The 57,671-nt window shown below is 43.0% G+C and carries 58 protein-coding genes (1 of these 58 running past the window's edge); 24 read left to right on the top strand and 34 right to left on the bottom strand.

Annotated elements, in window-relative coordinates; genetic code table 11:
- The 4 genes from DQQ10_RS11515 to DQQ10_RS11500 form a co-directional block, all read right to left on the bottom strand.
- Nucleotides 1-1,070, bottom strand: partial view of an alpha-isopropylmalate synthase regulatory domain-containing protein gene (locus DQQ10_RS11515; RefSeq protein WP_317047936.1) — the 5' portion only. It extends 469 nt beyond the left edge of the window; the window shows 1,070 of its 1,539 coding nt (coding positions 1-1,070); its start codon is at nt 1,068-1,070; its stop codon lies off the left edge, out of view.
- Nucleotides 1,071-1,196: 126 nt separating this feature from the next.
- The gene (locus tag DQQ10_RS11510; RefSeq protein ID WP_133259622.1) at nt 1,197-2,027 is read right to left on the bottom strand and encodes a hypothetical protein; all 831 of its coding nucleotides are present in this window, start codon (nt 2,025-2,027) and stop codon (nt 1,197-1,199) included.
- Nucleotides 2,028-2,077: 50 nt separating this feature from the next.
- Nucleotides 2,078-2,440: a hypothetical protein gene (locus tag DQQ10_RS11505; RefSeq protein ID WP_112747022.1), complete on the bottom strand. Its 363-nt coding sequence runs from the start codon at nt 2,438-2,440 to the stop codon at nt 2,078-2,080.
- 74 nt (nt 2,441-2,514) lie between these two features.
- Nucleotides 2,515-3,051: an SRPBCC family protein gene (locus DQQ10_RS11500; protein WP_112747021.1), complete on the bottom strand. Its 537-nt coding sequence runs from the start codon at nt 3,049-3,051 to the stop codon at nt 2,515-2,517.
- 346 nt (nt 3,052-3,397) lie between these two features.
- Between DQQ10_RS11500 and ygiD the strand changes: the two genes are divergently transcribed.
- On the top strand, nt 3,398-4,228 hold the full coding sequence (ygiD, locus tag DQQ10_RS11495; RefSeq protein ID WP_112747274.1) for a 4,5-DOPA-extradiol-dioxygenase: 831 nt from the start codon (nt 3,398-3,400) through the stop codon (nt 4,226-4,228).
- A gap of 18 nt (nt 4,229-4,246) precedes the next feature.
- Here the strand turns inward: ygiD and rpiA are convergent, their stop codons facing one another.
- Complete coding sequence (rpiA, locus tag DQQ10_RS11490; protein ID WP_112747020.1) at nt 4,247-4,918, bottom strand: ribose-5-phosphate isomerase RpiA; 672 nt, start codon at nt 4,916-4,918, stop codon at nt 4,247-4,249.
- 175 nt (nt 4,919-5,093) lie between these two features.
- Here rpiA and DQQ10_RS11485 point away from each other — a divergent pair, with 175 nt between their 5' ends.
- Nucleotides 5,094-5,735 (top strand): hypothetical protein, encoded by a 642-nt coding sequence (locus DQQ10_RS11485; RefSeq protein WP_112747019.1) that lies wholly within the window; start codon nt 5,094-5,096, stop codon nt 5,733-5,735.
- A gap of 3 nt (nt 5,736-5,738) precedes the next feature.
- On the opposite strand, the gene DQQ10_RS11480 is transcribed toward DQQ10_RS11485, so the two are convergent.
- The 5 genes from DQQ10_RS11480 to DQQ10_RS11460 all read right to left on the bottom strand — a co-directional run bounded on the left by DQQ10_RS11480 (nt 5,739) and on the right by DQQ10_RS11460 (nt 8,226).
- Entirely contained in the window at nt 5,739-6,410 is a 672-nt protein-coding gene (locus DQQ10_RS11480; RefSeq protein WP_112747018.1) for an ATP-dependent Clp protease proteolytic subunit, read from the bottom strand.
- Between the two features lie 5 nt (nt 6,411-6,415).
- The gene (locus tag DQQ10_RS11475; protein ID WP_133259621.1) at nt 6,416-6,685 is read right to left on the bottom strand and encodes a hypothetical protein; all 270 of its coding nucleotides are present in this window, start codon (nt 6,683-6,685) and stop codon (nt 6,416-6,418) included.
- Nucleotides 6,666-7,214: an RNA polymerase sigma factor gene (locus DQQ10_RS11470; RefSeq protein WP_112747016.1), complete on the bottom strand. Its 549-nt coding sequence runs from the start codon at nt 7,212-7,214 to the stop codon at nt 6,666-6,668. Before DQQ10_RS11470 ends, DQQ10_RS11475 begins: the two co-directional genes overlap by 20 nt.
- A 100-nt stretch (nt 7,215-7,314) precedes the next feature.
- Nucleotides 7,315-7,770 (bottom strand): DUF6265 family protein, encoded by a 456-nt coding sequence (locus DQQ10_RS11465; RefSeq protein WP_133259620.1) that lies wholly within the window; start codon nt 7,768-7,770, stop codon nt 7,315-7,317.
- Between the two features lie 63 nt (nt 7,771-7,833).
- Nucleotides 7,834-8,226 carry a rhodanese-like domain-containing protein gene (locus tag DQQ10_RS11460; RefSeq protein WP_112747014.1) on the bottom strand — a complete coding sequence of 131 codons (393 nt, stop codon included), beginning with the start codon at nt 8,224-8,226 and terminating at the stop codon, nt 7,834-7,836.
- 124 nt (nt 8,227-8,350) lie between these two features.
- On the opposite strand from DQQ10_RS11460, the gene DQQ10_RS11455 reads away from it, so the two are divergent.
- Nucleotides 8,351-9,238: a LysR family transcriptional regulator gene (locus DQQ10_RS11455; protein ID WP_112747013.1), complete on the top strand. Its 888-nt coding sequence runs from the start codon at nt 8,351-8,353 to the stop codon at nt 9,236-9,238.
- A complete protein-coding gene (locus DQQ10_RS11450) occupies nt 9,235-9,696 on the top strand; it encodes a GNAT family N-acetyltransferase (RefSeq protein ID WP_245970380.1) in 462 nt (153 codons plus the stop codon). Before DQQ10_RS11455 ends, DQQ10_RS11450 begins: the two co-directional genes overlap by 4 nt.
- A 3-nt stretch (nt 9,697-9,699) precedes the next feature.
- Here the strand turns inward: DQQ10_RS11450 and DQQ10_RS11445 are convergent, their stop codons facing one another.
- The 4 genes from DQQ10_RS11445 to DQQ10_RS11430 all read right to left on the bottom strand — a co-directional run bounded on the left by DQQ10_RS11445 (nt 9,700) and on the right by DQQ10_RS11430 (nt 16,409).
- Nucleotides 9,700-10,503: a DNA alkylation repair protein gene (locus tag DQQ10_RS11445; RefSeq protein WP_112747012.1), complete on the bottom strand. Its 804-nt coding sequence runs from the start codon at nt 10,501-10,503 to the stop codon at nt 9,700-9,702.
- Nucleotides 10,504-10,534: 31 nt separating this feature from the next.
- Nucleotides 10,535-10,990 (bottom strand): VOC family protein, encoded by a 456-nt coding sequence (locus tag DQQ10_RS11440; protein WP_112747011.1) that lies wholly within the window; start codon nt 10,988-10,990, stop codon nt 10,535-10,537.
- 190 nt (nt 10,991-11,180) lie between these two features.
- A complete protein-coding gene (locus tag DQQ10_RS11435) occupies nt 11,181-13,421 on the bottom strand; it encodes a T9SS type A sorting domain-containing protein (RefSeq protein ID WP_112747010.1) in 2,241 nt (746 codons plus the stop codon).
- Between the two features lie 198 nt (nt 13,422-13,619).
- Nucleotides 13,620-16,409 carry a T9SS type A sorting domain-containing protein gene (locus DQQ10_RS11430; RefSeq protein ID WP_165823901.1) on the bottom strand — a complete coding sequence of 930 codons (2,790 nt, stop codon included), beginning with the start codon at nt 16,407-16,409 and terminating at the stop codon, nt 13,620-13,622.
- A 295-nt stretch (nt 16,410-16,704) separates the two neighbouring features.
- On the opposite strand from DQQ10_RS11430, the gene DQQ10_RS11425 reads away from it, so the two are divergent.
- Entirely contained in the window at nt 16,705-17,364 is a 660-nt protein-coding gene (locus tag DQQ10_RS11425; RefSeq protein WP_112747008.1) for an RluA family pseudouridine synthase, read from the top strand.
- Nucleotides 17,365-17,409: 45 nt separating this feature from the next.
- Nucleotides 17,410-19,725: a GH92 family glycosyl hydrolase gene (locus tag DQQ10_RS11420; RefSeq protein WP_317047934.1), complete on the top strand. Its 2,316-nt coding sequence runs from the start codon at nt 17,410-17,412 to the stop codon at nt 19,723-19,725.
- Between the two features lie 55 nt (nt 19,726-19,780).
- Here the strand turns inward: DQQ10_RS11420 and DQQ10_RS11415 are convergent, their stop codons facing one another.
- The 6 genes from DQQ10_RS11415 to DQQ10_RS11390 all read right to left on the bottom strand — a co-directional run bounded on the left by DQQ10_RS11415 (nt 19,781) and on the right by DQQ10_RS11390 (nt 26,628).
- Nucleotides 19,781-21,880: a hypothetical protein gene (locus tag DQQ10_RS11415; RefSeq protein WP_112747006.1), complete on the bottom strand. Its 2,100-nt coding sequence runs from the start codon at nt 21,878-21,880 to the stop codon at nt 19,781-19,783.
- On the bottom strand, nt 21,877-22,965 hold the full coding sequence (locus DQQ10_RS11410; RefSeq protein ID WP_112747005.1) for a S8 family peptidase: 1,089 nt from the start codon (nt 22,963-22,965) through the stop codon (nt 21,877-21,879). Before DQQ10_RS11410 ends, DQQ10_RS11415 begins: the two co-directional genes overlap by 4 nt.
- Nucleotides 22,962-24,191, bottom strand: coding sequence for a hypothetical protein (locus DQQ10_RS11405; protein ID WP_112747004.1), 1,230 nt, complete (start codon nt 24,189-24,191; stop codon nt 22,962-22,964). The genes DQQ10_RS11410 and DQQ10_RS11405 overlap by 4 nt, the downstream gene beginning before the upstream one ends.
- Before the next feature lie 286 nt (nt 24,192-24,477).
- Entirely contained in the window at nt 24,478-25,515 is a 1,038-nt protein-coding gene (locus DQQ10_RS11400; protein ID WP_112747003.1) for an aldo/keto reductase, read from the bottom strand.
- Nucleotides 25,516-25,692: 177 nt separating this feature from the next.
- On the bottom strand, nt 25,693-26,139 hold the full coding sequence (locus tag DQQ10_RS11395) for a PepSY-like domain-containing protein (protein ID WP_112747002.1): 447 nt from the start codon (nt 26,137-26,139) through the stop codon (nt 25,693-25,695).
- 30 nt (nt 26,140-26,169) lie between these two features.
- Entirely contained in the window at nt 26,170-26,628 is a 459-nt protein-coding gene (locus DQQ10_RS11390; RefSeq protein ID WP_112747272.1) for an Lrp/AsnC family transcriptional regulator, read from the bottom strand.
- 117 nt (nt 26,629-26,745) lie between these two features.
- On the opposite strand from DQQ10_RS11390, the gene DQQ10_RS11385 reads away from it, so the two are divergent.
- The 5 genes from DQQ10_RS11385 to DQQ10_RS11365 all read left to right on the top strand — a co-directional run bounded on the left by DQQ10_RS11385 (nt 26,746) and on the right by DQQ10_RS11365 (nt 30,270).
- The gene (locus tag DQQ10_RS11385) at nt 26,746-27,987 is read left to right on the top strand and encodes an aminotransferase class V-fold PLP-dependent enzyme (RefSeq protein ID WP_112747001.1); all 1,242 of its coding nucleotides are present in this window, start codon (nt 26,746-26,748) and stop codon (nt 27,985-27,987) included.
- Between the two features lie 62 nt (nt 27,988-28,049).
- Nucleotides 28,050-28,556 carry a hypothetical protein gene (locus DQQ10_RS11380; protein WP_112747000.1) on the top strand — a complete coding sequence of 169 codons (507 nt, stop codon included), beginning with the start codon at nt 28,050-28,052 and terminating at the stop codon, nt 28,554-28,556.
- A 156-nt stretch (nt 28,557-28,712) separates the two neighbouring features.
- Nucleotides 28,713-29,474, top strand: coding sequence for a hypothetical protein (locus DQQ10_RS11375; protein ID WP_112746999.1), 762 nt, complete (start codon nt 28,713-28,715; stop codon nt 29,472-29,474).
- A 94-nt stretch (nt 29,475-29,568) separates the two neighbouring features.
- Entirely contained in the window at nt 29,569-29,967 is a 399-nt protein-coding gene (locus tag DQQ10_RS11370; RefSeq protein ID WP_112746998.1) for an iron chaperone, read from the top strand.
- 6 nt (nt 29,968-29,973) lie between these two features.
- The gene (locus DQQ10_RS11365) at nt 29,974-30,270 is read left to right on the top strand and encodes a YciI family protein (protein ID WP_112746997.1); all 297 of its coding nucleotides are present in this window, start codon (nt 29,974-29,976) and stop codon (nt 30,268-30,270) included.
- Between the two features lie 33 nt (nt 30,271-30,303).
- On the opposite strand, the gene DQQ10_RS11360 is transcribed toward DQQ10_RS11365, so the two are convergent.
- A complete protein-coding gene (locus tag DQQ10_RS11360; RefSeq protein ID WP_112746996.1) occupies nt 30,304-31,245 on the bottom strand; it encodes an NADP-dependent oxidoreductase in 942 nt (313 codons plus the stop codon).
- 112 nt (nt 31,246-31,357) lie between these two features.
- Here DQQ10_RS11360 and DQQ10_RS11355 point away from each other — a divergent pair, with 112 nt between their 5' ends.
- The 3 genes from DQQ10_RS11355 (at nt 31,358) to DQQ10_RS11345 (ending at nt 33,853) form a co-directional block, all read left to right on the top strand.
- On the top strand, nt 31,358-32,209 hold the full coding sequence (locus DQQ10_RS11355) for a helix-turn-helix transcriptional regulator (RefSeq protein WP_221409716.1): 852 nt from the start codon (nt 31,358-31,360) through the stop codon (nt 32,207-32,209).
- A 95-nt stretch (nt 32,210-32,304) separates the two neighbouring features.
- Nucleotides 32,305-32,769 (top strand): DUF3291 domain-containing protein, encoded by a 465-nt coding sequence (locus DQQ10_RS11350; RefSeq protein WP_112746995.1) that lies wholly within the window; start codon nt 32,305-32,307, stop codon nt 32,767-32,769.
- 391 nt (nt 32,770-33,160) lie between these two features.
- The gene (locus DQQ10_RS11345; RefSeq protein ID WP_112746994.1) at nt 33,161-33,853 is read left to right on the top strand and encodes a DUF2461 domain-containing protein; all 693 of its coding nucleotides are present in this window, start codon (nt 33,161-33,163) and stop codon (nt 33,851-33,853) included.
- Nucleotides 33,854-33,947: 94 nt separating this feature from the next.
- Here the strand turns inward: DQQ10_RS11345 and DQQ10_RS11340 are convergent, their stop codons facing one another.
- From DQQ10_RS11340 to DQQ10_RS11330, 3 genes are all read right to left on the bottom strand, one after another.
- Nucleotides 33,948-34,427: a VOC family protein gene (locus DQQ10_RS11340; protein ID WP_112746993.1), complete on the bottom strand. Its 480-nt coding sequence runs from the start codon at nt 34,425-34,427 to the stop codon at nt 33,948-33,950.
- 119 nt (nt 34,428-34,546) lie between these two features.
- On the bottom strand, nt 34,547-35,737 hold the full coding sequence (locus tag DQQ10_RS11335; RefSeq protein WP_112746992.1) for a hypothetical protein: 1,191 nt from the start codon (nt 35,735-35,737) through the stop codon (nt 34,547-34,549).
- A gap of 204 nt (nt 35,738-35,941) precedes the next feature.
- Entirely contained in the window at nt 35,942-36,340 is a 399-nt protein-coding gene (locus DQQ10_RS11330) for a hypothetical protein (RefSeq protein ID WP_165823900.1), read from the bottom strand.
- A 169-nt stretch (nt 36,341-36,509) separates the two neighbouring features.
- Here DQQ10_RS11330 and bla point away from each other — a divergent pair, with 169 nt between their 5' ends.
- Nucleotides 36,510-37,388: a subclass B3 metallo-beta-lactamase gene (bla, locus tag DQQ10_RS11325; protein WP_112747270.1), complete on the top strand. Its 879-nt coding sequence runs from the start codon at nt 36,510-36,512 to the stop codon at nt 37,386-37,388.
- A 61-nt stretch (nt 37,389-37,449) separates the two neighbouring features.
- On the opposite strand, the gene DQQ10_RS11320 is transcribed toward bla, so the two are convergent.
- Entirely contained in the window at nt 37,450-39,204 is a 1,755-nt protein-coding gene (locus DQQ10_RS11320; protein WP_112746990.1) for an ABC transporter ATP-binding protein, read from the bottom strand.
- 221 nt (nt 39,205-39,425) lie between these two features.
- On the opposite strand from DQQ10_RS11320, the gene DQQ10_RS11315 reads away from it, so the two are divergent.
- From DQQ10_RS11315 to DQQ10_RS11305, 3 genes are read left to right on the top strand one after another with little or no spacing between them, the layout of a single operon-like run.
- The gene (locus DQQ10_RS11315) at nt 39,426-39,995 is read left to right on the top strand and encodes an RNA polymerase sigma factor (protein ID WP_112746989.1); all 570 of its coding nucleotides are present in this window, start codon (nt 39,426-39,428) and stop codon (nt 39,993-39,995) included.
- 2 nt (nt 39,996-39,997) lie between these two features.
- A complete protein-coding gene (locus tag DQQ10_RS11310) occupies nt 39,998-40,519 on the top strand; it encodes an anti-sigma factor family protein (RefSeq protein WP_112746988.1) in 522 nt (173 codons plus the stop codon).
- Entirely contained in the window at nt 40,506-41,561 is a 1,056-nt protein-coding gene (locus DQQ10_RS11305) for a hypothetical protein (protein WP_112746987.1), read from the top strand. Before DQQ10_RS11310 ends, DQQ10_RS11305 begins: the two co-directional genes overlap by 14 nt.
- 171 nt (nt 41,562-41,732) lie before the next feature.
- On the opposite strand, the gene DQQ10_RS11300 is transcribed toward DQQ10_RS11305, so the two are convergent.
- Nucleotides 41,733-42,479, bottom strand: coding sequence for a glucose 1-dehydrogenase (locus DQQ10_RS11300; RefSeq protein WP_112746986.1), 747 nt, complete (start codon nt 42,477-42,479; stop codon nt 41,733-41,735).
- Between the two features lie 250 nt (nt 42,480-42,729).
- On the opposite strand from DQQ10_RS11300, the gene DQQ10_RS11290 reads away from it, so the two are divergent.
- From DQQ10_RS11290 to DQQ10_RS11280, 3 genes are all read left to right on the top strand, one after another.
- Nucleotides 42,730-43,614 carry an SUMF1/EgtB/PvdO family nonheme iron enzyme gene (locus tag DQQ10_RS11290; protein WP_112746984.1) on the top strand — a complete coding sequence of 295 codons (885 nt, stop codon included), beginning with the start codon at nt 42,730-42,732 and terminating at the stop codon, nt 43,612-43,614.
- Nucleotides 43,615-43,623: 9 nt separating this feature from the next.
- Complete coding sequence (locus DQQ10_RS11285) at nt 43,624-44,091, top strand: CPBP family intramembrane glutamic endopeptidase (RefSeq protein WP_112746983.1); 468 nt, start codon at nt 43,624-43,626, stop codon at nt 44,089-44,091.
- 106 nt (nt 44,092-44,197) lie between these two features.
- Nucleotides 44,198-44,620, top strand: coding sequence for a VOC family protein (locus DQQ10_RS11280; protein WP_112746982.1), 423 nt, complete (start codon nt 44,198-44,200; stop codon nt 44,618-44,620).
- 93 nt (nt 44,621-44,713) lie between these two features.
- Here DQQ10_RS11280 and DQQ10_RS11275 read toward each other — a convergent pair whose 3' ends face one another.
- The 4 genes from DQQ10_RS11275 to DQQ10_RS11260 all read right to left on the bottom strand — a co-directional run bounded on the left by DQQ10_RS11275 (nt 44,714) and on the right by DQQ10_RS11260 (nt 49,775).
- Nucleotides 44,714-45,913 (bottom strand): glycoside hydrolase family 172 protein, encoded by a 1,200-nt coding sequence (locus DQQ10_RS11275; RefSeq protein WP_112746981.1) that lies wholly within the window; start codon nt 45,911-45,913, stop codon nt 44,714-44,716.
- A 222-nt stretch (nt 45,914-46,135) separates the two neighbouring features.
- On the bottom strand, nt 46,136-47,332 hold the full coding sequence (locus tag DQQ10_RS11270; protein ID WP_112746980.1) for a C10 family peptidase: 1,197 nt from the start codon (nt 47,330-47,332) through the stop codon (nt 46,136-46,138).
- A 275-nt stretch (nt 47,333-47,607) separates the two neighbouring features.
- Nucleotides 47,608-49,254 carry a carboxylesterase/lipase family protein gene (locus DQQ10_RS11265; RefSeq protein ID WP_112746979.1) on the bottom strand — a complete coding sequence of 549 codons (1,647 nt, stop codon included), beginning with the start codon at nt 49,252-49,254 and terminating at the stop codon, nt 47,608-47,610.
- Between the two features lie 155 nt (nt 49,255-49,409).
- A complete protein-coding gene (locus DQQ10_RS11260; RefSeq protein ID WP_112746978.1) occupies nt 49,410-49,775 on the bottom strand; it encodes a winged helix-turn-helix transcriptional regulator in 366 nt (121 codons plus the stop codon).
- 80 nt (nt 49,776-49,855) lie between these two features.
- On the opposite strand from DQQ10_RS11260, the gene DQQ10_RS11255 reads away from it, so the two are divergent.
- Both DQQ10_RS11255 and DQQ10_RS11250 read left to right on the top strand, forming a co-directional pair.
- Entirely contained in the window at nt 49,856-50,257 is a 402-nt protein-coding gene (locus tag DQQ10_RS11255) for an antibiotic biosynthesis monooxygenase family protein (protein WP_221409715.1), read from the top strand.
- Nucleotides 50,236-50,721, top strand: coding sequence for a group II truncated hemoglobin (locus tag DQQ10_RS11250; protein WP_112746977.1), 486 nt, complete (start codon nt 50,236-50,238; stop codon nt 50,719-50,721). Before DQQ10_RS11255 ends, DQQ10_RS11250 begins: the two co-directional genes overlap by 22 nt.
- Before the next feature lie 130 nt (nt 50,722-50,851).
- On the opposite strand, the gene DQQ10_RS11245 is transcribed toward DQQ10_RS11250, so the two are convergent.
- From DQQ10_RS11245 to DQQ10_RS11230, 4 genes are all read right to left on the bottom strand, one after another.
- Complete coding sequence (locus tag DQQ10_RS11245; RefSeq protein WP_112746976.1) at nt 50,852-53,239, bottom strand: ABC transporter permease; 2,388 nt, start codon at nt 53,237-53,239, stop codon at nt 50,852-50,854.
- 140 nt (nt 53,240-53,379) lie between these two features.
- Nucleotides 53,380-54,102 (bottom strand): LytR/AlgR family response regulator transcription factor, encoded by a 723-nt coding sequence (locus DQQ10_RS11240; protein ID WP_112747268.1) that lies wholly within the window; start codon nt 54,100-54,102, stop codon nt 53,380-53,382.
- Between the two features lie 5 nt (nt 54,103-54,107).
- Nucleotides 54,108-55,280, bottom strand: a complete 1,173-nt coding sequence (locus tag DQQ10_RS11235; protein ID WP_112746975.1) for a sensor histidine kinase — start codon at nt 55,278-55,280, stop codon at nt 54,108-54,110.
- Between the two features lie 64 nt (nt 55,281-55,344).
- On the bottom strand, nt 55,345-56,442 hold the full coding sequence (locus tag DQQ10_RS11230; RefSeq protein WP_112746974.1) for an alpha/beta hydrolase: 1,098 nt from the start codon (nt 56,440-56,442) through the stop codon (nt 55,345-55,347).
- A 364-nt stretch (nt 56,443-56,806) separates the two neighbouring features.
- Between DQQ10_RS11230 and DQQ10_RS11225 the strand changes: the two genes are divergently transcribed.
- A complete protein-coding gene (locus DQQ10_RS11225; RefSeq protein WP_112746973.1) occupies nt 56,807-57,517 on the top strand; it encodes a DUF4198 domain-containing protein in 711 nt (236 codons plus the stop codon).
- Nucleotides 57,518-57,671: the final 154 nt, after the last annotated feature.

The raw sequence follows: 57,671 nt of genomic DNA, 5'->3' as shown, positions 1-57,671 counted from the left end.
ACCCGTCGCAGTGATTCCGGATCAAGTTCAATCCCCAATTCTTCCAGATTTTTTTTGATACTCGCATTTCCCGAAGTTTTCCCTAGGGCATATTTGCGGCTCCTGCCGAAACGTTCCGGTATCAACTCATTATGATAGAGGTTTCCTTTGTTATCGCCATCCGCATGGACACCACAAGTTTGAGTGAACACGTGCTCACCAACCACCGGTTTATTTTTCGGAACACCAATACCCGAGAACACTTCAACCAACTTACTTACGCCAACAAGCTTCGCTTCGTCAACGGAAAAATTCACTTGAAGATGATCCTTCAACATGGCTACGACGCTTGACAACGGCGTGTTTCCAGCGCGCTCACCTAGACCATTCACGGTAACATGTAATCCTGCAGCGCCAGCTTTCACGCCTGCAAAACAATTTGCCACAGAAAGGTCGTAGTCGTTATGCGCATGCAAATCGAAATGTAATCCAGGAAATTTGTCAACCATTTGTTTCATGTAGCTGAACGCTTCGTCCGGATTTAAAACACCCAACGTATCGGGTAACATGAATCGCGCGATCTTTTCATCCTTCAATGCATGGGTGAGAAAAAATACGTACTCTGGTGAGTTACGCATACCATTCGACCAATCTTCGAAGTAAACATTCACTTTGATCCCCAATGTTTCTGCATGCGCCAAAGCCTTCTTGATGTCGGCCACATGCTCTTCAGGAGATTTACGAAGTTGTCCTTGCACATGCTTCAAAGAACCTTTGCAAAGAAGGTTGATCACTTTACCGCCAGCTTTATGAATCCAATCAAGGGATCGATTATCATCAACAAAACCGAGGATCTCAATGCGGTCGAGATAGTTGTTATCTTTTCCCCACTTCAGAATTTTAAGAGCAGCTTCGTATTCACCATCGCTAATGCGTGCAGACGCGATCTCAATACGATCGACTTTTACCTCCTCCAACAACATTTTTGCAATATTCAACTTCTCGGTTGCTGTGTAAGACACACCTGAAGTTTGCTCCCCATCACGCAGGGTGGTATCCATGATCTCGATGTACATATCCTTCTTCCGCACGTTTTCTTATGGTTGGAAAACGGGACTTCGAAATTACAGATACTTCTTCTACCTGCGCAAGGAAGAGCGTTATACTAGAGAAAGATTTGAATGAATTTTAACGCGTTAAACGGGCGTTAGTTTGGACTAGAAATCCTTGGTCGCCATTTTCAAGACAATCCCAAAATACGATTGCCGAAGAAAGTCGTCGTTCAAGTCGAGTGATGCTTTGTCTCGTTCGATTTTAAACTTACCTGGAATCGCTTCAACGGACATGCCATAGACGAAGCCAACAATCACGCCATTGCCGGCATCGAACAGCGCGAAGTAATCGAGCTCCAAACCGTAGTTAAAATTCAAACTACGGCGCGTCATCGACGTGTTGCCTGCAACATTGAATAGCTGATCAACTTGTGTCACGTCATTTTTGAAATTCCTGTTATACGATTTTACAGTATAAAGATCATACGATAATCCTGCTTGAGGATACAACTGAAAACGCTTCGCATGAAGGAGATCGTAGCCCACGCTGAAGCCGATCGATGCACCGTTCACGTCAAGTCGTCGTGTGTCGTCTTCAACTTTATTCCGTATTACAGGCGAAACAAAATAATCGCCCATCCATCGATTTCCTTTGAATGAAAATCCAAAAGGAATGGTCGCGAACACATCACCAATTTCATCTAGACCGGCTTGCACAAGCCCACGATTCAATGATTTAAGTGAAGCAGTTTGCGCAAATAGCCCAATGTTAAACGATATGTACTGTGGCGAATACGTCTTGGAATCACGATAGTGAATAAGCGCCATAATCGAGTCCATTGATGATGCTTTGTACAAAGAATCATGATAGGCCATGAGCTCGTCGCGATCTAAAGTGGTGTGATCCACCTTTGAAAAGTCATAGTCACGAAAGTGACGTTGACCGAATACGATACAGGATGTAAAAAGGAATGTAAGTGTGATAATGATTTTCATATAACGAGGGGTTTCCAATCCATAAACAAAAACCTGGCCGTTTTTTTCGGTCATAGCTCATCGATGCGTTCAGGTTCTGGCTCACTCGATAAAATCAAAGCGCGCTTATCGTCCGAAATCTGAAACTTGATGTTCATCTCCTCACGGTGATCGTGCACAACATCTTCACAAGCGAAGGTGAAAGACACCTGGTACTTCACCTTAAAAATTCCAGAAGTTGCGTTGCTGAAATCTATCGAATGTTCATCAATCGCAACGCTCGAAATACTGCCACGCTTTCTATACCAATGATTGCGCAACAGTTCATCTATCTTATCTTGGTGTTGTTGTAAAAATTGAAGCATCGCTAATGGACTGTTTCTTATTGGTGAACCTGCCCAACCCGATAGCGATATTGAAATTGTTTCAAACATCGTCAAAAGTTTAAAAATCAAAAGTCATAAAAAAACCCGGACTTAGCCGGGTGGTGATTTCATTTAGCCAATCGCTATTTGCGCTCAGCAACTTCCTTCAGGCTATTCAAACTCTTGTCGAACTGAGGCCCAACCATGGCATCCATCATCGTTCCCATCCAGCGCATAAAAGGATTCATACCGGCATCCATGTCCATTGTATTCGTTGCTTTGGTTCCTTCCTGCGTTTTCTCAAAAGTCCAACCTCCCCACGAAGGTTCAGGGCTACCGCCGAAATACATTTCCAATGTGATCTTATCGTAAGGAACAGCTTCGGCTATTTTAATAGTGCCGTCGCCGAGGTTAGAATCTTCACTCGACCAGCTATAGCTCGCACCGGCGCCTTCTGATTTATCCGCATACGTGACTTTCATGTTCGGATCCATCTTGTGCCATGCGCTCCATTGATCCCACTTTTTCAAATCAACAACGAGCCCGTATACGGTCTCTTGCGATGCATTGATGATCAAACTTCTTTCAACATGAATTTTCGACGGTAAGAAGAATGACACTACAACGAGGAGAACGACAAGGATCCCCAAACCGATCAGGATCTTTTTAAATGCTTTCATTTTACAAGGGTGTTAGGTTGTTGAAACGAAAATGAGCTTTTTTCTCGACACACAAAAAGCAACTTGTTACCAATTGGAATTACGCAGGGATGGATGGTCTTTAACACAATAAAATAGCAGCGTTATCGCTGGTCGCTGTGCCGTGGATGCGCAGTTTAAATCTGCAATTCGATTGATGTTAGAAATGCATCACTTCGCTTGATTTACGAATGATCATGGAGAAAACGTAACACGAGATTGCTTTCTTAATCTAGTTCAAGGACTTCGCCGAACCATGCACAGTATTTTTGTTGTTAGAATGAAGCGGCGAACAGTACTTGAAACAATAGCGAAAGGAGTGATTGGTATGACTACACTAACGGCATTCAATAAATTTACAAATGAATTGGCGCAAGACGGCAATGTAATGCCTGTGCTTTTTATTGGTCATGGCTCTCCGATGAATGGCATCGAAGACAATACCTTTAGTGCGCAATGGAAAAAGTTAGGACAAGACATCCCGCAACCCAAAGCTGTTCTTGTTGTGTCGGCGCATTGGCTAAGTAAAGGAACACGCATTACAGCGATGAATTTCCCTAGGACCATTCATGATTTCGGCGGGTTTCCACCGGAACTTTTTGCAGTGCAATATCCCGCACCTGGCAATCCGGCGCTAGCGAAAACCACGGCAGAACTTTTCCATACAAAAGTGGAACTCGATCATGATTGGGGTCTCGATCATGGCACTTGGACTGTCGTGCGACATATGTATCCCGCAGCGAATATTCCTGTACTTCAACTGAGCATTGACTATTCAAAACCACTCCAATATCATTATGAGCTAACCCGTGAGCTATTGTCACTTCGTAAGAAAGGCGTACTCATTATTGGTAGTGGAAATATGGTGCACAACTTACGCATGGTGGCCTGGGATAAACTTGCAGAACCAGAATATGGTTATGACTGGGCAATCGCTGCCAACGATCAGTTTAAAAACTTGATTACGAAAGGAGATCACCGGGCATTGATCGACTACGAGAAGCTGGGGCCAGATTTTCGGAATGCTATTCCAACTGCAGAACATTACATTCCTCTATTATATACACTCGGATTACAAACGCCTAAAGACAAAATTTCATTTTTCAATGACAAAGTCGTCGGCGGCTCATTAACGATGACGTCGGTGATGCTAGGATGACCCGGTTGTTATCCGTTTCTAATAATCGAATTGTTTTGTCTCACCCGAAGCATAGGCGGCAATTACCGCAGTAACAACCTCGGTAGGAAAAATCCCAGTTTCTACTACGCCAGTGAGTTGCTTCAATTGTTCGTGCAATGCTTTCGGATCTTCGATTGGATAGAATGAACAATCGGCAATGAGGTTACCGTTATCGGTATTAAAATCTTTTCCATCTTTTTGGCGAACCACCGGTTTCCCTCCAAGTGCTTCGAGCTTGGCTAAGGTTAAAACAGATCCAAACTTGATTATTTCTACTGGCAATTTGAACTTACCTAGTTTAGTAACAAGTTTCGACTCATCGACGACAACGAAGAATTTTTTGCTATTGGTAGCCAATATCTTTTCGCGAAGAAGTGCACCGCCGCCGCCTTTGATCAGGTTTCCATTTGTGTCAACTTCGTCCGCGCCGTCTATCGATACATCAATTTGCTGCTCATTCCCGGGCTCCAATAAAGGAATGCCGAGTTGTCGCGCGAGATCATCGGATGCCTGAGAACTCGCTATGGCTTTGATTTTCATTCCCTGCTTTACAAGCGATCCAATTTTTTGAATTGCAAAGTAAGCCGTAGAGCCTGTTCCAAGTCCGACAATCATACCATCTTTTACATAGTCAACGGCACGTTCTGCAGCAATTTGTTTAGCGTTCATATCAATTGAGATAAGCCTCAAAATAAACGATTTATTTTCGTTAACACTATTTTAAGCAACTTCCTTTTTTTTCAGACATGGATCGTATTGGCCACTCACATCAAAGTGTGGAGAGAATCCTTGATAATACGTTACCTTCAACCTGAGTTAAATTCTCACAAACCCAATTACACGCATGTTAAAAACAAAACTCTCCATCGTTGTTTTATCGATGATTTCTTTGGCGTCGGTAGCACAATCAAAGTTTGATCTTAGCAAACTTGCCAATGACAAAAAACTTGTGATGTCCAATCGGGCATTGGTAGTTGACACAAAAACAAAATCCATCAAGCTCGATGAACGATCAGGTCAGGGATTGGCTACCATTAAGGATGTAACGTTTACGACCGGCACAATCGAAGTTGATTTGAAAGGTAAAGACGTTGTCCAGAAGAGTTTCATCGGCGTCGCTTTTCACATTCAGAATGACTCCACCTTTGAAGCAATTTATTTTCGACCTTTCAATTTCCACGCAGAAGATCCCATTCGAAAAATTCACGCCGTGCAATACGTATTCCAGCCAGTTTATACGTGGTACAAACTACGGGAAGAGCGTAACGGTGAATTTGAAAAGGCAATCGACAACGCCCCGAACGCAAATGATTGGTTCCGTGCTAAAATAGAAGTTACCGACCAAGAAGTTCTGGTGTATGTAAACAACAGCGCCACACCTAGCTTGAAAGTAGCGCGACTTTCAACGTCGAACACCGGTGGTATCGCACTCTGGACCGGTGAAGGTTCAGGAGGTGAGTTTAAGTCTCTTGTTATCTCAAAATGATCTTCACGACGAAGCTGCCGGAGCAAGTTGCTGATCGTTAAACAAGCTCATGGTAATTTCCGGGCGATTCAAGGTAATCACATCCGAGACATCGCCCATTACTTCGTCTATCAATCCGAATGCTTTCGCTTCAGGCGCACTCATAAATTTATCGCGAATAAACACTTCCTCTATTTCTTGCCAAGTATGCCCCGTGTGTTTTCCCATTAAGTGAAATAGCTGCGTTTGAAGTCTTTCTTGCTCACGTGTAGCAATGCGAACATCTTCCGTATAACCTTGAGTGCCACTACTCGTCGGATGCATATGAATGGTTGCATGCGGCAAGGAGTATCGCTTTCCCTTTGCACCTGAACAAAGTAAGGCTGTAGCCATACTCGCGGTTACTCCTACAGCCACCGTTGACACCGATGCTTGTATCATTTGCATCGCATCATAAATAGCCAGCCCAGCGTAAACACTTCCGCCCGGACTATTGATATAGAGTTGAATATCCCGCTTAGGATCAAGACTGTTTAAATACAGCAACTGCGCAACGATAAGGTTTGCGATAGAATCGTTTACACCTGTACCTAAGAATACAATTCTTTCCTTCAATAGCAGACTAAAAATGTCATAGGCTCTCTCTCCACGGGAACTGCTATCAATTACCATGGGCACTAAATTCGATTGCACCATAAAATTTAAGATTTAAAAATTCTAAGTATGGAATCTTTGAATCCAGCATTCACTGGATCATCAAAGAGTTTGTCATGCACAGCGCGTGCGCTTTCTTTCAAATTCTTCCGGCGATAATGTTTTAAGAGCGTGTATACCTTCCGTTGCAAAAATACATTCAAACGAAGGGCCGGATCATTCTTGAGTTGCCTTTCAAATGAAAGTTGCTCTAGCGAAGACAGCGAACCATCCACGTACCGCTCTACAGTCCTAATTTCATTCAAGGAAGTCCTCATAAGCAATATTTTTGTTTCGGATTTGCTCCCTCATTTTCTCCAGGCATTTGTACTTCTGAACCGAAGCAGAGTGCTCACCACTGTAGCCAAGATCTTGAGCAACCCGTTCAACAGATTTACCTTTAAAATACATGGCTTCCAATAAGGCAAGACAACGCTTCCCAGTCGACATCAACATCGTTAGTAAATGTTGCGTGTTTACCGTCGGATAAAAATCACCGGGGATTTCTATTGATCGCTCTATTTCGTCGAGGGCAACCTTGGCCACATCCTTTGAAAACTTTTTAACCCAAAGATTCTTACAGATGCCAACAAGATATGCCTCACGCGAAGTCTGAAATTGTACGCCGTCTTGCATTTTTTCATAAAGCAACACGAGTCCATCATGGAATACGTCTTTCGCGTCGTCCAAAGACCCATTCCATTTGTGCACAAGCTTGGCAACGACTGGAAACGTGCGCTTGTACAACGCTTCGAAGTCCAACGCGATTTGCGCCTCTACAGGAGGATGTTCAACGATTTCGACCATAAGCAATGTATTTAATAGCTTGTGCCTTAGGAAAGATAAATATCACCCTTAATTGTGACTTTTTTTAAAAAAAATGACGACCGTCAAGCAACGGTGATTATCACTTTCGAACAAACAGGTATTCAATCGATTTACCGTCACCAGAGATGACAGCACGCAATTTATCCTTTTCCAACGTGTAAGAAATTCGCTTCGGAAAATCATGATCCAGATTTTCGCAAACAAAGCCATTGGATTGTAGCTGTATAAACTTAAAAGAAATGGGCCTTACGTTCTCATTTACATCAGCCACATAATGTAGCGTATTGGCACGTAAGACAATCTTGATATTTTCAACAACGACCGTATCGGCACCGCGCATCGTTAAGCCTTTTCCGATTAAAATACTATCACCTTGTATTGACCAAACTTCAACACCAGAACGTCCGGGTTTAGTATTTGTTCGTGACCATTCTCCCGAAAGCCAAGCTATGTCGCTAATCTTATGCTGTGCGATACCAGTTACCGAAAGCAGCAACATCCAGCTGATGCTACACAAGTAGATGAGATTTTTCATGGATTGAATGTACAGAATTACCAGCGAACATCACACCTTAATAATGTGATGTTCGCAGTGAAATCAACAAGCACAAACTACTTTTTCTCCTTGCCTTGCTTTTGTACCTTCGGTTTCATAACCATCAAACTTCCACCACTCGATCCCTCCGATGAGTTCTTTCACTTTGAAACCGAGCTTCGTCATATTACGCGCGCCCTTTGTACTGGCGTTGCAACCGATACCATCGCAATAAGTAATGTAAATAGCATCGCGATCCAGCGCGGCTGTTGTGGCATCATTCATTTCTCGATGAGGAATGTTAATCGCTCCAGGGATCCGCTCAGCATCAAACGCAAATGACTTGCGCGCATCAAGCGGAACAACTTTCATCCCTTTGCTAAGCGCGTCGAATAGATCCGATGGGTCCATTTCAAACTCAAGTTTGTTTTCGTAAAATTTCAATTGCTCGTTCATTTTTCTTTTGGTTTTGTTGATACAAACCTACAGTGCCTTCCAAAATGCATGAAATCAAATCCTTCATGATGATGATGAAAATTCCTCATACTGATGTGACAAAGAGATTGATTACTTTTGATGCATGGAAATTCGTCATTTGAAGTTGATCAAGGCTATTGCCGAAGAAGGGAGCATTACCAAAGCCATCGACAAATTACACCTTACGCAATCTGCGCTTAGCCATCAATTGCGTGAAGCCGAATATCAACTGGGGACGCCTATTTTCACGCGTACAAAAAAGAAGATGACGCTTACGAAAGCAGGAGAAAAAATATATGCGACAGCAAGTGAAGTCTTAGAGAAACTGGAATCTGCAGAGACGCAAATTAAGAAGATGATCTATGGCGAAACGGGCGAAATAAAACTAAGTGCCGAGTGTTATTCGAGTTACCACTGGCTTCCGTCTGTGATGAAACAATTTCACCAGCTCTACCCTAACGTAGACCTGCAATTGGTGATGAGCGCAACGCATTATCCACTTCAAAAATTACTTGCCGGCGAGCTTGACATTGCTATTACAACGGATCCTATTAAAGATGTAAAGCTGCAATACACAGAATTATTTCAAGATGAAATGGTTGTTGTAGTACCTGCTGGTCATGAATGGGCATCCAAAAAGTTTGTGGCGGCGGAAGATTTTAGTGACGCGTGTTTAATCATCCATTCTTTACCAATGGAAACCGTTACCGTCTACGAGTTCTTTCTGAAGCCGGCAAAGGTATCGCCTAAAAAAGTTACCGCCGTTCCGCTTACTGAAGCCGCGATCGAAATGGTAAAGGCTGATATGGGTGTGATGGTGCTCGCCAAATGGGCGCTCAAGAACTATATTAACGACGATCAGTTACGCTTAGTCAAGGTTGGCCGCAATGGATTAAAACGTAAACACTATATCGCGACGTTCAAGAATAAAACGTACCCAAAATACTTCACTCACTTTATCACGTTTCTTCAGAAGGAAATTGCAATATGATCGATTACGAAATTCGTGATTGTAAAAGAGAAGATCTTCCGTCGTTACTATCACTTTGCGAAAGTCATGCTATGCATGAGCAATCAACGTTCGATCCGCGTAATAAAATTGCGGGACTGGAACAGGCAATCTTCAGTCCGTCGCCAAAGCTCTATTGTTGGATTGTCGAGCGACACGCAACGCGTGTAGGCTATTGTACATACACGTTTGATTTTTCAACTTGGGATGCGCAACAATTCCTCTACCTTGATTGCCTCTTTTTAGAACCAGCATATCGCGGCCTTGGCATTGGACAAGAAATTATCAGAAGATTGATTAAAGAAGCGCAAGCGAATGAATGTGTAAATATTCAATGGCAGACGCCAACGTTTAATGTTGACGCCATAAAATTTTACAACCGAATCGGCGCGACGGGACAACAAAAAGAACGGTTCACGTACACAATTCAATCATCATAAGTTTCACGACGCTGCCTTTAATCCCATGTAATAATCCTTCTGTTTCTCGTTTAATTTTTCAATCGCGTATCGCAGCATGGTGCGCGGCATTGTTGCAGCATGTTTGTCTAAGAATGCGACAAGCTTTTTCTGATCTTGTTTCCCGGCCTCACGAATCCATCCGCCTGCAGCTTTATGGATGAGATCTTGTTTGTCGTTCAGAAGCAATGCTGCAATTTGGAATGTGTCATCTAATTCGCCCTGACGAATAAAGTAAGCCGTGCTCACCATACTGGTGCGACGCTCCCACATATTTTTAGATGTCGCCAGTTTATACAAAACATCACGTGACTTATTCGCTATGAATAGATAGCCCCCAACGACAAACTGCGCAGCAAGATCAACCAAATCCCAATTATTAATGCGATTGTGCTTTTTCAAATATAAATCGAACAGCACTTTACGATGCACTTCGTCGGTCTTCTTAGCACGTGCTTGATAGTTCATGATACTCAACGCACCCGCCCTTACTTCGTGGACGGAATGATCCAAAAGTTTACTGATTTCGGTGGGCGACATTTCGATGGAGTCCTTTGCAAGTTTGAATAACGTGCCCATCCGGATTCCCATAAATTTATCGCCTGCGCCGTATTCACCTTCACCTGATTTGAAGTAGCGCTGAATTTTTATCAGTTCTTCATCAGATTGATGTGTCTTCATCAAGGCAATAAAATGTTTCGCTGTCGGCGCATTTTTTGTGATTGACTTTCGCGTGGCCTGCGAAGCTTTTGTCTTTACAGGTGATTTCAAAACTTGTTTCTTTGCCATATCAGTGGACGTTAACTCTTGTCGTGATGCGCTATTCTTTAGCGTGTGCCTCTTTCAATTTTGCAATATCAATCTTCTTCATCTGCAACATCGCGTTTAACACGTTTTTTGATTTCACCCGATCTTTATCAAAAAGTAATTGCGATAAAATTGACGGAATGATTTGCCACGATACACCAAATTTATCCTTCAACCAACCACAGGGTTGTTTCTCTCCGTCTTCTGACAAAGTATCGTAATAGTAATCAATTTCTTCCTGTGTCTCACATCTTACGAATAGCGAAATTCCCTCCGCGAAAGTAAAATGCGGACCACCGTTCAACGCCATAAACTCCTGACCATTTAGCATAAACGTGCCAGTCATTATTCTCCCGTCTGGCCCGGGAACAGAACTCGTAATGCGTGCATCTTTAAAGCGGGAGGTGTAAAATTCCATCGCTTCGCCAGCGCGATCATTGAAGGTGAGAAATGTCGTAATCTTTTGCATGTTGATTTGTATTATGATGTTAATTTCTGATATACAAACCTACACGGTAGCAAAAGTTGGGTACGGGTGTGAAAGCGACAGATTGCAGGTGTTTTACGAAACGAACCCTACGCCAACAATTTCCATCGTACATCGCATGAAAAAGCCCTGCTCATCACAGGGCCTTTAGACTATAATGAACCAACTGATGTTATTCTACTACAACGCGCGTACTATGACGAGTTCCTTCTATCATCACATTAATAATATACGCGCCACGCGTGAGATTAAAGTTTGCCACTGGAAACTTCCAAGATCCTTCGAGGTTCGTTTTTGCGTTCACGGTTTGACCGATCGGATTACCAAACTGATCATAAACCTGAACAGAAACTTCTTTTTCACCGATAACATTCACCATCAATTCGCTCTCACTCACTATCGGATTTGGATAGAGACCCACGGTCTTCACTTCAGCAAGAGTCGCGGCGCCGGCTACCGAAAACTGAATTGTTACCGTTTGTCCAACAGTGCCTTCGCCATTGGGCAACGTCGACGGTGTTGCTTTTAATACATATCCACCTGGCGTTACAAGCCCTGGTTCATAATCACCATTTTTCTCAGGGAAATAACTGAAGATTGGTGCACCATTATCCGCGCGACGTTTGTTGTTCAAAAAAAACATCACGGCTGTAGCGCCATTGGTTGTATTCGCGCGAATGTTCGCAGCAAGAGAAGCATCGACTACGGCACCATCGACAAGTGGACCAATGTCTTGATCGGTTATTGGATCAACGAGTGTGAAACTTTGAATCGTCGGCCTCGACACACGAATGGTGAACGGTAAAATTTCCGTCGGCCCTTTTATGCCCGCACCATTCTTCTCGCTATAAGGTGTAGCAACCAGTTGGTAACTGCCTGGCGTGTAAACACCCGGATCATAATCACCATTTTTTTCTGGCCAATAACTAAAGATCGGCCCACCATTATCGGTTCGACGTTTATTATTCAAAAAGAAAATGACCGACTTGACTTTGTTCGATGACACGTTCGCTCTGATGTTCGGAAGGTTAGTAGCTTCGAAATACATGTTCGGAAGAAGCGGTCCGATATCTTGATTGGTGACAGGATCGACAAGCGTAAATCCTGTAATCGTATAATCATCAGGTGGAGTCGTAATGTCAACTTCTTTAATCAAAAACTCGCCTTCTGACCCTGGCCATCCCACACACCACTCTTCTGTTTTTCCCTGGAGATAGTACGTATATCCAGAACCAGGTACCAACGTTGTATCCCGGAATGTATAGGTGCTTCCGGAGTCAGTCATCTCGACATAAAATACAGGTTCGAATACACCGCCTGCATGATGGCGCATTCTCTCGACACTATACCATTCGTCGGCATATGTATTATCTTTTAAGGTGATCTCTGCTACACCTTCCTCATCGACAGTGACCGAGAAATCTGGCTTGTAGTAATGTGATCTTGCATCATAACTGACAACCGGCGTAAAATCAGATACGGCGTGAGGTCCAACGCAGCGCGCTTTGTAATAATTTGTTTGCCTTGGAATTCCCCTGTCAGTATACTCGATGCGGACACTGCCGTCGATGGGAAAAGTTTCAATCAAGACAAATGGGCCATCTGGTGAGAGTGATCGGTATAACTCCGTAACAGGATGTACATCGGGAAACTCAAGTATAAGCGGGACTTCGTTTCCACAAGGACTGTACAAATCGATCGGACCAACTTCAAGCAAAGGCTCATCAATCGGAGTCGTTGCAGTATCCGTAGCAACGTTATAAGTATCCGTTGTGCCTTCGGAATATATTGTCGTGATGTGTACGTTGTAGATGTACGTGGTGCCTTGCTCTAACATGCCATCGTCATAGTAGTGCACTTCTCCAGAATCCAGTGATTGAAATTCCCACATCGTTTCATAAGATCCGCCGAGCTTTCGACGATCAACAGTGTACCAAATATCATTGTAGCTATTGTCCGTCAGTTGAACAATTAATTTGGTTGGGTTTTCCGGAAAAACATTTAGCGTCGGCTTGTAATTGAAAGAAAATGTTGTTGCGTGGAAGGGCTCGGTAAATCCTGAGACTTCCGTTCCATCGACCACCCGCGCCTTATACCAAAAAGTTGTTCGTGGTTTCAGATTCCATTGATCGACATAGAATTGTCCAAGGTCAGTATAAGTAGCGACAACTTCATATCCACTGTCAGGAGAAGTCGACCGATGGATTTCAGTTATTCCACGACCATTGTAATTTTCAACACCGAACCGTAAATAGGTTTGATCGATATACAACGTCGCTTCTAAAATATACGGCGTTCCGAGAGCCGTTTTGCGCACATCATGTGTTGGTTTATCACCGTTACCAACACCGGTTTCTGCGAAAGCAGGTTGCATGCATAGAAACATGCCAATTGCGTAAAGAATATTTTTCATAACGAGGGATTTGTTGAATTCGAAATCTACAATTCGTCCTCGCTAAAAAAATGCGTTCACATTTAAATAAAGTTTAAAAATTTTCGAGAGCCATGGATGAAGGCTTGGTTACCTCGACAGCGACGCTTTAAAAAGAAAATGTCTGCGCCGTATGTAAAATTACATGCCAACGCAGACATCTTTGATAGTCCTATAATATTATTCTACCGAGAAGCGCTTCGTTGTACGATTGCCATCAATCACAACAACCAATACATACGTTCCTCTTTTCAAATTCAATTGACCTATTGACTCAACAACTGTTCCATTAGCGTCAACATTGCCAGCAATCTCCGGTAAAACGGTTATACCAAAAGAATCGAATAATTGAATCTTCACTACCGACCCAGGTGCGGCCTGAATCTGAAGTTGTGATTCTCTGTTTACTGGATTAGGGAACAAACTAACAGTCTCGAGTCGTGCTGAAGTAGCTGCCACAACATCAAACTCTATCGTTACCGTTTGTCCAACAGTACCCCCTCCGTTGTATTCACTAGAAGGTGTCGCTTTTAAGACATAGTGTCCTGCTGTAGCTAAACCTGATTCATAATCACCATTCTTTTCTGGGAAGTATGTAAAAATCGGTGCACCATTATCTGCACGGCGTTTATTATTAAGGAAAAACATCACGCTCTTTGTATTCGATGTTGCATTCGCACGAATATTAGCAAGTTGTGAGGCATCGATCACGGCACCGTTCTCGAGCGGTCCGAGGTCTTGGTCTGTTGCAGGATCTACAAGCGTAAAACTATTAATCTTGTATTCTGCACCTGGATTCGTCACGAAGAACTCAATCTGTACTGTTGGACCGCTCACACCACCACCATTCTTCGCGCTTGATGCCGTTGCCACGAGAAGATAACGTCCTGGCGTGAGTGTACCTGGCTTATAGTCACCATTCTTCTCGCTGAAGTATGTGAAGATCGGACCACCATTATCAGCATGACGCTTTCCATTCAAGAAGAACATGACCGATACCGAGGCTGCATCTGTGTTGGCTCTGATGTTTGGCATCTTCGATCCGTCAACAACCATCATGTGCGTGAGCGGACCAATGTCCTGATCTGTCGTTGGATCAACCAGCGTAAATCCGTTGATAGTATAATTCACAGGTGCAGTCACCTCAAAAGAACCGACACCATCGTTGTATGGATAGCCATCACAATAAACAGTTGTCGTTGCATAGACGTCGTAAAAATATGTTTTGCCTGGCACAAGATCAGATTCATTGAACACAACCGTGCGTCCAGAGTCGCTCATGACATACTCGAAAGCGATGTATTTCGTATCCTCGAAATCAGCATTTCTTGAAATGGTATAGTGCGCATCTGCATAACTGTTGTCCTTGAAATGAATTGAAAGCGTTGAGCCACTCCAACTTGTTGTTACGCTCGGGTTATACCAGTTCGACGCACTGGTACGGCTAACAATGTTCGAGAAATCAGATAGCAATGATCCTTTTCTCGCACGCACTTTATAAAAATAAGTTCTGCGCGGTTGAACATCGTCAACGTAGCTGTACTGACCTTGACCAGCCATCCCTGCATACGCATAAGTTCCATTCAATGAATCAGATCTAAATACTTCGATTACAGCATCCGTATCGAAGAGTTCAGCGAATTCAAGAACTGTTTTCGCGCCACACGCGAATTCATTCGGTGGCCCATCATAAATCTGCACGGCTTGAAGTTGCCCCGTTAAGATTTCTACCTCAGCAACATCTTCATACCACGGACTGCTTTCGCAATAGTGTGTTGTTTTCGTCGCCAAGAAATACATGTACGATTTATTAGCTTGTACGGTCGAATCAACGAAGATCTCAGTTCTACCAGAATCGCTCATCGCGTATTCATGAAGTAACGTCACGTTAGGATCTGCATCACCAAACGACATTCTCACAATCGAATAATGTTCGTCTGCATAGCTTCTGTCTTTTAAGCTTAGCGTTACTTTGTCGCCGTCGTAAACACCGGTAAACACTGGCTTGTACCAATTTGAAGTCGTTACTCTTTTTACAGTGTTTGAAAATGCTGACGTTGCTGTATCGTCCACTGCGCGCATCTTATAATAATAGGTAGTGCGTGGACTAACACTATCTTGAAATGAATACCAATTACGTGGTATAGTGGCAACGTGTTGAAAGGGTCCATTTTCATTTTCAGCGCGATAAACCTGCAATTGTGCATCATTGTTGTAGTAGTTCTCATCATAAAACTCGATATCAACAACGGCACCACACGTATTCAGTTCAGGGGCCTCCTCGTCCAACACAGGTGCTACAAGCGGAAGTTGCACGGTTACCTCGGCAGCAAAAACTTCAGGAAAGCCTTCTGCATATACTTCAGCGGTGAGGATATAGGTGAACTTCTTTCCAGCAGGGAGACTTCCATCAGCCGCCGTGAAAACTGCTCCGGAGTCCGTAGAAGGCCACTGTTTGATCTCTATATTAAATGGAGAAGCAACGCGATACAGATGATAGACCATATCGTTGTAGCTATTGTCGACGATTTCAAATTCAATATCGTTCTGTGTTACTGCCGTTGCCGTAAATGTTGGCGGATAGAAAACAGAATACGTGAGCGTCTTCAACACCTCAGAATAAGGCGATACTTCCGCGCCGTTCACAACACGAAACTTATAGTAGAAATTAGTCCGTGGCTTCATGTTATTTTGCAACACGTGAAACTCAGCTTGCGAAGAAGTGTCGACAAGAACGTAGCCGGAAAACTCTGACTCCGAACGATAAATCTCAGTTATACCAACACCATTTGGATTTGAAACTTTAAACTCAATGTCGGTTTCGTCGACAAGATAAGTTCCGAATATATAATATGGAGCTGAGAGTGCGGCCTGAGGGCCATTTACCACAATGTTCGAACGCCGCGTGTTCGCTTGTGCTTGCATGAAGAGTATACTTAACAGTATACTTAAGATGTAAAGTTTTTTCATATAACGATTAGACATTTGGTAATAAACTTACGAAGGTTAAGGAAACTAAAACTTGATGTTTATCAATTAAATTTATTGGCTGGGAAAGATAGTGGACGCGAAAGTTCTTGGTAAACTTTCATCATGCGCATAACAAACTACTGTTAGGCGTCTGCTTTGGTGACGGTGAATCACAAAGGAACGTTACCTCCAGAACTTTTACATCACCAGAAATAGTGATTTAAAATATTGAAGTGGTAGCGCCTCGTTTTTTAGCTTTGAGGATAAATCGCAAATCCATTACCGCGTAACCTCAATGCTCATCAACGTTTCGAACCATATCCTCTTTGAAGACGAGTACGTCCTCGTGATCAACAAACCTCACGGTTTAATGGTCGAACCCGATCGTAACGGGCACCATAATCTTCTTCATCAAGTGCAGGGCTACATCAGAAACAATGTGGCCAAGGGCAATGAAGTGTACGCGCAACACATCCACCGTCTAGATCGACCTGTCAGTGGCATTGTCCTTTTTGCCAAACAACGCAGTGTATTGAAAAACTTGAGTGAACAATTTGCAGAGCGTCGTGTAAAAAAATTCTATCAAGCGTTGACATCAAATACCCCCGCTCAAGCTCAGGGAACACTTGATCATTGGCATCGAAAGGAAAAGAAAAAAGCGGCCATCTATGAAGAAGCTATACCCTATACGGAACAAGCCAACCTCGCTTACAAAGTCACAGCACTGGAAGAAAACAGATTTCTTTGGGATATCGCACTGCACACGGGAAAGTTTCACCAAATACGCGCGCAACTCGCCCATGTTCACTGCCCTGTTATCGGAGACGAATTATATGGATCTTCCATCGCTTATCAGCCCAATGCAATCGCGTTAACGGCTTCGAAATTAGTATTCTTCCATCCCGTGCAGCACCACGAAATCGTCATTGAGGTAAAAGGATTTAGCAAAATTTAGCCTTCCATCATTTTTCTTCCTTTAGGTTATCTTTAAATGATATTTTTGGAGAAACCTAAACTTACTACCGTGAAGATCTTTTTAAGTTTATTATTTGCTTTCGTTGTCATCAACCTGAACGCGCAGCAATCCGACAATCTCGTCAAGTTTGTTAATCCAATGATTGGCACCCACAAGATGGGACACACGTATCCGGGCGCGACGGTACCTTTTGGAATGGTACAACTAAGCCCAGAGACCGATACACTATCGTATGAGCACAATGGAAAATACAACGGTCCCGTTTACAAGTATTGCGCCGGCTATCAATACGACGATGTAACGATCACAGGATTTAGTCACACGCATTTCAGCGGCACAGGACATTCTGATCTTGGTGATTTTCTGGTGATGCCCACTACCGGCAAACTTCAACTCAATCCTGGTACGGAAGACCGTCCAGAAACCGGTTATCGCTCAAAGTTTTCCCATGACAATGAAGTTGCCGAGCCGAACTATTACAAGGTAAAACTTGACGACCATAACATCGTCGCTGAAATGACCACTAGCGCACGCGTTGGTTTCCATCAGTACACTTTTCCACAATCGGATGAAGCACATATCATCCTCGATCTCACGGCAGGTATCTACAACTACAGCGATAAAAACGTTTGGACCTTTGTGCGCATCGAGAATGATACCTTAATCACTGGTTATCGCGAAACGGCAGGTTGGGCGCGAACAAGAACCATGTATTTCGCGATGACTTTTTCGAAACCATTTACGAAGTATGGCAACCAAGATGTTTCAAAATCGCAGGTGTATCGCGGCTTCTGGGGAAAATTTGATCAGCGCAATAATTTTCCTGAGGCAGCAGGAAGGCAATTGAAATTCTTCTTCGATTTCAAAACAGCCGCGAACGAAAAGATCAAAGTAAAGATGGCACTCTCTCCTGTCAGCATGGCTGGAGCAGTCGACAATTTAAAAGCAGAGTTGCCTCATTGGAATTTTGAAAAAGCAAAAGCCGATGGCCAAGCGCTGTGGAATAAAGAATTAAGCAAAGTAAAAGTGACAACACTGTCTGCAGCGGATAAAACAAATTTCTATACGGCAATGTATCACGCTTTCCTCGGCCCGACATTGTACATGGATCGAGATCAACAATACAAAGGGCTTGACCAAAACGATCATCAAGCAAAAGATTTCACGAACTATACAACGTTTTCTTTGTGGGATACCTATCGCGCGCTTCATCCTTTGTTCAACGTGCTTCAACCCAAGCGTAATGAAGATATGATTAAGTCGATGCTCGCCCATTACGACCAAAGTGCTCACGACATGTTACCAGTATGGTCGCACCACGCAAATGAAAATTGGTGCATGATCGGCTACCACAGTGTTTCCGTAATTGCTGACGCGGTGATCAAAGGCAACGCAAATTTTGATGCAAACAAAGCCCTCGATGCATGCGTAACCACGGCAAAGAACAAGCACTACGGTGCATTGCCAGAATACATCAAGCTCGGCTATGTACCTGATGAAAAAAGTGGATCATCAGTATCCATGACGTTAGAATATGCCTACGATGATTGGTGCATCGCGCAAATGGCGAAAAAATTAAATCGTATGGACATTTACGACGAGTTTATGAAGCGGTCACAAAACTGGCGCAATGTATTTGACAAGAGCATCGGTTACACGCGCCCAAAAAATACAGCGGGTGTATTTAAAAAGGATTTCGATGTATTGAGCACGCATGGTCAAGGATTTATTGAAGGCAATGCTTGGAATTACAGTCTCTATGTGCCGCAGGATCCGGATGCGCTGATCGAAACAATGGGGGGAAAGAAAAAATTCGTTACGCACCTCGACTCCTTATTCACGATGTATCTACCGGATAAATTCTTTGCTGAAACAGAAGATATCACCCGTGAAGGTATCATTGGAAATTATGTTCATGGCAACGAGCCGGCGCATCATGTTGCGTACTTATACAACTGGGCAGGTACACCATGGAAAACGCAGGATAAAATCAGAATGATTTTGAAGAAACAATATCAACCAACACCGGATGGTCTGGGCGGAAATGACGACTGTGGTCAAATGAGCGCATGGTTTATTTTCTCTTCACTGGGATTTTATCCAGTAGCACCGGGGTCAGATGTGTATGCGCTGGGAAGTCCTGCAATCATAGAGGCAACGATAAACCTTGAGAATGGAAAATCCTTTACGGTGAAAACGCAAAATCAAAGTGACAAAAATGTTTACGTTCAGAAGGTCATGCTCAATGGAAAAACATTGGATACATATTTCATTCGACACGCAGACATCACGCAAGGAGGTACACTCACTTTCGTGATGGGCGCTAAACCTAAAAAATAGTATAAAAAAAATGCGTTGCTGTATTACGGCAACGCATTTCTTCTATTGCATATTGCTATTGTTTCTTCTTATTCGTGACCGAACGTCGCTTAGACAACATATACTTCTTCCCTGTATACAAGTTCACCAACGGAATATCAACGCTAATAAAAAACTGATTATTTCTCCATCCAGAATAATCAACTTTATAAAGTGAGTTGTCGCTGGGATTTCGCTGAAGCGATGGAATAAACTGAAATCCATAACCTATAGAGATCGGTACCCATGGTAGGCCAATTGCAATGTTTCCTCCTGGCGCAAAAATGTTAGCGAACTTAACTTCAGAACTCACGGTGCTGGTCGAATCATTTGTAAAACGATATCCCACAAGTGCACCCACATCAATCATCGAAATGAATGCGGATAAAGACCATGGATTTCTTTTACTAAATAACATCCCTTTGCTCACGGTTATTCCTACTGGCGCATAAATCGCTAGTGCTTTCCCGCCATTCAATTTAACATCAACCGAATTTCCATTTGCATCAGTGGTCGTGTATCGATCTTTGGCTGGTCTATCCTCGCCATACACAAAACCAACGTAAGCATTCAAGGCCACGTTAAAATCAGTTGTCTTCTTAATTGATGAACTGCCTGCGGGTAGCGCCACCGCTTTAATGGCTTTCTTCACGTCCTCGGGCGACTCCGACTTCACTACGTTAGCTCCAAAAGTAGCGTAGTTCAAAAATGAAGACTTAAAGTCATCAAGGTTAGCAACACCTTGTCGCTTCACTTGATCATCAAACAATTTCAAAATAGATACCACCGCGGCATGATAATTCTTTGACACGATATCGTGCGAAATACTGGAAACCGAATTTGTGATGGTAAAGAACTTATCCATCTCAGTTGTCCTCGGGATACTTGCGTCAATCACTTGAAAATTAAGTATAGTCTGCAGCAACATATTCCCCGCATCGTAAACAGCAACGTAGTCTTCGGCAACCGCTTTTCCTGATTGCTTCTTACTTTGCAGTTCATGGACCGCCGTTATGAAGTCTTCTTGTTCCTGCAAAATCAATTCAAAGTAGCGTTTCAGATTATTCGCGCGTACGAGAATAGAAGCGACCGAGATATTGTCAGCACCGAATCGAATATTTGCGACGGATACTTGTTCATAGAACAGCCCGAGAAATAATTTCTGCAATGTTTGATCGCTGACTAGCTCCTGAAATTCAGCATTCGAAATATAATTCCTACCGATTTCAACACTGCGCAAACTCATGTTCATGATATTTAACAACTGAACGCTATTACGAAAGTCACGCTGGACGATCGAATCACTATTAGTTATCCCCAAAAGAAATTCCTTCGATGATATACCATTGATAGCGTCAACCATTTTCATATTGCCTTGCAACGCATTTCCAAATTGAAAAGCAGAAAGCATGATCAAACCCTCGTTGGTCGCAAAGAATTTCTCAAGTTCTTCTACCCTTGCTTTACATGTTTTAGATTTTTCAGGACAAGACCACGCTTTCAAATCACGCAACTCAATCAAGTTTGACAGTATGGCATTGAGGTCTTTGTGAAAAGCTTCACGCATGGTCGTGATAAGATTCGCATATTGCCATGACTCAAAATTTTCAAGAAACACTTGGGTGTTAGGAAACACGACAGCAAACTCTGGATAATCATCCAGTAACTTCTTCAGCTTCTCAAAAAATGTCACATTCAATTCTTCCTTCGTTCGCTCTACTAAAAATTGTGCAAGGCCATCGGCAAAAGCGGTAACATCGATACCACCTACAGAACTCACGGCGCTTGATAAAAGACCACCCAGTCCTTTTCGTTCGGCACCGGATACTTCATTGGTTGGATCTGATAGTGCTGAAAAAAATGGATTTGTTTTCTTATAGTGTTCGATCACCATCTTGTTAGTCGCTTTCTTAAGCGAATCCGGCGCATACTTCCGAAGAATTTCTAAAAACATCGCATAGTCGCCGCACGCTGTACTGAATGGACTTGCTTGGCACTCAATCGACGAAGGGTAATCATAATCTTCAATAGAATTGCCGACGATTCGTTTTAAGGTCTTCGCCTCGTAGTATAAAGTTTGGCACAGCGCTGTGGTGCCGATCATCATCATCAACAGTATTATTTTAAACTTTTTCATACTCGAGAGATTGATTTAATTTTTTTAGAAAATTCAACAGGGTTAAGAATACCCAATCCGTAAAGCAGTTCTTCTTGTGGTTTCCGCGTCACCGTTTGTTTCAAAATATCCGCGACGGTTTTTGCCTGCGAATCTTTGTTATTGTCCTGAAGGAATGCTTTTGCCAAGGCAAGGAGCCCGGTCACGATCGGCGAGGCAAAACTTGTTCCTACCCCATCGTACATTTTACTCGGATCAAACCTGTTCGCATAGTTTATGCCTTCTCCAGGGACAGCTAGCGTAAGATGTTTTGATCGAACAGAAAAATTCGTAGAAACAGCACCTTGTTCATTCAGCGCTGCTACCGCGATCACATTTTCACACTTCGATGAAATCGATGCAGGCAGGTTATTCACTTCCTGGTGTATGCCATCATTTCCCGCAGAACATACAAAAACTTTATTCCGATGTTCGTTAAAGTATTTCACTAATTCTTCCTCAAGCGATGCCGAAAAAGAAAATGCTTGCGAAATGTTCACGATATCGATATTAGATGGTACGGCACGCAATGCCGCGAGTAATTCCTCAGGCTTCATCGTCGACTTCTTATATGCTTTGATCACGTGGACTTCCGCTTGTGGTGCTGCGCCGAAATTAGTGACCCTATTGCCGCAGATAATGCTCGTAACAGCAGTGCCGTGACCTGTTCTATCGTTGAGATCCGTTGACGTTGGATCCACATTTTGTGCTACGATAAGCTTGGGATCTAAGAATGGATTTGTAAGATCAACACCTGAATCGATCACCGCTACTTTTACACCTTTCCCCCAGGTACCAAACTCATTCCACACGTCAACGATGTTGTATGCTGTGTGCCACCAATCTAGTGCGTCGCTTAGAATTTGTTTATCGACGGCGCCACTCCAAACAAAACCACCACCTTCGACCTTATACCAAACATCATTCCCTTTGTAGTCTTGTCCCTTCACGGTATCGACAATTGTAATCGTATCGTTCGGAACAAAAAATCCTGGATTGTTATTTGGCAGAATTTCCGGAACGTCCGTTCTGAGGTTGAGATATTTTGTTACGCGAACTTGCATCATCCTTCACGATCAGTAACTAAAACGGCTTTCGAACTAGATGTTGTATTCGGACTATTCGTCGGAATTTTCTCGGAGGTACGAAGCTTCATTACCTTGTTAAGAATGTCGAACCAAAACGGTGCTCCCAACGATATGGCTACTGCCGTTAAGAAAAATCCAAAGAAGTGAATCGGAAATAGGTTGAAGAAGTATTTCCACTTTGCTTTTCGCGTGAAGTAATACACTTTCGTATTTGCCTGCGTTGTATTTTTACCTGAGTGCCATACGGTGTCAGGAATGGCACGTAAGTCGAGTGGCGGTAAAAGTGTTTGCTTTTTTGTTTTGGGGTCTGTCGTAACCAACATACTATCGAGTGGCCAACATCCAAGCCCCAGGATTCCATGCGCATCATTGATATCCGCCTGTAGATCGTTTTTTATCTGAAGAAGCGAGTCCATCTTTTCTGAATAAGTTTCCAGTGCGGCGCTATCAGTAACGCCACCGGTATCAACAGCTACTTTATTGTTTTGCAAATACGCAGCTGCCATCGTCACCATTTGCGCACGCGCCTCTTTATCCTTTGATAGTATACCCGATATTACCAGGGTATCGGCGTTGAAAATCCAAGCAATCATGAAACCTAAAATCAACAGTACAATCCGAATTTTTCTTTTGTACCATTCTGTCGCTTGTTCCATAGTTCGATCGAACCACGTTTCGAGTTGAAATTTAAATTTTATGATATCGCCGTAAGACTCTGACCAAAGATTAAGAATGTACTGTGCGGTGTCCTTGTCAAGTAATTTATTCGCTTTCACATCGTCAGATGCGTTGTGATCCGCTGCATCAACAATTTCTTTCAAGCGCTTGTCGATCACTTCGCGTGTAACGGGTCCGTTGCCGAAGAGGATATGAAAAAGCGTTTTAGAAAAACTGATTGCCTTGAATGACGATGGATTTTTAAAAATGCCCGAGCTGCCGAGATATTTAATTTCAGGATGATTGTAAAAATTATCGACTACCTTATTCGAGGGATTTTTGAAAATATTCATAGAGTCCCACAGCCTCGAAAGAAAGCCCTTTACTTCCTCATCATTTAACATTCTATTGACGGCCTCTTTTAGATTTCTAGCCCGCAGGCCGATCATCGTGGCAACGATTTCAGAAATTACTGTAGCCAGCAGGCTATACAGCAAAAAGATAAACATAAGGCCGATGGCAACGTCGAGCGCGACACTGTTGAACATATCACAATTTTTTAAGGGGTTTCTACAAGCCTACGTGTATGCACTCCACGACACAACTGCATACATGTGAAGCATCTTTTACTATCTCAGTCCCTGATTTACGCTTCATTCAATCACACTAAACGATCAGGTAGTTTTTCGCTTCGTAAAGCGGAATAACAATCAACAAATTTTAATAGAGATTCTGAATCCAATATAACGTCTTCCCCTGCGAGGAACAAGGAGAATATAGGTACATGCGTTCAGTTTTTTTCCTGTGCGCAATGTACCAATAGATGATAAGCTATCAATAAAATTTCGGTAATGGATTAAGTGTCAAGTTCTGACGTTGATGCCAATATGGATAGATCGTGGCTACATCGCTTGCACGATCGAGACGTTTCACCTGTTCGACAGTAAGATTCCATCCGACAGCGCCAAGATTTTGCTTTAGCTGTTCTTCGTTGCGTGCACCAATAATAATATTGGCAACCGTTGGACGTTGTAACAGCCAATTGATTGCAATCTGTGCTACCGTCTTACCTGTTTCATTGGCGAGTTCGTTCAGCACATCCAACACGTTGTAAAAAATTTCTTCATTCACTACAGCCTCAGGTACCGGGCTTCCTCCCTGTGCTACGCGTGTCTCTTTTGGTGCAGGTTTGTTTCTTTGAAATTTCCCGCCAAGTCTTCCCGCCGCCAAAGGAGACCAGACTAAAGCACCTACTTTTTGATCAATACCTAACGGCATTAACTCCCACTCGTACTCTCTATTAATTAAAGAGTAATACACCTGATGCCCAACATACCTATTCCATCCATACCGATCCGATATTGCTAACGATTTCATGAGGTGCCAACCCGAAAAGTTTGATGCCGCGATATACCTGATTTTTCCACTTTGTGTAAGATCATCAGGAGCGCGCAACGTCTCCTCTACTGGTGTATTCCCATCGAACCCATGCATATGATATAGGTCGATGTAATCGGTACCCAACCGCTTCAAACTACCTTCAACTTGCTTGATCAATCTTAATCTCGACGATCCTTGGTTATTGGGACCTTCGCCGAAGGGAAACGTTGCTTTTGTTGAAATCAGAATTCTACTCCGTCTACCTTCAATTGCTTTACCTAAAATCTCTTCCGACATCCCTTGAGAATACACATCTGCCGTGTCAAAAAAATTAAGTCCCGCATCCAGACAAATATCTACAAGCCTTGAGGCCTCCGCCACTTGCGTGCTGCCCCAGGCTTTAAAAAAATCATTTCCACCGCCGAAAGTAGCTGCGCCAAAGCTCAGTACAGGTACGAATAATCCCGAGGCGCCAAGTTGTCTATGTTCCATATGTTCGTGTGTTGATGTGTTGACGTGCTGGTGTGTTGACGTTGCTTAGCAACAACATACCTAATGCCCAATGCGTAATGCCCAATTCCCAATACCCGATCCCCAATACCCAATACCCGATCCCCAATACCTAATCCCCAATACCCAATTCCCAATCCCTAATTCCCAATACCCCCATCACTCGGCTTTTGCTTTATCTTTTTCAATTTTTCCATCGGATGTGAGGAGAACTTTGCGCTCGTCGGCGCCGGATTTGAGTTTTACTTGGTAGTAGATCACACCTTCTTTCTCAATTTTATCGGCATCATCGATCGTAAAGTTTTTGAATTCGGATGCAATCTTTGTTTTGACGATCTCTGGAAGATCATTCTTCGAGATGTCTTGTTTCAATTTTGTGATGTTTCCGGATTTGTCAACCCACACATCGTGACCACGTTTATCGATTTTGAACTCCGCACGATATTCACCGTCTTTCAATTTCCATTTTATATCCGTGATTGTCGGATATTTTATCTTCACCGCGTTTTGTACAACAGCAGGCACCTCTGTTTGTTGAATATTTTGCGCTGATAGCTGCATCGTCAGCAACAGCATTACAACTAAGATTGTGTATTTAAGATTCATAAGTATTAGATTTTTGTAAATATCAGTCCTTTAAATTGCTACACCATATCCCATCTTCACGCGATCCATTACAGCATGTGTATAAAAATGTTTGACGTTGGGATTATCCATCAAACATGTTTTTGTAAAATGTTCATACGCTGCCATATCCGTCGTGTTAACGATCAATACGAAGTCGTAAGTTCCCGTTACATAGTAACATTGCATGACTTCGGGACGGTCTACGAGGCTCCTCTTAAACTTTTCAAGCGACGTCGTATTGCCACGCTCCAATATAATATCAACAACGCACGTCAATCCGATGCCTGCAACTTGAGGAGAGATTATCGAGATATCTGCCTCAATGATTTTTTCATCTCGTAAACGTTTTAGTCGTCGTTGAACGGCTGAAGCGCTTAGCCCGACCGTGGCAGCAAGTTCATCCGCCGTCAAGCGATTGTTATGTTGCAAAAGCCGAAGCAGTTTGAGATCGAATTCGTCGGTTTTCATCACGTGCACTTTTTCTTCAAAGATGCCGTTAAAATTACCAAAAAAAAGCGCCATACACCTCACAACGCAGAAATCATGCGATAGGTCGCAGATAATTTTGTGCGCAAATATTCAACTATGGAACGCGTACAATCACCAATCCTACAAACAAATTTCTCAGACCAAAACATTATCGATTTTAGAAATGACACGCCGGGCTGCAGCAACGTTGTTCACTTGAATAATGCCGGCTCCGGCTTGATGCCGCGTGTTGTAAGTAACGCTATCATGGCGCACGTTCAGTTAGAATCTGACATCGGTGGCTATGAAGCTGCTGCCTTGCAAAAAGATGTCGTTCAAGAATTTTATCACCAAGCGGCACTTCTATTAAACTGTAAACCTACTAACATCGCATTTACTTCGAGTGCGACGGATGCATATACGCGTGCACTATCGTCAATTCCTTTTCGTGAAGGTGATATCATCCTTACCTCGACCAACGACTTTATTTCGAATCAAATTCAATTCTTGTCGTGTCAAAAAAGATTTGGTATTCACGTCGTGCGCGTAGCCGACACGGATTCAGGAGAAATCGATCTTAACGACCTCCATGAAAAGCTACACACACTACGACCACGACTTCTATCCATTACACACATTCCAACAAATTCCGGACTCATTCAACCTGTAGAAGCTATCGGAAAAATAGTCAAAGCTTATCGTGACAGTACCCGTGAAGATACGTGGTACATCCTGGATGCTTGCCAATCTATTGGGCAACTTCAACTCGATGTCGATGTATTGCATTGTGATTTCCTAAGTGTTACCGCTCGAAAATTTCTGCGCGGACCACGTGGCACTGGTTTCCTTTTTATTTCTGATCGTGCACTGCGCTCCAATCTTGAACCGCTCTTCCTCGACATGCGGGGTGCCGAATGGATCAGCAAAGATCGTTATCAAATCCGGGAAGATGCAACACGCTTCGAAGATTGGGAGTTCGCTTATGCACTTGTACTTGGCACCAGTGAAGCGATCAAATACTACTTATCAATTGATCAGCACAAAATCACGACACGTGTGCAACAGCTATCGAATTATACTCGACAACAGCTCGCAGGTATCAACGGTACGCGTGTTTTGGATGAAGGAAAAGAAAAAGGCGGTTTAGTCACCTTCACAATTGATGGCCAAGAACCGACGCACTTGGTCAACGAACTTTCCAAACGCAAAATCAATGTCGTCCCGAGTTACCGAAATTTTGCGGTCATGGATTTTGATAAAAAGAAAGCATCATGGGCTTTACGCGCTTCACCACATTACTACAACACACATGCGGAAATTGATGAATTTGTTCATGCCCTTGCGACTATTCTGAAGTAGTATTTGTACCAGCTACAAAAGTACATGTAGCTGGTACTTCTGTAAGTCGTTTTTTTCATAGATTGAATAACATTCACGTTACCTGTTATGGAAAAAGTATCAAAGGCCGTGCTGCGTTACCTCTTCAGGAATATCTCAAAGCACCGAACATTTCTTATACCATCAACGCGATTGCTAAAAGTTACAAAGCCGATGCTGTCGCGGTAAGTGAATATTTACAAGAACGGAAGTGGATCCGAGAGCCCTGGGTTTACCAAGATGATGTCGTGACTTGCCGAATAACGGTAGAAGGTATTGAAGAAATCAACCCCGTGTTTGTTAAAAATAAATTGAAAGGACTATTAGGCGGTCTGATTCAACACGGCGGCCGGAAAAGTTTGATGGGCATTTTTGAAAAGAACATCGAAGAATACTCGGTGGCGTTAGACATTGTTTATCAGCTCGAAAAACTGGGTCTTATCGCCATCATTCATACCGATGGCGAGATCCATATCGAACTCACCCCTTTTGGATGGCAATTCTTTGAGAAAAAAGGAAAATCCCTTTTCGCTTTGATGGCGTTAGCCTAGAACCGAATACTTCTTTCTCATCTCGCACGCATAATCGTCGACGCAACGCACCCGCTATACGGTGTTACTTCGATAGCGTCAATTGCCTTTACAATGCAAACCCATTAAATTCGTTAACGTCATTTCAATAACCCGATCAACAAACATCACCGCCTCATGAACGTTTTCATCATACCTGGCAGACTAATCGTGTCGCTTGGATTCATCGGACTTAGTATCCTCTGTATATTATCAGAAGACTTCATCGTAGGAAGGCCTCCAGCATGGCCACCAAATATTAACCTAAATCCTCTCCTCGCTTATACAACTGCTGCATTGCTGTTGATCTGTGCTGCGATGATACTATCGAAAAAAAATGGAGGACTTGCTTCGCTTATCATCGTGTCAATGATATTTATCCTTTCACTCACGCGACATCTTCTGCACTTTGTCGACTGGCTTAACGCACTTAAAACATTGGCGTTAGTGGGCGGTATGCTTATTGTTGGTGTATCTTTTTTTCGCGAAGATAACCGCCTAACCACGTCGACCCGGGTAAGTGCATCGGCGAGGAGAATTTTACTTTGGAGTGGACGCATCTTTTTAGCAGCATTCTTTATTGCAGCAGGATACGCTCATCATATGTTCGCCGACTTCGTTGTTAACTTCATTCCAAGCTACATACCGTTTCGATTCTTTTGGACATATTTCACCGCATTATGTTTAGTTGCCGGTGGGATCGGCATCCTCATTTCCAACACACGAAAATGGGCATCACTTCTTTCTGGCGTGATGGTGTTTGGTTGGTTTCTTCTATTACACATTCCCCGCGTACTCGCCAACATAAATGATCCCGGAGAACGTTTAGGGCTATTTGAATCACTAGCGATTTCTGGAATGTTCTTCGTGCTCACGGGGCTGTCGAAGGGAAAAGATTGAGGCAGTCGCAAATCACCCTTTACAATGTCGCCATTACACCGCCTCGTCTAGAAAACGAACTCATAAATTTGTTTCATCACAAATCAAAATTCATATGGCAAATCCAAAGTTCGAAACACCCGAGGAATACATTAAATCATTTGCGAAACCGGTGCAAGATGTTTTGAAAAAAGTGCGCGGCGCCGTTAAGAAAGCGGTTCCAGATGCTGAGGAAGTAATCAGCTATAACGTCCCGGCGTTCAAAACAACAGGATGGATTCTCTACTACTCCGCGTATACCAATCACTTTTCAATTTCATGTCCTCCTCCATTTACGATCTTCGATGTTTTTAAGGAAGAACTGTCAGCTTACAAAACGTCGAAGAGTGCGATTCAATTTCCGCTCGATGAGCCTGTGCCTGTAAAATTAATCACAGACATTGCTAAATTTAGAGCAAAGGAAAATCTGGAGACAGAACCGAAGAATAAAAAAATTAAAAAGAGAGCAGCCTAATTCATTATGTTTATCATCAACCTGCATTATATCGTTCCGCTAGATGAACTGGACGCACACATGACACCGCATGTAAAATTTTTGCAGAAGTATTATAAGGCGAACGTATTCATCGCTTCAGGACGCAAAGTTCCGCGCACTGGTGGGATAATTCTGGCGCTCGCAAAATCAAAAGAAGAAGTAGAAAAGATCATCCAAGAAGATCCCTTCTACATTCATAAGTTAGCTGAGTTTACGATCACAGAATTTCTCACGTCACAGACGCATCCAGAGATGAAAAAATTACTCGCTACGTTGGCGTAAACGGATTGGTTTGTTCACAACATTGGCCATCGCTTAAAGACGTACCACCACTTTCCCAACGGTTCTTCCTGTTTCAAGGTGGGTATGTGCATCGCTCATTCGTTCAAAAGGGAACACTTTTGAAACGTGTGCGCGTAACGATTTTTGTTCTAGCATGGCTGCGATTGACTTCATGTCGTCGCCGCTAGATTTCACCATGAAGAAGAATCCATGAATGCCTTGCGCACTGGCTTTGTCTGCAACACCTTCACGTAGGCCGGATGGAATACTGATGATGGTTCCGCCTTTTTTTATCATCGAAAGAGATCGATCAATGTTATCGCCACCGATAGCATCCCAGACCAGATCAATATCCTGAGGAAGATCTTCCAACTTGCGCGTCTGATAATCGAAGTGTTCATCCGCGCCAACTGCCAGTACAAAATCTTTGTTCACCGCCGATGAAGACCCGACTACATATGCACCAAAGTGTTTTGCGATTTGAATAGCAAAATGTCCAACTCCGCCTGCGGCAGCATGAATAAAAACGCGCTGTCCCTTCTGTATTCTATAATGTTGCGTTAAACCTTGCCATGCCGTTAACGCTGCCAACGTAGAGGCTGCTGCTACTTCATGGGAAATAGTAGCTGGTTTGATGGCGAGTTGATCGGCTGGAGAAACAACATACTCGGCATAACCTTTTGCATGCCCTGGAAAATTTACCATACCAAAAACATCATCGCCAACCTTCAAGTTTGCAACTGCGCTACCAATTGCTTCAACAGTTCCAGACACATCCCATCCTAACGTGAGTGGTAACTGATCTTTAAATCTGCCCGCTATACCTTTTCCTGCTCTCGTTTTTACATCGACAGGGTTGATGGATATCGCCTTCACTTTGATTAGCACTTCATTGGGGGCCACTACAGGAATCGCTACTTCTTTTATATGAAGATTTTCTACCGGGCCGAATTCGTTCAAAACTATTGCTCTCATTTTTTTGTATTATTTGACTGATGCAAAGATGTACCGATCAAAGCACAAGATCTTGGTATAAGTTTGCCATTTTTCGGTAGTTTTACTCCCATCGGCGAGAATTGCAGCGATTATGATAACAAAAGAAAGTCTTTATGAGCCCTATGAGATTGTTTTCTCCACGGTAGATCAATGCGATAAACCAGGCCACAAACACTCCTTTTTTGAGCTCGTGTACGTGCGCTCCGGAACCGGTGTACAGTGCATTAACGACAACAAGTTTTCTTACAGAGAAAACCACATGTTCCTACTTACACCAGAGGACTGCCATTCATTTGACATTACTTCACCAACAGAATTTTTCTTCTTACGCTTCAACGATATTTATCTGAAGACTGCACACTTTCAACCTTCAGACATTCAACGATTGGAGTACATTCTACAAAATGCAAACCATCAACCGGGATGTATTTTAAAAAATCAACCCGATAAACTTTTAGTACGTCCAATTATTGAAGCAATTGCGCGCGAGCATTTGAATCATGATTTTTATAATCATCAGCTTGTACAACAGCTGGTGAACACGTTGATCATTGTTGTTGCCCGTAACATTGCGCGCTACCTACCGGAAAAAATTGACGTCCATACAGACGAAAAAGCCATCGATATCGTCAACTACATTCAGAACAATATTTATTTTCCGGAAAAGATTCGTTCGGAGGCGGTGAGCAATCACTTTGGTATCTCCGAAAATTATTTGGGAAAATTTTTCAAGAAGCATACGCAGGAAACGATGCAGCAATACATTGTGAATTATCGCACGCGACTAATAGAATCACGACTTCGGCATAGCGACAAACGAATTACAGAGATTGCCAACGAGCTTGGGTTCACCGATGAAAGCCATCTTACCAAATTCTTCAAGAAACAAAGGGGTATTAGTCCGACGCAGTTCAGGAAAAAAGAAATAAGTAGTAAGAATTAAGTAAGAAGACGAATAAGATAAACTCATGCAAACACATTTAGCATAAGAATTAAGTAGTAAGAATTAAGTAGTAAGAAGGCGAATAAGATAAACTCATGCAAACACATTTAGCACAGGTAAATATTGGCAAAATTGTAGCCTCGATTGACAGTCCGGTGATGGCAGATTTTGTAGCGAACTTAGATCCGATCAATGCATTGGCAGAACAAAGTGACGGCTTTATCTGGCGTTTAAAAGACGACGGCACCAACAACGCAACGTCGATAACAATGTATGGCGATCCGGCCATTATTGTGAATATGTCCGTATGGAAAGATTTCGATTCACTTTTTCAATATGTGTATAAATCAAAGCATGTTGATTTTTTCAAGCGACGTTCGGAATGGTTTCAAAAGATGCCGGAAATGTATGTAGCGTTATGGTATGTTCCAGTTGGGCATACCCCTACCGTTGCGGAAGCGCAAGCTCGGATCGACCATCTGCGAAAGCATGGCGAAACCGATTATGCTTTTACGTTTAAGCGCAAGCACCTGGTAAAGAATATCCAACAACCCGGTTAGCACTCGAAACGCCTATCACAGCAGACGACCATAAAAAATATTTTCAAGTCGATAAACATTTTTCGAATCTATGGCGTTATTGATGCGGTAATGGTCGTTACCGGCGCGGCGTTAGATTCATAAGTTACTTGAACAACACGCATCGCTTATGTCCAACTAAAAGAAAGGAGGTACCATGTCTAGTCCCAAGCACGTTTTATCGCAAATCGTAACACTAACAATTTTCACAGGTGCTGAGAATTGAGGGGTTTAGGTTTACCTCGTGAAATTTTAGTTTACGGATAAAATTTGAATGAGGATTTATAATATCCGGCTTGTATCTAGGCCGGATATTTCTTTTTAGATCCATTTATATTTTTGTGATACCTTCACGAAATAAAATTGAAACATCGTGGCTGTCCCGGCAATACAAAAATCTACACTCAAATTCCTGCAAGATCTTTCAGTCAATAACAACCGCGATTGGTTCAATGACAACAGAGCGCGTTTTGAACTCGCTAAGGCGAACGTCGAACAAATGATGGATGCTCTCATTGCAAAAATGAATGTACACGACCAAATCGACACGCCGAATGGAACGAAAAGTCTTTATCGTATTTATAACGACGTGCGATTCTCAAAAGATAAATCGCCGTATAATCCAAGATTTTTTGCCTACATGAAGCGCGTAAAACCGATGCTTCGTGGTGGTTACTATCTTTGGATAAAGCCTGGCGGTAAATCGCGCGTAGCATGTGGTTTTCTCGCACCGAATGCCGATGATCTAAAACGCATTCGCGAAGACATCTCGCTCAATTATGATACTTGGAAAAAATTATTGAAGTCTAAGAATCTCGTTGAAAACTTTGGCGCCATGCAAGGAGACCAAGTGAAGACAGCACCGCGGGGATTTTCCGTAGACGATCCTGCCATTGAACTGATTCGGTATAAACAATTTTGGTTCGAAGCATCCTTCACAGACCGCGAAGTGCTATCGCCTGATTTTGTGAACACGCTAAACAAAACATTCAAAAGCATTCGTCCATTCTTTAATTATGTAAGCGACGTACTCACCTCCGACGCGAATGGTGAATCTCTTTTTTAGTAATAAAAAAACGCACGAAGAATAGTCGCGCGTTTTTCTAGCAAATAATATTTAAGTAATCACACCACATATTGTTTGGATAACACACACGTCGTTATGCATGCGCGTGCTGTTTGCGTTTTTCCATTTCTGCTTTTGCGCGCTTTTTAATTTCCGCATCGCTTGGGTCTTCAATGTGCGTTGCAAACCACCAAATATTTCCCCACTCATCGCTAACAGCTCCTGCGCGATCGCCATAAAACTGATCTGCCGGTTCATCCATGGGCTTCGCTTTCGCCTGAACAGCTTTCTTATAAGCAGCATCTACATCATTTACGTAGAGGTAAAGCATCGATGCTTGCGCCTTCATCGCGCCCATGGTATCGGCGATCATGATCTGCGCATTCCCTATTTTTATTGTCGAGTGAATGATTTCACCATGATCATCTCTTAAATCATAAGTGATCTCGGCACCAAAAGCATTTTTTGCAAACTCGAGAAAGCGAGGCGCATCATCGAGCATTAGAAAAGGTGTTACAGTTGTAAATCCCTCCGGAATCGGCCGAACGGATTTCGATTTTGTCGTTTCTGCCATGACTCATGTTGGTTGTTTCACTTTTGATCTTAAAAAAACAATGCCCAAACACGGTTCCAACAGCAAAAAAAATGCAGCAATATTTTTCATTGCTGCATCCCCTGTAGAATAGTTGTCACCTAATCTTCTAAAGTAGATTCGATCGTAAGTTTTTGTTTGTTAAAAATTTCCTCCACACGATCATCCGCGGGCCAATTGGAAATAACGCGTGTATCAAAACTGAAGGTTGGACGGAATACGACTGTTGTAGAATATTTACCAGCAACCGGATAGCGTCTTACGCGCACGTTAATCGTTCCTTTTTCGCCTGGTGCTACACCAGAAGGACCAGCAACAGGACTAATAAGTGAAGCCGTAATTACATTTCTGTCGGTCGGGAACCCATTTGGTGCGGTACGATTTTCGTATTCAAAAGCAGCCATTCCCGTGATCGGATGATTGCCCTGATTCGTCCACTCTACAATAGCAAACATATCTTGAAAAGTATTTCCATCATCCGTCTTTACATTATCGGTGACGAGGACGGGATCCTTAAACTTGATTGGATCAATAACATCAACAACCACAACATACGGCAACGACTGCTCACCGGACGAATTTTCTGCCTTCAAGTAGAAGTACTTCGGATATTTCAAATCGACAGATAGCCCAGCCGTTGGGTATTCAACGTAGTCGTTCGCAACATTGTAGTATAACTTAGCCGCATCAATAGTGACGGTTGGTTTTAAGTTGGTTAAATCAGTGCCTAACGGAACAAGCACATAGATAGCATGTTGTGAATAAGTAGGATACTCGATAATTTTCGTCGCATCGATATCTGCAGCAAGCTGTGGGTTTTTGATCTTTTCAAACTTAAATCCTGTAACCTTATGATTTTTGATGAAAGGCGCACCGCCGTGTACTACAGTCACTTTATAGTGAACTACGCGCGTTGGGTCACTGTTAATTGAAATGGTGTAGGTCACAGGCTTAGAGAAATCTTGTGGAATACCTGCTGCAGGAGAAATACTATAGACATCATCTTCAAGTTTAAAGTCCCCTAAGCTGAGGGATAAACTTTCATGCGCATGCGGAATGACGATCGCAATCTCACCGGCCTTCGTTTCAACACCATTTTCTACCACAGGATGCGTGATATTAATCGTTAGATAATCTGCTTCCGTTAATGGGAAGTCGGAGAGACGCGCCTCGCTTAATGTTTTGTCAAGCGGATTAGGATCCTTACTATCATCATCAGAACCACAACTGCTCAAAAACAAAGAACCAATTACCAATGAAAAGAAAAGAAATGAAAGAGAAATTCTTGACATAAAACGGAGTTTCTTTAGTGATAAAAAAATTTAATCATTGGCAAATTATGACTAAACCAAGAAATCAGCGCTTGACATTTATCAATAAAAAGTATTTTTATTTTTTCCAAACGTTTTGCCATCAAGACGCGTCCCGTCAAGATAATTACACAACAACATCAATGCATCACTAAAAATGGTGAGTTTCCGCTTCACCAAAACTAACTACGGATGTTTTTCAATCCATTGTTCTGCATCTTCGATACTTGAAAATGCTTGCCAGTCCAGTTTACCGCCGACCTTCTTTTGCAATTGTGATGCGGCAAATTTTGTGAACACATCTTTTGATAAAGCAGCAGCGTAAGCACGCAATCCATTTTTTATCATCGACGGATAGAACTCATTCTCAAAAAAATCCATCGCGCCCGAAAATGTGCCCTGCATTTCCGTAAGGTTAGCACACATCAAGCGGATTTCATTTTTTTCGGCATATGCAATCACATGCCGGAGTAAGTCTGTGATCGCCTCCACCTTCACGATACCCTTATACTGCGTCTTTACCAACTTCCGTTGGGCATCGTAATGAGCAGCGCCATTTTCATTTTTATAGATAAGCTCCAGCATATTTTCGTTGTTTACCTGAATGTACATTTTTTCATGTACAACCTCAGCGAGCAAGCACTTCGAACAAACATGGCGGCGGAATTTCATCAAGAAAATAATTACGAGCAACTTGTTTTTTGAACACCAAAGTCATGATACATTTCGTAAATTTTTTAAACTCCCATCCAACATGTCACGATTTAGACTTTGCCTATTGGGCACCTATCTTTCATTGGCGCTTACTCTACCAACATTTGCACAAAACGGTATCTCGCTCTACGCTGATTCATCGTGGACGAAACCGTATGAACCATTCCGAATCGCGGGTGATGTCTACTATGTAGGTACGTATGACCTTGCTTGCTACCTCATTACAACCTCAGAAGGCAATGTGTTAATCAATACCGGTATGCCGTCATCGGTGGCTATGATTAGAAAAAGTATTGAAACGCTCGGCTTTAAATTCAGCGACCTCAAAATTCTTCTGACCACGCAGGCGCATTATGATCACATGGGCGCGATGGCCGAAATCCGAAAATTAACCAACGCTAAAATGATGGTGCACCAAGGCGATTCATCTGTTACAGCTGACGGTGGAAACTCTGATTTCCTTTTCGGAGGAAAGGGTGCGATGTATCCGCCTGTGCCGGTAGATCGTGTATTAAAGGATAAAGAGACTATCACACTGGGTGGTACAAAAATCCTTGTTCTTCATCACCCTGGACATACTAAAGGAGCGACAAGTTATTTGGTAGAAACGAAGGACAGCAAACGAAGCTGGAAGGTGCTCATTGCAAACATGCCGAGTATTCTCGAGCAGACAAGAATTTTCGGAATGCCTACCTATCCTAATGTCGGCAAAGATTATGCATACACGTTAAAATCATTAAAGTCACTTCAATTCGATTTATGGGTTGCTTCTCATGCAAGTCAGTTCAACTTACATGAAAAACGAAAGGAAGGCGACACTTACAATCCAAGTGTTTTTGGGAATTTGAAAGAATACGATGCCGCTGTGAAAGGTTATCAGGGCGACTACGATAAGCGCATCAAAGAAGAAAAGCGTTAGTCAAAAAAAATCGACCATAGTTTTCGTAATCACTATGGTCGATATCTTTATATAATATAGACTACACTTCTACAGCATCTTTCTCGCCAATCTGCTGTCGCCACATGGCATAGTAGAGTCCTTTCTCTTGTAGTAGCGTTTCATGTTTGCCGGACTCAATGATTTTTCCTCGTTCGAGTACAAATATCTTATCAGCATGCATAATGGTGGATAACCTGTGCGCAATCAAAATCGTGATGTGTTCGCGTATCGTCGACACATCCCGGATCGTCTCGGTGATTTCTTCTTCGGTTAGAGAATCCAAAGACGAGGTTGCCTCATCGAACACGAGCAAATCTGGCTGACGAAGCAGTGCACGTGCAATAGAAAGACGTTGCTTTTCTCCGCCAGAAACTTTTACACCACCCTCACCAATAACGGTGTCAAGTCCTTTATCGGCACGCGCGAGCAGCGATTGACAAGCTGCTTTTTGAAGTACAGCAAAACATTCTTCGTCGGTCGCGGATGGTCGCACAAAGAGAAGGTTCTCGCGAATGGTACCTGAAAATAACTGCGTGTCTTGGGTAACAAATCCAATCTTCTCACGCAAAGCATTCAGATTGATATCAGCACTCGACACATTGTTGTACAAAATTTCACCATCCTTCGGTGGGTATAATCCAACGAGAAGTTTTACCAGTGTTGTTTTACCTGATCCCGAAGGCCCGACAAAAGCAATCGTTTCACCTTTTTCTGTTGAGAATGAAATATCATTCAACGCATTTGTGTTAGCGGACTGATGTTTAAAACTAACCCCTTGAAATGTCAATGTAGAAATCTTCGCTATGGCAACAGGATTTTTTGGAACGACTTCTTTCTGAAGGCTCAGAATTCTATTGAAGTTAAATAACGACACCTCAGCCTCGCGATAAGCAATAATGACGTTGCCAATTTCCTGTAGTGGACCAAATAAGAAGAAAGAATAAAACAGAAATGTAAAATATTTTCCGTCGGAGATCTCCTTGTCGAAAATGAGTATCAACAAAATTACAACCATAACACTCCGAACGAAATTCACTGTTGTTCCTTGCAGAAAACTCATGCTTCGTACATACTTCACTTTCTTTAGTTCAAGTCCAAGAATTTTAAAAGTTGTATTGTTAAGTCTTTCAATTTCCTGGTTAGCCAGTCCAAGGCTTTTCACGAGCTCAATATTGCGGAGCGATTCCGTTGTAGAACCTGCCAGTGAGGTTGTTTCTTTTACAATATTCTTTTGAACGACCTTAATTTTTCTACTCAGTAACCAACTTGTTAGAGCGATAACAGGGACAGCGGCGAAGTACACCAGCGCTACTTTGTAACTGACCGTAAGCGCATAAATGGAAATGAAGATGAGACCAACTACACTTGAAAACAATATTGTGATGAACGCGGTGATAAATTTCTCGCAATCTGTTCTTACTTTTTGGAGGATACCGAGTGTTTCACCGCTTCGCTGATCTTCGAAAGTTTGATAAGGCAACTCAAGCGAGTGCCGTAATCCATCGGCATACATTTTCGCGCCGAGCTTTTGAACGAAGATACTGGTAAAATAATCTTGCAGATTTTTAGCGATTCTCGACACCATCGCTGCACCAATAGCCAATCCAACCAGGTAGAGTATTCCTTTTACGAACTCCGACCGCGGCAGGTCTCCTTTCCGATTGAGGAAGTTGTCTACAATTTTTCCAGTAATGTGCGGATCGAGGAGAGAAAAAACCTGGCTTACGGCAGCCAGAAACAACGCAAGTGCAATTAATCCTTTATAATTCTTCAGGTATTGGAGAAGTATCTTCATGCAGTAGAATGGAGAATGGTGGTGGTTTATTTACAATTTTACTGAAACGTAAAAATAGTGTCGGGTTGTTCCCGTTGAAAAAAAAATAACCACACAAATTGACTTTAAATCGGTCAAAATGCCCAGATTCTGGGCTCCGATAGCCCGCGTATCGTATATCTTAGATGAACATTCACCAATCTGTTTTTACTTTCTAGGCGTAACCTCGTATCAGGTTCAAAATGATTAAACCTATTCCAACCGAAATCCTGAAACGCGCTATCGAGGGCGACCGGCGTGCCTTTCAGAAAATCGTAGAAGGTCATCTGTCATTTGCATATGCCGTGGCTTATCGAATGCTTGGCAACCGCGCCGACGCAGAAGACATCACGCAAGACGCGTTTTTCAGGCTTTGGAAAAACATCCCGAAGTACAAAGTGGAAATCAAGTTGAGCACGTGGCTTTATAAGATTGTCACAAACCTGTGTTTGGATTTTTTAAAGTCGACCCGCTACCGTGAAAGAAAATTCATGCATGATGTTGAGGCAGCGAATAGTGTTCAATCGTCGCTTACACCGGAGGACATTATGAACGGCGAAGAATTGCAAAATCAACTCCTGCAAGCAAGTGAGGTACTATCGCCACTGCAGAAAGCTGTCTTTATACTTCGCGACCTTGAGGCGTTAACCGTAGAAGAGACCTGCGAAATTCTTTCGATTGATGCTGATGGTGTGAAGAGTAATCTTTTTCACGCACGAAAGAAAATATCAGCAACCTTAAAATTGATTTACGAAACACATGAACCGAAGTAGATATGCGCTGCGAGAATTTTGAAGAACAAATTTGGCTTTATGATGAGTTGTCAGTTTCACAACGACAGGTCGTGGATGAGCATCTCAAACATTGTGCTGATTGTGAAAAAATATGGCAAGCTCGAACACAGTTACGATTAACAACCCGCGATTGGAAGGGTGTAACACCAGCTCCTGAAAATTCAGCACAGCTGACACACAAAATCATGGCGCAAATTGTTGTACCATCGATGAACATACCATGGTTGGATGCGATCAACACAACGTGGTTGCGCTACGCCATGGCTTCACTTTCAACACTTTTCGTGGTGGCCTTCTTTTATACGCCTCCAAAGAACTTACCACATCAGCATTTACAGGCTTCGGGCGTTCGAGATGTCAATTTAAATACGAGTGCGTTCTTGAAAGTTAAGATCGAAAACAGAAAATCGAGGCAGCAAACATTTTCATTGCTGGCGTGTATCGAAAACAGAGAATGTGTACAATCCATTGCTAAAAAGAAAAAATACTATGAGAGTCGTTAATCAAATCATTGCTGTCGCCAGTACATTAATTATGCTGTCTTCTTGCGAAAATAAAGTGACTATTGAGACGACGGTAAACGAAGATGGTTCTGTAGACAAATCATTTACGATACCGAAAGGAGATACGGCTAAAGGCGACTATGCGATAAAAACTTTTGGCGTTTTGGTGAAGGATGGCTGGACAAAAACAAGTTCGATTACAAGACCCGCTTCGGTGGACAAAGATGGCGCGATACATTCGGCCGAATTCAAGATCAACTACACCAAGGCTTTTCCTTCCGTAAAAGAGATGAACGAAGCACTTGGGTATTATAGCGACACGACACTACAAACGACAGCTATTTTCGAGAAACGATTCCGGTGGTTCTATACGTATATCTTCTATTCAGAAACCTATCATCCCATCAACAAGCTCAGTCTCCCGATTGACGACTACATCACGCGTGAAGATTCAGCATTCATCGACAGGCTTCCGGCAGAAGGAAAAAAAATATCGAAAGCTGACAGTGTGTACCTGGCGTCACTGAATGACAAGATTTTTGAAAAATACGGACTTGACGCTGTTAAAGAAGAGTACTTTCAAATCATGCTAACGTTGATCCGTTCGCAAAAAATCGAAAAACGCTGGGAAGACACGTTACGCGTACATACAGTATCGCTGTTCAAGCAACTTACTGAGGACAAAAATATAGAAGCGGATTACCTACCCAAGCAAATGGAAGCTATCGGTATACCGTTGGATTACATTGTTGCTCAAAAAGAATTTGACGCACTATCAAAACGTTTAGAACTAAAACTTGCCTTCATCACATGGACTGTAGATGGAAAATATAACAACATCATCAACATGCCAGGGGAAGTCGTGAACACCAATGCTGACTCGATTAGTGGCAATCGTCTGTTCTTCAATCCACCAGCGGTGAAATTCATATTCAAAACACATACGCTCTATGCCGAGTCGCGGAAGATGAATTACTGGGCAGTGATTGTATCCGTACTCATCATTGGATTCACCATCTTTCTTTTCGTTCGGAAGAAATAGTGACGTTCATAGTTCACCGTTCACGGTTCACAGTTCACGGACGGTTAGCCGATCACAGTTCACCGATCACAGTTCGCCGTTTAGTCAACCGTGAACTGTCATCAGTAAACTGTGACGAGTGAACTTCAACTGTGAACCGTCATCAGTGAACTGTGAACAAGTGAACTCATCTCACCTTCCTCCGGTAACGTTCAAGATACTTCCGGTGACGTAAGATGCTTCGTCGCTGGCGAGCCAAAGGATGGTTGCCGCAATTTCTTCTGGTTGCCCGAGGCGTTTGAGTGGAATTGATTCCACTAGTTTCGCAGCGCGGTTCGCATCGCCGCTGTCGACGTGGATTTCCGTATCGATGAGTCCTGGTCTTACGGCATTTACGCGTATACCCTCCGTTGCGAGTTCTTTAGCAAGCCCAATCGTAAACGTATCGATTGCTCCTTTCGATGCAGCATAGTCGACATAAACATTGGGTGATCCTCCTTGACTTGCACCGGAGGATACGTTGATGATGGCGCCACCATGACCACCCGTTTTTTTGGACATCAGTTTAATTGCTTCCTGACTAGCGTAAAAACTTCCGTACACGTTTACTTCAAACATGCGCTTAATTCTTTCCGGAGAAAAGTTCACGACACGATCGGCCAGTGCGACGATGGAAGCGTTGTTGACGAGGACATCGAGACGTCCAAAATGTTTGAGCACATTTTGAAACAGCGTAGTTACCTGTGTTGCGTCAGCGATATCGGCTTGAAATGCTTTTGCGTTACCGCCTTCGCGCGTGATTTCATGTACAACTTTTTCGGCGGCTTGATGATCGTGGATATAATTAACGGCTACGTCATAACCTTTTTTTGCAGCCAAGATTGCTGTGGCCGCGCCGATGCCACGACTGGCGCCTGTTATCAGAATTACTTTTCTCATTTCGGATGGCTCAATTAGAAAACATGAAAGATCGCCGATAGTTGTGAAGATGCAAAATGCAAATGATGACTACTGCGTTGCATGAGGGATTGAGCGGCATGTTTGAGCCCGTCTCCGGCGTGCGCGGTGATGGCGAGTAGCGAAAGCCCGACCCCGAGTTTGCGAGGGGGCATGCCCAGAACAATCGCATCCCAGAATTGCTGTTCATTTCTTTGGATATCGTTAACTTTAACAATAAAAGAAAACATCAATGCGCATACGCATATTTTTTATAACAGCCATGATCAGTTTTGCGATTCAAGTGCATGCACAGACCGATGATGAGTTTATAAAGCGCAACAAATTAACGCCACCGGGAACAGCATTTTTGAAAGGCAATGTGTACCTGGACGAAACTGAATTGACAAACATTGCGTGGCTTGAGTTCTTACATTACGTTGCCCTCGATTCGACGAGAGAATACTACGAAGCCATGCTTCCGGATACAATGGTTTGGAAAAGGTATGACACGCCGAAAATTGCATTGGGAAATTCTGTTGACTCGACACTCTCGTTCACGGAGCACTATTTACGCTATCCTGGTTATCGGTATTTTCCTGTGGTTGGCATATCGTTCTTTCAAGCGACAGAATATTGCAAGTGGCGATCCGCAGCGGTTACAAAAACAATGAACGAACGGTTGGCGAAAGAGAAAAAAGATTTTCGTGTCTCCTTTACCTATGTACTCCCTGGCATCGAAGAGCTTCAGTACAGGGCTAAAGAGAATAAAAAACGAAAACTCTCTAAGAAAACGGTGCAGGAGATAAAAAATTTCTCATCGACATTTAAAGATGGTCGTGAATATCATTCGGCGTGCGTAGCCCAGCCTATTGGTATTAGCGATACCGGAAAAGAAATTCTGATCAGCGGTGTGAACTGGGTGGGTTATATTTATGAGAATCTCACCGAAGGATCCTTTTACAATCTATTGGGAAATGTATCTGAAATGACAAATGAGCAAGGAACCTCTTTCGGCGGAAGCTGGATTCATACGATGGAAGAAATTAAAGTACTCCAAACATTCCCCTATCACCGTCCTGAATTTTGGCTGGGGTTCCGATGTGCGTGTAGTGTCTCCGTTACAAAAATCAAGTGAGTAACCACAATGATACAGAATGTAGAATCAAAAATTAACGCTTGGCATTGGGGAGCCTTTATTGGCTGTTTTGCATTGATGAGGATTTTAATTGCTGTCGCCTTTAAATTGGTTACATACCTTTTGGACGCGCCCGTCGTACAGCAAGTAGGCATGGCGTTGGGTAATGCTGCTTTTGAGTTCATGCTCGTTGTAATCGTGTCGCCACTAATTGAGACATACCTCGCTGTGTTTCTACCTTTTCATTTTCTTAAAAGCAGGCTGCAGCTCCACTACATCGTCGTGATTTCGGCGCTGATATTTGCAGCATTTCACCACTATAGTGTGATCTATGCTGTTCATGCATTCTTGGGTGGATTGATTTACGCTTTTGCTTTCTACGCCAAGCGTGATCGCCAGTTTACGATCTTATACGCCGCCGCCGTGCATAGCGGTTACAACTTGTTTGTATACCTGTATGATCGCATGGACTTCTGACCCTCTGGAAATATCTATTTTTTTACAGTCATCTGATCTGCTGACATACTGCTGTCAGGGGACGTATTCAACTTTGTGTCATCAGTCATCTAAAACACAAAAGAAAATGGAAAGTAAAGCCCACACCCTGAGAGGATTAACGACATTGAACTTCTTTGCTGCAGACCATAGCGTGGCCGTAGCATGGTATACCAAATTCCTGGGCTTTGCACCCAATTTCGAGCGTCCTGGTTATGCGGAGTTTAGAATTGGAGATTTCAAACATGAGTTCGGCATCATCGACGCACGCTTTGCACCTGGAACCAACGGTACCCCCGGTGGCGCAATTATGTATTGGCATGTTGACGACCTCGAAGGCACGTTAGAAAAACTAATCGCACTTGGTGCCACGCCGTTTGAAAAGATCATGAAGCGTGGCGAGGGATTCATCACCGCATCGGTAGTCGATCCTTTTGGAAATGTGTTGGGTATCATGTACAACCGCCATTATTTGGAAGTTCATGGAAAGGTTGCTAACCATTTACAATAATAATGTATGATGCAAAAAACTAAAGCTATGGTGAGTAAGGTTGCTTAAGTCAACGACGTGAACCGTGATCTATAAAAACGAAAATGCTTGGCACTACTGTTTATCCGCCATGTACATCACGCGTTCTTCTACCGGCGGCAATGGCGGAAGTGAAGTAAATGGTTTGTCCAAATAAAAATAACCCGTTGCAGAAACGTCGTCACTGCGATAGAAATTAGTCCAACCGTCGGGAAAGTTTTTGTCTGTGATTTGTGGAATAGGATTCTGCTCAAGCAGTTTTATAAAATCTTTTCCATGCACAGTCACAGGAATTAGCTTCGCTCCTTTTTCAACGTAGCTTCTTACTTTCGGCATCATGTCACCGCCCATCAATTGAATGGTGACCTGGCAATCTTTTTGAAAATACACTGGATCAGGAACGTGATAGCGATAAAAACTCCACTGACGGTTGGCTTCATCTGCAACAAGGCATCCTTGGTAAAGATGATTATAGGCACCTTGTCCCCAAGCCGTGCCAATATAATCCTCGGTACCTGTACCGTTAAGGGTTGGTAATTCGCCGTCGCCATCGAGATAAATTTTCACTTCTCCTTCGCCCCACCAACTCTTCTCGTATAGCGGATTTGTTATGACGCCCATATTCATGCCGAGGTATCGTCCTCGTCCAGAAATTTTTGGAATGATTACAAAGTCTTTACCGAGTTCAGGCGCTGTATTTCTGCTCCAATACGCGTGAAAATAAAGTACGTCATCTGCGTGTGATTTTACTTTTTGAAAATTCACATCATAGAAAAGGTGAACTTGTTTGTTGCCTTCGTTGGTGAGAACAATTTTTGCGGCCGATCTGTAGGGCATGGGAATGTAGCAATTGAAAGAGCGACCTTCAGGGTCTGTAAACAACGCGCTTTGAAAGGATGTTCGACGCGCCAAGCCTGTGCCGAAAAAATCTCCGAGTGGAGCAGACACTGCGGGCTTCGTTGCATTGTCCCAAAATATTTCTATTCGTAAAGCGCGCAGCATTGCCGGACTCCGGTCATTTACCGTTAGCCAAATGCGTTGAATAATTCCCGCGCCTTTTACATCGAGTAGCGTTTTCTTTTCACCGGGCACAACAAATTCTGCGGGATGACCTTTTGCGTGTTTATTCTCCTTGCCTCCGTTGGCTTTCTCAGCGGCGGCGTTTTCAAAACTCGCCCAACGAGATTCATGTGGTGACACCTTGTAAAGTTGTTGCGCATGAAGGTTGCTCACGACGAGCATTGCAGTTAAGAAGGTAAGTGCAGATCGACACATCGTTGATAGGATTTGATAATGAATTTAACGATTAACTTCTATTTTTAATCGCCTATTTTCAATATGATTCTTTCATGGTATTGCTGATAAATGGTCCGTGCACTACTTACGTTAATGAGCGAGTTACAGTCATCGCACTAGAAAAACTAAGGGACTGCCTCAACGAGTGAGATAGTCCCTTATTTATAAAATGAATGAGTCAATCTAGTTCTTGTGCATCACCTAAGGACGACGAATAGCAGTGACCATTTTAAGACCTGTGTAATAGTTAGACCCTCCCATTGGATCGAATCCGCTGGTGCTAAAGAATCCATTGTAACTTCCATCCCAGCCCCAGTTCATGTACAACATCGGAGCATAGGTACCACCACTGCAAGAATAATATTCATAGAAGCCATCGCATACCCATGCATGTCCTGAACCAGAGCGATATCCAGTAAGGATTACCGGACGTCCCCAAGTTGTAATTTCAGTGGTGATGGTCGTAAGATTATAAGAACGATAAGACGCTAAAGATGAGTATCCAAAACTACTCACAAACCCTGGCACGATGGCATCTCCATTTGCTCCCGATCCAAAGCACATATACGACATATTCACACTGTTCGCTGCATTTCTCATTAAACGAGCTGTTTCGAACTGGTTAGCACCCATTGTATTCCAATTGTATGTATTGGGGAAATCATGAAAGTTCATGACGATGGCCATCGCCGTTGCTACACAGCCAGTATACGCACGTCCATTGGGTAAGCCGCTACAACCAAAGGTGTTCTCCAGTGGCATCTGACTATTCCACGAAGTACCTTGACCCCATGCTGCAGTCGACAATGTAACATACAATTGTGAATCTTGGCATGGCGGGTCAACAGGTTCGTTGTTAGGTTGTGCGCTCTTGTTCCGCGCCTTTTGCACCAGCGCTTTTACTGCTTCGGTGTCTTCCAATCTTCGCCATTCCTTCACCACTCTATCATCGGGAGTGGCCGCACGTGCTCTGATTTTTTTGATACCTTCTTTGTAGCTGAACATTGTTTCTTTTACACCTTCCGGAAGTTCTTTACCAATAGGAAAATTGCTTGTCTCCGAGAAGGCAAGAATTGGCATTGTCTTTTTCTCTGCAGACACAATCACGAACCCGCCCTCCTTATACGTTATTATATAATAGAGAGGCTTCCCAACTTCATCCCGGAAAGGCGTAACTTCTTTTACGGTTTTTTCTTTGCTGCTTAACCTGGCATTTGTTGACTCTCCCTTGAATGTTGTTGCAGCAAACGTGGCGTTAAAATTCGCAGCAATGGTCGAAGCCATTTCTTGTGATACTTCATCACCTTGATCTGCTGTGTTTAACGGCCCAAAATTTTCTTGCTGACATGATGCCAAGAACAGGCAGATGGTTAACAGAATTAAACTAACTTTTTTCATTTGAATGGAGTTTTGTAAACGGTAAGTCCTAAACTATGACATTTGGATGTTGTAACCTAAACCGGATTATTCGGGTATTAAATCAGTTTACTATTTATTGTCACGCTCTCTTCTCCATTAATCGATAAAATATAGATTGAAAAATTAATCCCAGGGTGTTTCGTCGAAAGAATTAACAATCGCTGTGAGCTCGATCACATCCATAAAAAATATCGGGTCCCGACCTTTTTATTTATCAACAATCAAATCGATTTTACAAAAGACTGTCTGTGGATTTATAGCGTCAGGTAAAATTTCCGAAACGCGCGATCCGGATCCCTCTTCACTTCGCACACATTATTAAAAATCATCGTCGCTCCATTAGATTGTTTGAATGCAGGCCATTCCGGTAGTCCATGATGATTGGGATTTCCTGTTCGTGCAAAGTTTATCCATGCCTTCGCGACCTTTTCACTCAGCAGTCGCGCTTCCTCCGTTGCACCGGTCATCGTCGCACAGCGGTCAGTGTTATAAAATATAAATGGTATTTCGCTGCAATGGTATGCGCGAGGACGACCATCTAAAAGTTTTGTTTCCCAAGCAAACATATACAAGTACACATTGGCTTGTTGTTGTGCGCTCTTCACTTCTGCCAGCACGTGTGCCATCGGATTGTAGGGATTTAAGAACGACAGGATTTCTACCGGTTTTGCATGTGGATAGATATGCTTGCATACCTGATAAAATGCTTCGCCTTTTTCAGGATATCTCTCCATGAGCTTTTTTCGAAGGCCTTCATCTGTCAATGCTTCCATTGCAGAGTCGCCGATGCTAGCAGACCACTCGTGACGATTACTACCAATCATCATTGGTACATCTGCCGAAAACTCAGGTGCGTTTGGATAAAAAGGATGTGAGGGAATAATTACGCCATCCATCACTGGTTGCCAACCCGATCGCGGTACCTTTTTTCCAACCGCAGATTCTGATACTTTCTTTTCTGCGACGATAGCCGCTTCAATCAAACGCCTATAATCTACCTGATGGAGCGTGTCAATATTACGCGCTGAAATATCGAGGTATGCTAGCACATTTTTTGTCAACGCCGAAGCATACTCGCGAGAAGCAATCTTTGCAACAGAACTGCTCTGAGAAATTGCTTTATGAAAAAGGCCCTTCGCGAGCGGCATGTTCATCAATGTTGTGATCTTCGATGCGCCACCAGATTGACCGAAAAGGGTTACGTTGTTGGGGTCACCTCCGAAGTTCTCAACATTGTTTTTCACCCATTGTAGCGCTGCAATAAGATCGAGCATTCCACCATTTCCAGACGCCGCATATTGATCACCATAAGCCGACAAGTCCAGAAAACCAAAAACATTGAGTCGATGATTTACAGATATCACTACGACATCACCGAACGCACTAAGATTTCTGCCATCATAGGACGGATGCTCTTGGCTTGACCCCGAGAAGAAACCACCGCCGTGTATCCAAAACATTACTGGCTTCTTTGCATGCTTATCGAGACGCGTTGACCATACATTAACGCGAAGACAATCTTCACCTTGATAACCATCGACCCATTGAAATAGAAACGCATATTCTTCAGACGCCCATCCTTTGTTGGGTCGCTGCGGACAAATAGGACCGTACGCTAACGCGTCACGTATTCCAGTCCAAGGCGTCACACTTTTGGGTGGCGAGAATCTATTTTGTAACGCGGTAGTCGCTGCGTAGGGTATTCCTTTGAAGGTAAAGATGCCATGATCTTGATAGCCCCTAATTTTTCCAGCCGTCGTTTCGACAACAGCATGATCAGCACGTGCTACAATTGAAGCATGCGCGTGACCTGAACATCTAGCCTTCTTCAAAACGGGCGACACCGCACCCAGTCCTATACTTGTTAGCCCGGATTTTTTAATAAATGATCTGCGATTCATCGATTTGACTCTTGAGAAGTTATGGATCCATTGATATTCAAATGCCAAAGATGAACACACCGGTGCCGACAGAATTGTAATTCCGTACCAACTTCTTGTAATCCTGACTTTGTCTAAATCGTTTATTCAACGAGGCAGCTCATCAGTCGTGGGGATCATTTATATAATGATTGATCCTTGAGGTAATCGATACCATTTTCCTTTAAGTATTTGATACCCCACTTACTTAAGAAATTAAATAGCGGACTCAGAGACTTGCCGGTTGGCGACAAAAAATATTCGACACGATACGGCTTTTGTGAAATAATTTTCTTGAGAATCAACTTGTCTCGCTCCAGTTCTTTCAATTGCTGACTCAACATTTTTTCGGAGATAGCGGGCAGATTTCTTTTAATGTCACTATAGCTCTTGTCGCCAAAGTGCAAGAGGTGAGAGAGTATTAATATTTTCCACTTGCCGCCGACAAAACCCAAGGCAACATCAACAGGACAGGTATACTTCTTGTCATTCAACTTGATCATCGAAAAAAACTTTGGGCCTACTTTTTAGTAAGGTATTGACTTCACATGCGGCGTTTGACAATTTTACTGAAAAACGACCTATGAAAGTTATAATATTAAATCTTTTGCTTCTGTTTTTTGTCACAAATCATGCAATTTGTCAAACCAATAAAGACATGGATAACAACACGATCTCTACGGAAATTATCCGCTACAAGATTTCACAAACGGACCGGGACAAGTTCATTTCGGCGTACACCGAAGCGCAAAAGCATTTGCAGGCGTCAGAATATTGTTTAGGTTACGAACTGATTCACGGTGAAGAAGAGCCTGAAAATTTTATTGTCATCATCTATTGGACATCTACGAATGACCACCTGGCCGGCTTCAGAAAGAGTCCGGTGTTCGGCCCATTCTTCAACCTGGTGAAACCGTTTTACAATAACATTCAGGAAATGAAACATTATAACACGTTACTCAAATGGGAGAAGGAGAAGAAGTAAAACGAATACCAACATTATCCAATTGGGCAGGAGGACCAGAAGCGTTTCAAAAATTAACGAGACGCTTCTACGAAAAAGTTATGGAAGACGACATGCTTGGTCCGGTATTCAAACACATGTCGCCAGAACATGCAAAACGCGTAGCCCACTTCATTGGTGAAGTATTGGGTGGAGAAAAATTGTATACGCAGCAGAGTCGAGGAAGTCATGCAACGATGGTCGAACATCACGTAGGTAAACACCTTGACGAGACATTACGAAAAAGATGGATGTTATTACTTCTCGATACTGCCGATGAAGTTGGATTGCCTAGCGATCCAGAATTTAGGTCTGCATTTATAGGGTACATCGAATGGGGAAGTCGGCTCGCGGTGATCAACTCGAATGCTACCGAAAATCCTATCAACGAAACCGAACCTATGCCTACATGGGGATGGGGTGAAACCGGTGGCCCCTATGTATAGGTTTTGACTTTGCTAATCACAGTACTCCTTTTTTGTGTAGCGCTATTGTGACCATAGTCATGCGGTGCTTCAGAGAATATTGATCTTCAATACAAAATCAGACTTGTCTACGTCTGTTTCCATACTCCTATTACTCATCTCTCAGGGTGTCAACGGGATTCATTTTGGCCACGCTGATCAGCTTGTATCCGATTGTCGCGAACGATGCAGCGAATAGTAATCCGATAGCCGCGATAAAGGTCCATACATTTACACCTTGATAGTACTTCCAAATGGTTCCCATAATAATTGAACACCAATTATAACTTGCAAAGACGCCGAGTATCGACGCGACGAACAGAATAATCACGAATTCCGTATTGATGATTCTGGTGATGTTAAAGAAAGAAGCGCCGGAGATTTTACGAATACCGATTTCCTTCATGCGCTTGATGATGTTCAGCGATAGCAAGGAATACAATCCTGTAACGGAAAGAATCATCGCCACTAAGCCTAGAAAGAAGTATCCGTACATAATACTTTCATTCAGCGCTGCAACATCTTGCAACGTTGCGCCAAGTAGTCGTCCATTGTATAAACGATTCGGAAAAACTTTATTCCATTCTTTTTTCATGGCTTCGTTTACGCTGACTACGTTTTCCGCACTTGCGCTGACAACGATTTGGTTGTATGCAGCTGGCTTGACGTAACGAATCATCATCGGCTCCATCTCTCGCCATAAGCCGTGCGTATAAACGTTCTTCACAACACCGACCACTGTAAGTTTTACAGAATCGCGCCACGTTACTTCTTTTCCAATCGGATCTTCCCATTTAAAAAGATCAACCATCTTCTCAGTAACAATCACAGCATGCTTGTGGTCAGTCTCGGAGTCTTTCACAAAATCACGACCTTCGATAATTTGGAGGTCTAGTGTTTTCACATAATTATCACCGACATCAATAATATCCACTTCCGATTGGGATGACTCATATTTTACTGATTCATGAAGGCGATTTGAAAATATGCCACTCTTGGCACCGGCCATCGAAATGATTTCAGTGTTTGTTGACAAAGCGTTACGGTATGTCTCATACTCTTGTTGATCGCTCACCCACGCGATTACAGCGCCACTTGCTGCAAATCCTAAATCATAGTTCTTTTGATATCGCGCATTTTGCATAAACGCTATCGAACTTACAATAGCGATGAGTGATATCGCGAATTGTAATCCAAGCAGCGTGCGTGTAAAGTAATTCGTTCCACCAAACTGCAGTTTACCTTTGAGGATATTCACAGGCTTGAACTTACTGATGTAGAATGCTGGATAACTTCCGGCGAGAATACCGGTAGCGAGGAGTACAAATAAGAGGAATCCTATAAACTTGAGGCTGCCATAATAGTTGTGTGGTTCGAGATAGATATTGTTGTTGGTCATCAAGTTCCATCCCTCGATCATAAAATCAGAAACCGCGAGCCCAACGATGAGTGCGAGAAGACAAGTGATGGTAGTCTCGCCAATAAATTGAATGATCAATTGAAAACGCATACTTCCCAACACTTTTCGGATGCCGATTTCTTTGAGGCGTCGTGCAGAGATCGCGATGGCAGTATTCGTCAAATTAAAACATGCGATAAGCAGAATCATAGTCGACATGATGACGGATCCGGTGATCGCAGCAATTGGTGGTGCTGCCCAGGTAATGGCCTGAACATCTTTTTCACGATCAAGGTAAGCCATGGTTGCAAAAGGAATGAGTGTAAACTCCGTAAGGTGAAAATCCTCTCTAACCGTATTGTTGTTGGCGACAAAACTTTGCAGTTGTTTGTGCACCGACGACACACGATCAGCTTGTTCGATTTGAACATATAACGTGCGGGTGTCGCGCCAATCTTCCGCTGCCTTTGCACCAAATTCTATTTTCGAATCCTCAACATGCATATATGCCGATCCGCCGCGGGTATAAAAACTTGAATTCATCGGAGGATCCTGGAATACACCTGCGATCTTAACTTCCTTAAGCTCCTTGCCTATTACTTGCGTAATCGTTTTCCCTGTAGCTTCTTGTGCACTCCCAAATAAACGCGTGGCCATCTCTTCACTCACGAACACACTTGACGGCAAAAGATGGTTGCCCTTACCGGTGATGAAATCGAATGAGAACATGGCGAAAAACTCAGGAGACACGTATGACAGATTACCCACAAACAAGTCGTCCTTATGTTTGAAATTTGAATACGATCGCAGCAATGTCGATGATCGATTAACGTCGGTCAATGTTTTGTCAGCTATTTCAGATAGTGGTGCTGGTACGGTAGCAACCAACGACGTTGCACCTTCAAATTCTCGTACGGCACTTACGCGGTAGATGTTTTCACGTTGTTTATGAATAGCATCGAACGTCGCATCGTATTGATATGCGAGATAGGTAACAATTGAAATGGCAATCGCGATGCCCATTCCTAAAACATTTGTCACGATGAAGACTTTGTGCTTCACCATGCTGCGAAAAGTGATGAGAAGATAATTAAGGATCATGGTCGTGCCATTGCCAATAATAGTGCCAGCAAATTATTGGTAATTTCGAGAATTCTAACGGCATTCCATCGAAACGTTGTGCGTTTATGGGACGACACTTGTCGTATACGAACGCATGGGTATATCGGGTAATCGCGCGACTACTCCCTATTCTTCTTCCACAGTTTATTGTGAAGTACACGATCAATCACTTCTTCACGATAATGGCGTCCGATAGGAACACGTGTGCCGTGAATCAAAATATCATTGTTCTCAATGGCTTCAATCTTCGACGTAGCTACAAGGAAAGATTTATGCACTTTCATAAAAGCATGATTCGCTAAATTTTCTTCTACGCTCTTTAAGTTTAATAGCGTCAAATATTTTCTTTTTGCTGTTACGATATGAACATAATTCTCCAGCGCTTGGATATAGAGAATATCGTCATAGTGGATACGTTCAAATTTCGAATCACATTTGATAAAGAAATAGTCATTTGTAGTCGCATCGGAAACAGCAGTCTTTTTGAGCAGATTAAAATGATCGTTCGCTTTACCTGTCGCCTTCAAAAAGCGATCGAATGTGATTGGTTTCAATAGGTAATCCATTACGTCCAATTGAAATCCTTCAAGCGCAAAATTAGGATAGGCCGTCGTGATGATCACCATGGGTGGATTATTTGCGATCCTGAGATAATCAATCCCATTGATGACAGGTGTTTGAATATCCAGGTAAATCAGATCAACAGGCTGCGACGCTACAATCGCGGTGAGTTCAATTGGATTTGTTACCTCCGCCAGTAGCTCGAGGTAATCTATTCTAGAAACATATTTTGATATACACTCGCGTGCCAGGGGTTCGTCATCCACAATTACACATTTCATAGATTTCATCTTGTCATTTCATGATTTTCGCCCGCTCGATGTTTATGCAACACGATAGTCAATACGACGTCGAATTGTTCTGCGGTCCTATCAATGGAAAGGTCATGTTCGCCAGGATACATCAAGTTCAATCTACGCCGAACGTTTTGTAAGCCGATGCCGCTGTTCTTCATTACAGCTCTGGACGACGTCGTATCGAAAACACTATTTGATATCGTGAATGTCATACGCTCACCAGAAAAAGAAAGGTTGATCTTAATCCAGTTGCCTTCATTACGCTGTGTCGACACATGCTTAAATGCGTTTTCAATAAAAGGCACCAGCAGCAACGGCGCAATGGTGGCATCATACGGAAACGTAGGATCAATTTGGATCGTTAACACAACAAGTTTGCTATCCATTCTTAACCGTTCCAACTCAATATAATTCTCAAGATATCGTAATTCTTGCGAGAGTAAAATTTCATCTTCGTTACATTCGTAAAGTTGATAACGCAAAAGGTCAGAGAACTTAGCTAACGATTCGGAGGCCATATCTTGATTTTTGTGTATCAATACAAATATTGAATTGATGGTATTGAACAGAAAATGAGGATTGAGCTGCGAGCGAAGAAATTTCAATTCACTTTCAAGTTTTTGTTTTTCGAGTAATTGTTCACGCTGCTGCGCACCTATCCAATTTTTCGTGAGCTTAATGCTCATGGCCAAAAACATGCTCGTCAATGTAGAAGGAAGCGTGAGCGTAATAAAGAAGTATGAAAAATTGCTATGTCCAAACAGTGCGTCAAGTGTAGTATTCTTTATGGACGCCATCAGATAATATGCCATTACGATGCACGACGCGGTAACAACAATGGTGAGCGTTAATAAGAGTAAATAGGGCACGTACCTTCGTCTTACAAGGTATCTCGGAATCAGAAAATACAAATTGAAGTAAACAGCAACAGCCTGAAAGACTACATAGAATAAAAACTTTGGAGAAGAAAGAATGTAATTAAATACCACCGCGGGGTCGCCAACGTTCACGACAGTCCACGCGTAGTGATATAAAAACCAAAAAAGTATGTGATAGACCTTATACCTTACAAACCAATTCGCATTCACCTTTTCCCAGAAAGAAATGTTCGAGGGTGCGGATTGCGCGTAACGATCTTGGTTTAGGGTGTACAGCTGTTCCATCCTGATAAGATACTAAGATCTATCCGACTGCGGCAATGGTCATGGATTTAAATTCCCTTTCGCGTCACTTCGAAACCGAGGCGGCTTCTGCGAAGATCAAGTGTTTTGCAAGGAAGGGTAGAACGCGTGTATAAAATCTACCGTCCTCCAGCCAAACTTTGTCGTAAGGATTACCGCGATATTCTTCGGCTTCATGTTCAATACCAAGATCTTCCAACTTCCGACTAAATTCCCGGTTGGAATCCACGTGTGCATACGTTGGATCGAATCTTCCCCAGTCCAACGCAATACCGCTCAACTTTCGGAGATTATCGGCGCAGGCATCTAAACTTTCATCCAAGAGAAAACCTTCACGCGCTTTACGAACATTATCGGGCAACAACGTCGGCGTGTTGTTAACCATTTCCATGAAGAAATCACAATATAAGGGTGGCCGTTTTTCATTTGGCAGAAAGGCCTGGCTAACGGAAAGAAATATTTGTTCAATACCCTCCAGTGATTGATCAGGATACGACTTTGAAGCAAATAATTTTTGCCAGTTGATTCGTAAATAGGCCCATGGCAACTCGCCCATTCCTGTAGCGACGGGATGCAACGCATAGGCTACACTAAATATGTCGGGTCTCGTCATCGCTAATTTCAGTGCGCCACGTCCACCCATAAACTCCCCGACGACCGCTCTGCTTGTTTGATGCGGAATGGTTCTAAACTTTTTATCGATAAAGGGCACAATCTCATCCGTTGTGTGATCCAACCATCTACCGCTTACGGGAGAATTTTCATATAGGCTTCCAGTAGTAGCGGTTTTATAGTCGGGCACCACCATAATGAACTCACCCATTACCCCACTAACAATTGCACGGTCCATCAATGTCACAACCCGACCATCTTCGAACATCTGATCGTTGTTCCAGAATATGTTATGTAAAAAGTATATCACGGGGTAACGTTTATTCGAGTGATCATAACCGGCTGGGAGATACACCTTAATACTTCGTTTCGTATCAATGCCAAGCCGATTCTCTTTGAGGATAGTAGAAGAATAGATTTCAGTTAAAAGTTTTCCCTTCCTGGGCAGATCTGAAACGTCCGCAGTTTGGGCCACGGCGTAATGGCAAACCAGCATGGCAATAGACAACGACAATAATTTTAATGGCTGCATGTTTTTTTAAGGAAAGTCCATAAAAAAGGAAAGGCTCCAAAAAAAGATTGACCATCGACAAGGATTTGATGACAAACAGCAAGCTTCGCGCAGGCTCAACGTAAAGTTGATTTCTCGCCGAGGTATCGTTACATAAGTTTGAAGAAGGGCGATCAACGATTAGAAACCGCAGATTATTTGTAAATCCACAACGGCCTGAGCCAGTCATCTACCCTTCGCTAGCGACCAGACTCACCTCTAGAGGGTATTCTACGGAAATATGTCGAATAAAATTTTCGCAACTAGTGATCAACCCGCAACTTTGGATCGCTTTATTTTGCGAGCAATAATGAACCATTGCTTGATCTATTAACCACAATTAATCATGATGAAAACAAAACAAATTCTATTCGGCTTATTGTTGAGCGTCATTACGTTAACCGCTAATGCGCACGCAATTTGGATCGAAACCAACGTGAAGGGTGCTGTTGGAAGAGAGCAAGAGGTAAAAATATTCTACGGCGAGTATGCTGCAGGTGAATTTGAAGAAACTGAAAAATGGTACTCCGACGTCAATACGTTCACCCTTTGGCTCGTTGCTCCAGACGGATCGAAGAAACAACTCACTTACAAAGCTGCTGGTAAGTACTTCACAACATCTTTCACTCCCGACAAAACTGGTGTTTATGTGTTGACGACTGGTCATAGCGCAAAGCAAATTGACGGTACATACATGTATCAATTCAACGCATCGGCGGCTGTAGCAGTAGGCACTACGTTGGCTACCATTCCGAATGCCACGGCCAACAACGATTTATACCTTCAGCCGGTGAAGTCTACAGATTCTAAATTCGGCAAGGTGAAAGCTTTCTATAAAGGTAAGCCGGCTGCAAACATCGACATTGCTGTATCAGGCCCAACTGGTTGGACAAAAACATTTAAGACCGACGAGAATGGTGAAGCGAAATTTGATCTTCTCTGGAAAGGCACTTATGCGCTCGAGGGTACTTATACGGTTGAAGAGAAAGGCACACACCATGAAGCTGCGTACGAAAACATTTGGCGTTGCGCTACGGTAAGACTTGAGCAGTTGTAAGAATCAACTATATCTCAATGATTAAAAGAGGCCGTCTCAAAAGTCATGAGGCGGCTTTTTTTGTTTTTTTTGGGTTAATCTAGTTTGAAAAATGTAGGCGCGTGAAATCTTCGTCACTCATGCGGTCGCTTTTGCAAGATTGTGCGCTATGGCT

The sequence above is a fragment of the Pseudochryseolinea flava genome, assembly GCF_003286915.1.
Taxonomy (GTDB): domain Bacteria; phylum Bacteroidota; class Bacteroidia; order Cytophagales; family Cyclobacteriaceae; genus Ohtaekwangia; species Ohtaekwangia flava.
This window is presented reverse-complemented; position numbering and strand designations above follow the sequence as displayed.

Excerpts from the sequence above, each read along its gene's own strand:
- DQQ10_RS11435 (WP_112747010.1), bottom strand. The coding sequence starts at position 13,421 with ATGAAAAATATTCTTTACGCAATTGGCATGTTTCTATGCATGCAACCT.
- DQQ10_RS11330 (WP_165823900.1), bottom strand. The coding sequence starts at position 36,340 with ATGCTGGAGCTTATCTATAAAAATGAAAATGGCGCTGCTCATTACGAT.
- DQQ10_RS11480 (WP_112747018.1), bottom strand. The coding sequence starts at position 6,410 with ATGGTGCAATCGAATTTAGTGCCCATGGTAATTGATAGCAGTTCCCGT.
- DQQ10_RS11230 (WP_112746974.1), bottom strand. The coding sequence starts at position 56,442 with ATGCAGCCATTAAAATTATTGTCGTTGTCTATTGCCATGCTGGTTTGC.
- DQQ10_RS11425 (WP_112747008.1), top strand. The coding sequence starts at position 16,705 with ATGCTCATCAACGTTTCGAACCATATCCTCTTTGAAGACGAGTACGTC.
- DQQ10_RS11320 (WP_112746990.1), bottom strand. The coding sequence starts at position 39,204 with ATGAAGATACTTCTCCAATACCTGAAGAATTATAAAGGATTAATTGCA.
- DQQ10_RS11440 (WP_112747011.1), bottom strand. The coding sequence starts at position 10,990 with ATGCAAAAGATTACGACATTTCTCACCTTCAATGATCGCGCTGGCGAA.
- DQQ10_RS11385 (WP_112747001.1), top strand. The coding sequence starts at position 26,746 with ATGGAACGCGTACAATCACCAATCCTACAAACAAATTTCTCAGACCAA.
- DQQ10_RS11315 (WP_112746989.1), top strand. The coding sequence starts at position 39,426 with ATGATTAAACCTATTCCAACCGAAATCCTGAAACGCGCTATCGAGGGC.
- DQQ10_RS11405 (WP_112747004.1), bottom strand. The coding sequence starts at position 24,191 with ATGTTCAACAGTGTCGCGCTCGACGTTGCCATCGGCCTTATGTTTATC.
- DQQ10_RS11260 (WP_112746978.1), bottom strand. The coding sequence starts at position 49,775 with ATGATCAAGTTGAATGACAAGAAGTATACCTGTCCTGTTGATGTTGCC.
- DQQ10_RS11275 (WP_112746981.1), bottom strand. The coding sequence starts at position 45,913 with ATGTGTCGATCTGCACTTACCTTCTTAACTGCAATGCTCGTCGTGAGC.
- DQQ10_RS11310 (WP_112746988.1), top strand. The coding sequence starts at position 39,998 with ATGCGCTGCGAGAATTTTGAAGAACAAATTTGGCTTTATGATGAGTTG.
- DQQ10_RS11340 (WP_112746993.1), bottom strand. The coding sequence starts at position 34,427 with ATGGCAGAAACGACAAAATCGAAATCCGTTCGGCCGATTCCGGAGGGA.
- DQQ10_RS11500 (WP_112747021.1), bottom strand. The coding sequence starts at position 3,051 with ATGAAAGCATTTAAAAAGATCCTGATCGGTTTGGGGATCCTTGTCGTT.
- DQQ10_RS11390 (WP_112747272.1), bottom strand. The coding sequence starts at position 26,628 with ATGAAAACCGACGAATTCGATCTCAAACTGCTTCGGCTTTTGCAACAT.
- DQQ10_RS11395 (WP_112747002.1), bottom strand. The coding sequence starts at position 26,139 with ATGAATCTTAAATACACAATCTTAGTTGTAATGCTGTTGCTGACGATG.
- DQQ10_RS11235 (WP_112746975.1), bottom strand. The coding sequence starts at position 55,280 with ATGGAACAGCTGTACACCCTAAACCAAGATCGTTACGCGCAATCCGCA.
- DQQ10_RS11285 (WP_112746983.1), top strand. The coding sequence starts at position 43,624 with ATGATACAGAATGTAGAATCAAAAATTAACGCTTGGCATTGGGGAGCC.
- DQQ10_RS11255 (WP_221409715.1), top strand. The coding sequence starts at position 49,856 with ATGAAAGTTATAATATTAAATCTTTTGCTTCTGTTTTTTGTCACAAAT.
- DQQ10_RS11510 (WP_133259622.1), bottom strand. The coding sequence starts at position 2,027 with ATGAAAATCATTATCACACTTACATTCCTTTTTACATCCTGTATCGTA.
- DQQ10_RS11460 (WP_112747014.1), bottom strand. The coding sequence starts at position 8,226 with ATGAACGAGCAATTGAAATTTTACGAAAACAAACTTGAGTTTGAAATG.
- rpiA (WP_112747020.1), bottom strand. The coding sequence starts at position 4,918 with ATGAACGCTAAACAAATTGCTGCAGAACGTGCCGTTGACTATGTAAAA.
- DQQ10_RS11505 (WP_112747022.1), bottom strand. The coding sequence starts at position 2,440 with ATGTTTGAAACAATTTCAATATCGCTATCGGGTTGGGCAGGTTCACCA.
- DQQ10_RS11415 (WP_112747006.1), bottom strand. The coding sequence starts at position 21,880 with ATGAAAAAGTTTAAAATAATACTGTTGATGATGATGATCGGCACCACA.
- bla (WP_112747270.1), top strand. The coding sequence starts at position 36,510 with ATGTCACGATTTAGACTTTGCCTATTGGGCACCTATCTTTCATTGGCG.
- ygiD (WP_112747274.1), top strand. The coding sequence starts at position 3,398 with ATGACTACACTAACGGCATTCAATAAATTTACAAATGAATTGGCGCAA.
- DQQ10_RS11375 (WP_112746999.1), top strand. The coding sequence starts at position 28,713 with ATGAACGTTTTCATCATACCTGGCAGACTAATCGTGTCGCTTGGATTC.
- DQQ10_RS11280 (WP_112746982.1), top strand. The coding sequence starts at position 44,198 with ATGGAAAGTAAAGCCCACACCCTGAGAGGATTAACGACATTGAACTTC.
- DQQ10_RS11475 (WP_133259621.1), bottom strand. The coding sequence starts at position 6,685 with ATGAGGACTTCCTTGAATGAAATTAGGACTGTAGAGCGGTACGTGGAT.
- DQQ10_RS11350 (WP_112746995.1), top strand. The coding sequence starts at position 32,305 with ATGCAAACACATTTAGCACAGGTAAATATTGGCAAAATTGTAGCCTCG.
- DQQ10_RS11485 (WP_112747019.1), top strand. The coding sequence starts at position 5,094 with ATGTTAAAAACAAAACTCTCCATCGTTGTTTTATCGATGATTTCTTTG.
- DQQ10_RS11455 (WP_112747013.1), top strand. The coding sequence starts at position 8,351 with ATGGAAATTCGTCATTTGAAGTTGATCAAGGCTATTGCCGAAGAAGGG.
- DQQ10_RS11445 (WP_112747012.1), bottom strand. The coding sequence starts at position 10,503 with ATGGCAAAGAAACAAGTTTTGAAATCACCTGTAAAGACAAAAGCTTCG.
- DQQ10_RS11365 (WP_112746997.1), top strand. The coding sequence starts at position 29,974 with ATGTTTATCATCAACCTGCATTATATCGTTCCGCTAGATGAACTGGAC.
- DQQ10_RS11410 (WP_112747005.1), bottom strand. The coding sequence starts at position 22,965 with ATGATGCAAGTTCGCGTAACAAAATATCTCAACCTCAGAACGGACGTT.
- DQQ10_RS11400 (WP_112747003.1), bottom strand. The coding sequence starts at position 25,515 with ATGGAACATAGACAACTTGGCGCCTCGGGATTATTCGTACCTGTACTG.
- DQQ10_RS11300 (WP_112746986.1), bottom strand. The coding sequence starts at position 42,479 with ATGAGAAAAGTAATTCTGATAACAGGCGCCAGTCGTGGCATCGGCGCG.
- DQQ10_RS11430 (WP_165823901.1), bottom strand. The coding sequence starts at position 16,409 with ATGAAAAAACTTTACATCTTAAGTATACTGTTAAGTATACTCTTCATG.
- DQQ10_RS11360 (WP_112746996.1), bottom strand. The coding sequence starts at position 31,245 with ATGAGAGCAATAGTTTTGAACGAATTCGGCCCGGTAGAAAATCTTCAT.
- DQQ10_RS11265 (WP_112746979.1), bottom strand. The coding sequence starts at position 49,254 with ATGAATCGCAGATCATTTATTAAAAAATCCGGGCTAACAAGTATAGGA.
- DQQ10_RS11305 (WP_112746987.1), top strand. The coding sequence starts at position 40,506 with ATGAGAGTCGTTAATCAAATCATTGCTGTCGCCAGTACATTAATTATG.
- DQQ10_RS11245 (WP_112746976.1), bottom strand. The coding sequence starts at position 53,239 with ATGATCCTTAATTATCTTCTCATCACTTTTCGCAGCATGGTGAAGCAC.
- DQQ10_RS11470 (WP_112747016.1), bottom strand. The coding sequence starts at position 7,214 with ATGGTCGAAATCGTTGAACATCCTCCTGTAGAGGCGCAAATCGCGTTG.
- DQQ10_RS11370 (WP_112746998.1), top strand. The coding sequence starts at position 29,569 with ATGGCAAATCCAAAGTTCGAAACACCCGAGGAATACATTAAATCATTT.
- DQQ10_RS11450 (WP_245970380.1), top strand. The coding sequence starts at position 9,235 with ATGATCGATTACGAAATTCGTGATTGTAAAAGAGAAGATCTTCCGTCG.
- DQQ10_RS11290 (WP_112746984.1), top strand. The coding sequence starts at position 42,730 with ATGCGCATACGCATATTTTTTATAACAGCCATGATCAGTTTTGCGATT.
- DQQ10_RS11355 (WP_221409716.1), top strand. The coding sequence starts at position 31,358 with ATGATAACAAAAGAAAGTCTTTATGAGCCCTATGAGATTGTTTTCTCC.
- DQQ10_RS11240 (WP_112747268.1), bottom strand. The coding sequence starts at position 54,102 with ATGAAATGTGTAATTGTGGATGACGAACCCCTGGCACGCGAGTGTATA.
- DQQ10_RS11225 (WP_112746973.1), top strand. The coding sequence starts at position 56,807 with ATGATGAAAACAAAACAAATTCTATTCGGCTTATTGTTGAGCGTCATT.
- DQQ10_RS11465 (WP_133259620.1), bottom strand. The coding sequence starts at position 7,770 with ATGAAAAATCTCATCTACTTGTGTAGCATCAGCTGGATGTTGCTGCTT.
- DQQ10_RS11250 (WP_112746977.1), top strand. The coding sequence starts at position 50,236 with ATGGGAGAAGGAGAAGAAGTAAAACGAATACCAACATTATCCAATTGG.
- DQQ10_RS11270 (WP_112746980.1), bottom strand. The coding sequence starts at position 47,332 with ATGAAAAAAGTTAGTTTAATTCTGTTAACCATCTGCCTGTTCTTGGCA.
- DQQ10_RS11335 (WP_112746992.1), bottom strand. The coding sequence starts at position 35,737 with ATGTCAAGAATTTCTCTTTCATTTCTTTTCTTTTCATTGGTAATTGGT.